The sequence below is a fragment of the Actinosynnema sp. NPDC020468 genome (assembly GCF_040642015.1).
Lineage (GTDB): Bacteria > Actinomycetota > Actinomycetes > Mycobacteriales > Pseudonocardiaceae > Actinosynnema.
Genome location: NZ_JBFAEO010000037.1, coordinates 1 through 57671 on the forward strand (window position 1 = coordinate 1; position 57671 = coordinate 57671).

Here is a 57671-nt window from a genome sequence, read left to right on the forward strand (position 1 = left end):
GATCTACTGATCTCGCAACCCCGTCGGGACGCCCCGCCCCGTCGGCCGCCCGGGCGGGGGGGCCGGGGGGGCGGCGGGTCAGGGGGTCACAGGCAGACGTGGCCGATGACCTGGGGTTGTTCGGCCGGGTTGGTCGGGTCGATGAACGTGACCACGTGGACGCAGAGGTGGTCGATGGGCGGGGTGGTCTGGGGGTAGACGCGCAGTGCCTGCCAGGTGCCGCCCGCGGCGACCCACTGGGACTCGGTCGGGTTGCCGCTGACCACGCCGCCGGAGAAGATCGTGATGTCGATGAACACGAAGCGGCGGTCGGTACAGTCGATCTTCCACTCGACCTCTCTGTTCGGCGGGTCGACACGGAGGACGGTGGCCACGCAACCGGTGGTCAGGGCGGTCGTCGGCCGAGGTGCCGCCGACGCGGGCGCCGCGACCAGGGTCAGGGCGGCGGCCGCGAGCAGGGCGGTGACGGCTCGGGCGAGGCGGTGCGGTTTTCGCACGGGGACTCCAGGTTCCTCGAGGGGTTCGGACCTCCTGAGGGTGCCGAGCGCGGCTCGGGGAGACCTACCGCCGTCCGGGCGCGTCGACCGTCACAGGCTTGTTCACTTGCCAGGTGAAGTCGTTGGCGGGTAGAGGAAATCCGTCCCTCCACTATGGATCGGACAGGGTTACCGAAGGGCTTGACGGGCCGTCGGGAGCAACGTGGTGGGACGAACGGGGTAAGGGGCGGATTCCGGCCGAACCGGCCGGAACCGGTCACCCGAGCGGGAACCGGGCCGGTGTGCGGTCGTCTCGGGACCGGAGCACGGCGGGCAGGCACATCACCGCCGCGGCCGCCCACGGGAGCGTGGCCGGGAGCACGTCCAGCAGCACGCCGCCCAGTGCAGCGCCGCCCGCCACCGCGCCGTTCCACGCCGCGATGGTCAGCGACTGCGCGCCGTCGGCGGTGGGACCGGCGACCAGCGCGGTGACGGCCTGGAACGCCGTGGGCGCGCCGCCGAACGCCAGACCCCACACCGCCGCGGCCGCCAGCAGCGTCGGCACGTCTCCCCCGGCCACGCCCAGCAGCAGCATCCCGGCGGCGGCGAACACCGCGCACAGCGCGGGCACCAGCCGGGGTCGCCGGTCCAGCAGCACGCCGACCAGCAGGATCCCGACCACCGCGGCGCAGCCGAACACCAGCAGGGTCGTGCCGAGCAGGGCCGCGCGGCCGACCCGGGCCAGCACCGGACCGAGGTAGGTGTAGAGGGTGTTGTGCGCCAACGAGAACAGGAGCACCACCGGCAGGACCCGGCGCAGGCCCGGTACGGCCAGTGCCGCCCGGACCCCCCCCCCCCCGGGCGCGCGGTCGGTGTCCGGGCGGAGCGGGGGCACCGCCGCGACGACGGCGGCGAACAGCGGCACGGCGACCGCGCCCATCACGACGAACGCCCAGCGCCACCCGACGAGCTCGCCCAGCGCGGTGCCGGCGGGCACGCCCACCGCGAAGCCGATCGGGGTGCCGGCCATCGTGATCGCGAGCGCCCGGCCGGCCGAACCCGGTGGCGCGACGCGCATCGCGTACACCGCGACCAGCGACCACATCACGCCGGTGATCGCGCCGGACAGGATTCGCGCACCCAGGACCAGCGCGTACCACGGTGAGGCGGCGATGACGAGGTTGGTCACGGCGAACCCGGCGACCAGGGCGAGCAGCACCGCCCGACGCGGCAGGCGGGCGGTCAGGGCGGTCAGCGGGACGGCGGTGACGGCCGTGCTGAGGGCGTAACCGGTGACCAGCTGGCCGGTGGTCGCGGGCGGCACGCCGAGGTCGGCCGACATGCCCAGCAGCAGCCCGGCGGGCAACACCTCGGTGAGGCACCCGAGAAGCACCACGACGGCCAGCACGAGCAGCGTGCGCAACGGCAGGGCGGACAAGGGTTTCTCCTCCGGACCAGGGACGGCCCCCGCGGTCGCCACCCGACCGCACGGGCGCGGGATCCCGTTGCGGGACGAGGAGGTGCGGCGGCGTCGGGAGACGGCGCGCCGCCGCACCCGCGGGTCAGCCCTTCGCGAGCTGGCGGTCGAGCCAGGTGCGCAGGGCGGCCTCGCCCGGGAAGCCGACGGTGCGCGAGCCGGTCAGCTCGGCGGCGTTGCGCACCGGCACCAGGGTCGGGATGTACTGGATGCGGTACTGGGTGGACAGGGCGCGGCTGGTGTCCACGTCGACCTCGCCCAGCACGAACCTGCCGCCGTACTCGCCCGCGAGCTTCTCGATGACCGGCTTCATCTGCCGGCACGGCCCGCACCAGGTGGCGCCGAAGTCCAGCACCACGAGCTTCGTCTTGGAGGTTTCCATGACCTCGGCGTAGTTCGCCGACGTCACCTGGACGACGTTCTCGGCCGCGGTGGTCGGGCTCTCGGCCAGCGCGACCGGCGCGCCACCCACGAGCGCGCCGGCGGCGACCACGACCGCGGCGATGACGACGCGCAGCCGGTTTCCGATGGTGGACATGCGTGTTCTCCTCGGGTGCAGGGTGCAGGGTGCAGGGTGTGGCGGCGGAAAGCGGTCAGCCCGCGCTGGAGGTCGGCAGCCCGGCGGCCACCCAGTCCTCGATGCCCTCGCGGTACTCGCGCACCTTGGCGTATCCCAGCTCCACGAGCCGGTTGCCCACGAACCCGCTGTTGCGGCACGGGGTGTTCGCGCAGTACACGACGATGTCGGCGGTGGTGTCCGGGAGCACCGAGGGCGCGTGCCGGTCGGTGGACGCCGCCGCGTCCTCGTAGGGGAACCCGGGGATGTTCACCGCGCCCGGCAGGTGTTCCTTCTCGTAATAGGCCACCGGCATGGTGTCCACGACGACCAGGGTTCCCGCGTCGATGCCCGTGCGCAGTTCGTCCCGCGTGATCAGCGGCAGCATGGCTGGTTTTCCTCTCCGACCCGTCCGGCGCGATTGTGCGGCGCTGCACCGAGTTTGTCCGCCGCGCACACCCGCGCCCACTGCCGACCGGCTATGCCACGCCCTTATCCCGATTTCCCGAGTCGAGCCACCGGCGGTAGACGGGGTTCGCCCGCGCCAGTTCCCGGTACGCGTCGACGGCCGCCGCGTGCAGGTCCGCGAACCGGCCGGCGTCGGGGTGGTCGTGCCGCCACAACAGGATGTGCTGCACGGTCATCGGGGTGCCGAGCAGCGGCCGCACCACCAGGCCGGGCGCCTCCGGTGTCGTCGGCTGCACCAGGCACACCCCGTGACCGGCCTCGACCAGCCGGAACCGCAGGGTGTCCACGTCGTGCGCGATGCGCGGGGTGAAACCGTGCGTCAGGCACATCTCGCGGAACACGACGCGGCACCCGTCGCCGCAACTGGCGACGATCCACCGGTCCTCGGCCAGGTCGGCGAGGTCGACGGCGTCGACGCCCGCCAACCGGTGGTCGGCGGGCAGCGCGACGAACGCGGGTTCGGTGACGATCGGCGAGGCGCGCACGTCGTCGGGCACGGCCAGCGTGCGCGGGCCGCAGATCAGCACCAACGCCAGGTCCACGCACCACCCGGTCACCTGCGCGACCAACCGGGTGTGCGACAGGTCCGCCCGGGTGGTCAGCTCGCGGCCGGGCAGGATCGCGGGCACGCGGTCGAACAGGTCCGGCGCGAGCGCGGAGTCGTTCCACCCCACCCGCACGTCGCCCTGCGCCCGGCGACCCCGCCGGAAGTCCCGGTCCAGCTCGTCGAACGCCGGGATGATCGCCTCGGCCCTGGTCAGCACGAGTTCGCCCACCGGCGTCGGCCGCACGCCCCTGGCGTCGCGGACGAACATCCGGTCGCCGACGAGCTGCTCGATGCGGCGCAACTGGTGGCTCAGCGCCGGTTGGCCCAGCCGCAGCTCACCCGCCGCCCGGTTGAGACTGCCCGCGCGGGCGATGGCCAGGAGCACGCGCAGGTGTCGTACCTGGAGTTCCATTCGGCTCATTAGGCGCGCCCGGTCGCGCGTTGTCACCGTCGTACCCCGTCCGCGCGCCGACCGTGCGCCGTCCGGCCGCACCACCGGACACCGGGCGGCGTCGCGGTCCCGCCGCCGGCATAAGGCGACGGCATGACTGTTCGACAGTAGTGGCACCCGGCGCCCCTCTCCATTCTGGTCCAACGATCACGCTCTTCCCCTGCGACAAATGAATCCTGGAGCCGACGGTGTTGCTGACGACCCCGCTCACCGAGCACTGCGTGGCACCCCTGCGAAGCGCCCGCCACGTGTGCGTCGGAGTGAGTCCGTTCAACGGTTATTTCACGGTGGACCGCATTACCGCGCTGGCGCGCTGGGCGTCGCGCGAATTCGACGGCTTCCACTTCTTCGTCCCGGACCGGGCGGCCGCGTTCACGTTGGAGGCATTGGGTTACGACCCCGACAAGGCCCGGCACAAAGCCCGCCGCCAGGGCCAGTACGTGGTGAACAAGGTGTGCCGGGCGCTGCTGGACCTGGACGTGCCGCAGCCGCGCCGGCACGTGCTCGACGGCGAGGCGCTGGACGCGAACGGCTGGTACCAACGGCTTCTGGCGCACGGACGTCGGTTGTTCGACGGCGACGCGCGGTTCGCCGCGCACTGCCTGGGCGCGACGCGGTGGGTGCTCGACCGCAGGCTGCCCGACGGGCAGGAGCCGACCGAGGCCCAGTTGCGCTGCGCGGTGCGCTACTTCCTGGCCGAGCTGCCGATGTTCGTCGACACCCCGAACGTGGTCGGCGTGGACAGCTCGGTGTTCGCCTACCACCAGCGGGTCCCGTTCCTGGAACGCCTCTACGCGCGGGAACTGCCGTGGTGGCCCCAGGCGCGCCAGGGATTCGTGCTGCTGGACGACGTCCGGGTGGACGGGGACCGGGTGGACGCGCCGTGAGCGCAGACGTGGTGGACCACGAGGACTTCGCGCTGCGCCGGCTGCCCGACTCGGCGCGCTGCTCGTGGATCTCGGTGGCGGTGCAGCGGTTCGGCCAGGTGTCGTCGTTCCACCAGTTCCTGCTCGGCGCGGTGCTGGGGTTCGGCATGGGGTTTCGCGACGCGGTCCTGGCGATCACCGTCGGGTCGGTGATGCTGGAGGTCGTCACGGTGCTGATGGGCGTGGCCGGGATGCGGGAAGGCCTGTCCACGTCGGTGCTCGCGCGCTGGGCCGGGTTCGGCGGACGCGGGTCGGCGGTGGTCGGGCTGCTGGTGACGGTGAGCCTCGCCGGGTGGTTCGGCGTGCAGAACGACGTGTTCGCGCACGGGTTGCACGCGCTGCTGGGCGGTCCGCCGGTGTGGGTGTGGGCGGTCGTCGGCGGCGTCGCCGTGACGGTGGTCGTGGTGGCGGGCTTCCACACCATGGCGTGGACGGCCTACCTGACGGTGCCCGCGTTCCTGCTGCTCGCCGGGTTCGCGATCAGCGCCGAACTGCGCCGGCACGACCTGGCCGAGCTGCTATCCTCGCCACCGCCGGGACCGCCGCTGTCCCTCGCGCAGGGCACGACCCTGGTGGCGGGCGCGTTCATCATGGGCGCGGTGATGACGCCGGACATGACGCGGTTCAACCGCCGGGTCGGCGACGTGGTGAAGCAAACCCTGATCAGCGTCACCCTCGGCGAGTACCTGATCGGGCTGACCGGCGTGCTGCTCGCGCACGCGGCGCGCAGCGCGGACGTCGTCGCGGTGATCACCTCCACCTCGGGCGTGCTCGGCACGCTGGTGCTGGTGACCGCGATCCTGAAGATCAACGACTGGAACCTGTACTCGGCCTCCCTCGGTCTGGTCAACGCGGTGCACGTGCTGACGGGCCGCCGGTTGCGGCGCAGGTCGGCGACGTTGGCGCTGGGCGCGGTCGGCACCGCCCTGTCCGCCTGGGGGATCCTGGACCACTTCACCGCGTTCCTGACGTGGATCGGGGTGGTGACACCGCCGGTCGCGGGCATCGTGATCGCCGAGTACTTCGTGGTGCGCACCTGGCGGGCCCGGCTGGACTCCTCGCGCGCGGTGGGCGAACTGCCCGAGGACCCGCCGGACTGGGTGCCGGCGTCGCTGCTGTGCTGGGCGGCGGGCACCGCGGTCGGGATCTGGCTGCCGGTGGGCATCCCGACGATCAACTCCGTGGTGGCCGCGTTCGGGTTGTACGCTCTGCTCGGCAGGACCGCCGGCATCGGGCGGCCCCGGGTCGACACCCACGGGTAGAGGCGGCCACGGCATGGAGCTCGACGTCCACCACCTGCGCCTGGTGCGCGCGATCGGCGACACCGGCAGCCTGTCCGAGGCGGCCGTCGTGCTCGGCATCACGCAGCCCGCGGTCAGCGGCAAGCTCCAGCGGCTCGAACACGCGCTGGGCCAACGACTGTTCGACCGCGGACCCGCCGCCGTCACGCCCACCCCGACCGGTGAGCTGCTGCTGGCCCGGATCAGCGCCGTGCTGCCGCTGATGGAGGGCCTGGTGCGGGAGATCGAACGGCGGTCGCCCGCCGGGCCGGAGCGGCTGCGGGTCGGCGGGATGTGCTCGCCGATCCTGAGCCGGTTGCCCGCGATCGTGGACGCGCTGCTGCCGTCCGGTCCCGGCTCGGCGCTGTTCGACAGCGGCGACCGGGACCTGGTGGTGGACCTGGTGGCGCAGCGGCGGTTGGACGTGGGCGTGGTGAAGGACTACCCGGGATTCGAGGCGGCACTGCCACCGTCGGTGGCCTCGGCGGTGATCGTCGCGCGCGACCCGACGATGGTGATGCTGCCCGAGGGTCACCGGTTGGCGCACCGCGACGTGATCGGGCTGGACGACCTGGCCGACGAGGAGTGGGTGCTGCCGGGCCCGGACTCGTCGCGGTTCTACGAGTACTTCCACGCCACGTGCCGGAAGGTCGACTTCACGCCGCGGGTGCGGCACCTGTCCGACTCGGCCGCGACGGCGGTGCTCGCGGTGCGCGGCGGCGCGGTCGGGTTGTCGCAGGCGGCGTGCGAGGGTCATCCCCGGGTCGCCGTGCGGCTGCTGGCCGACGACCTGCTGCCGCGCCGGTTCGTGCTGCTGTGGCGGCACGACGGCGTGGTGGCCGGGCACGCCCGCCGGCTGGTGGCCGACGCGACGTCGGCCTACTGGGCGGAGTGCCTGGCCTCGCCGGTGTACTCGCGCTACCTGTGACCCCGGGACGCCCGCGCGCCCCGGGGTCGGCCGGTCAGCGGTACTGGGCGGGCGGCAAGGTGCGGCCGTGCACCCAGGCGTCGTAGAAGCCGGTGAGGTCCCGGTCGGCGACGGCGGCGGTGTAGAGCTCCCAGTCGTGCCACCCCTGGTTCCAGTTGTCGTTGACCTCCGGGAAACCGCGCAGCACGGCGAAGAACCGGTCGTCGCCGAGCAGCTTGCGCAGCGCGTGCACCATCAGCACGCCCTTGTCGGTGACCGCGAACTCGTTGCCGCGCCCGGGATCGGCGAGCACCCGACCCCAGAACGCCGGATCGTCGCCCGCGCACCGCATGGCGTCCTGGTAGCGCCGGTCGACCGGCACGCCGCCGCGCTCCTCGTCCCACAGCCACACCAGGTAGCGGGCGAACGACTCGACCATCGGCTGGTCCCGCCACAGCTTGATCGACAACCGGTTCCCCCACCACTGCGCGGCGATCGCGTGCGCCAGCGCCTGCTGGTCGGCGTCCGCGCCCAGCACCGGACGACCCTGCGCCGGATGGTCCTGGCCGAGCCGGTCCGCCAGGTACACGCCACCGGTCGTCGGATACGGGAACGGACCGAGGCGGTCGGCCATCGCCGTGACCACGCCCGGCAGCGCGGCGGCGAGCGCCGTGGAGGCGCCCGGCGCGAACGCGTCGACCACCGGTGTCCCGGACGGGAGGGTGGACTCGCGCACGGTGAGCCGGTCGATCGCGATCATGGTGGCGCCCGGCGCGATCGGGGTGTTCTCGGCCCACTTCACCGTCGTGGACTGTCCGGTGTGGACGGACGTGCGGACGCCGTTGGCCACCGCGGTCCAGCCGGCGGGCACGGTGGCCGTGACGTGCAGGGTGGCCTTGTCCGCGGTGGTCTCGTCGACCGGGAACCAGGTGGACGCCGGGTGCGGCGCGCCGGCCGCGAACGCTCCCCCGGTGCGGGAGGTGCGCCAACCGGTGAGACCGCGCGGGGTCTGCTCCGGCGTCGGGCGGCCGCGGTAGGCGACCTCGACGGTGAACTCCTTGCCGGCGGGCAGGATCGTGGCCGGGGTGATCACCAGTTCGTGCTCGCCGGCGCGGCTGAACGCGGCCGGGACGCCGTCGACCGCGACCCGCCACACCGACAGCCCGCGCAGGTCGAGGTCGAAGCGGCTCAGGCGTTGCGTGGTCACTGCGGACACCGTGGTGCGGGCGTCGATCAGCCGGGTCAGCGGGTTGTAGGTGAGCGCGACGTCGTAGTCGGTGACGTCGTAGCCGCCGTTGCCGTCCTTCGGGTAGTAGGGGTCGACGCCGACCACCGTGCCGTCGGGCGCGACGTGCACGTAGCCGTCGGAGCCGATCGTGTCGTCCTGGGCGACGGCGGTGGACGGGCACAGGGTCAGGCCGCACAGCAGCAGGGTGGCCGACGAGCCGAGTCGTCGGAGGCGCACAGCCATGGGGTGGAACCTCTCGGTCGGGGATTTCGGCCAGTCTCGGCCGCGCGCCCGCCCCCGCCCACTGCCGTTCGGCTATGCCTCCGGGTAATGGCCGATTCCGTTGGGGCAGCGAGGATCTAGCATGGTGCGATGGGGGATTCGCGGTTACGGGTGGGGCGGCGCGGGTTCCGGGCCACGTGCCTGGTGGCCGGTCTGGTGTGCGCGGTGTTCGTGGCGGGCACGACCTGGTCGACCCTCTCCCCCGACTACCCCTGGGATCAGGGCGAACTGGTCGCCGACCTGGTGATCGTCGCGGTGAGCGGCGTGGTGTCGGTCGTCGCCGGGCGGTACGCGCGCCGGCTCGGCGGTGACGGTGACGTCGCGCGGTGGTTGCCGCCCGAAACCGGTGGACCCGTCGACCCCGGGCCGCCGCGCCGGGCGATGCGCGTCGGGTTGCGCTGGTCCGCGCTGTGGCTCGTGGTGTGGACCTGCGTGGCGGTGCTGGGCGGCGTGGCGGTGGCGGCGAAGAACCGGGAGGCCCGGTGGCTGCTCGACCACGGCGCGCGCGACCCCGGGGTGGTCGTGGCGGTGCACAAGCCCTCCAAGCGTCCGGTGACCGTCGACGTGCGGTACGGGTCGAGCGTGGTCACCGTGCGCCGGACCACGCGGCGCGAGTACGCGGTGGGCGATCGGGTGGAGGTCTACCACGACCCCGCCGACCCGTCCCGCTTCCGCACCGCCGACGAGCCCAACCCCGACCGGGTGCTGGAGGCCGTCGGCTTCGTCTCGGTGTTCCTCGGGTGGCTCGGCCTGACCGTCCAGGCGGTCGCGGTCGCGCGGTGGGGCCTGCGGTTCCGCGCGGTGTCCCGGACGGGCTGGCGGCACGCCCGGGCGCGCTACACCGTCGAGCCCGGGAAGGCCCGGTTCGTGGTGCGGTTCGCGGACGGCGGCGAACTGCGCGCGTCGGGGTGGGTGATGTCGCGGATGCACGACTCCGGCTGGACGCCGGTGCTGGTCGGCGGCACGGGCGGTCGCATGGTGATCCAGCTCGAGGACGGGCGCGCGGCACGGGTCGCGGCCCGCGCCCCGCGCAGCCTGCCCTGACCGGTTCCCACCCCGGCGTCAGGTGCCGTTCCACCCGCTCGGCGACACGGCGCTGCCGGGGGTGCAGGTCGCGGACGTGGTTCGGATCCGCGACGGCGGGCGCCCGGCCCGGTGTCCGGTCGCCGGGTCGCGCCGGGCCGTGGGATAGGTGATCGGCACCGACGCGAAGCGCGGTCCCGGGGAGGGAGGGTGGCGGCACGACATCCCCACGCCGACAGGAGGGCACCATGTCCACGTCCACCGATCCCGCCGTCCGACGGGCGCCGCTGCCCGTGCTGGTGTCCGCCTGGGCCGTACCCGTGTTCGTCGTCGGCCAGTTCGCGATGATCGCCGTCGTGCCGGTGGCGGTCGTGCTGATCGGGACCCTGCGCACCGGGCGGCTGCGCGCGTTGCGCGGCTGGGCCGTGCTCCTGACCACCGCCTACGCGCTCCCGCTCGCCCTGTGGGCCATCGGTCCCGACCGCGCGCCGAGCCTCTCCAAGGACATGCACCCGGCCCTCGCCGCGCTCGTCGCCGCCGCCGGTCTCGCCTACGTGGCCGCAGACTTCGTCCGCCTCCGCCGCTCGCGTCCGGCAGCCTGAGGTGGTCGTCCGAGCACTGACCGGAGGTACCGTGTCGCAACCCCTCACCCCGGCCGAGGTGGCCCGCTGGGCCGCCCACGCGGGTTTGCCGTTGTCCCCCGACCGGCACGACGCGGTGGCCGCCGTCGCCGCGCGCCTGCACTCCGTCGTCGCCGTGCTGCGCGAACTCGACTTCGGCGACACCACCCCGGAGGACGTCGATGCTTCCCTGTGAGCTGACCCTGGTGGCGGCGTCGGACGCGGTGCGGCGGCGGGAGTTGTCGCCGGTCGAGCTGGTGGAGTCGGTGCTGGCGCGGGTGGCCTCCGTCGCACCGCTCAACGCCTACGTCACCGTGACGGCGGAACGGGCGCTCGCGGCGGCGCGGCGGGCCGAGCAGGAGATCGTCGCCGGGCGGTGGCGCGGTCCGCTGCACGGGATTCCGATGGCGCTCAAGGACCTGATCGACGTCGCCGGGTTGCCGACGACGGCCAGTTCGCGGGTGCGGGCCGACCACGTGGCCGAGGTCGACAGCACGGTGGCGGCGCGGTTGGCGGCGGCGGGCGCGGTGCTGGTCGGGAAAACCCACACGCACGAGTTCGCCTGCGGCCTGATCACCCCGCAAACCGCCAACGCCCGTCGGGCCGACCGGATCGCGGGCGGGTCGAGCGGCGGATCGGCGGTCGCGGTGGCGGCCGGCGCCGCGACGTTCGCCCTGGGCACGGACACCGGCGGCTCGATCCGGGTGCCGGCCGCGCTCAACGGCGTCGTCGGCCTCAAACCGACCTACGACCTCGTGCCGCGCGACGGCGTCGTGCCGCTGTCCTGGTCGCTGGACCACGTCGGCCCGCTCACCCGCACCGTCGCCGACGCCGCGCTGGTGTTGCCGGTGCTGACCGGGCAGGAACTGTCCACTGTGGACCGGAAGATCACCGGGTTGCGGGTGGGGGTGCCGCGCGACCACTACTTCGACCAGGTCGACCCCGAGGTGGAGGGCGCCGTGCGGATGGCGATCGCGCTGCTGGAGTCGCTCGGCGCGCGGCTGGTCGACGTGGACATCCCGATGACCCGCTACTTCCGCCCGATCCACTGGGGGCTGATGGTCCCGGAGGCCACCGCGTACCACGAGCGGACGTTGCTCGGCGCGCCCGAGCTGTACTCGCCGGAGGTGCGGGTGCTGCTGGAGGTGGGCGCACTGGTGTCGGCCGCCGACTACCTGCGGGCACGCCGGGCCCGCACCCTCCTGCGCCGGGAGTGGTTGTGCCTGATGGAAACGGTGGACGTCCTCGTCGCGCCGACGACACCGATCACCGCGACACCGATCGGGCACACCGACGTGACCTGGCCGGACGATTTCGCCGAAACCGTGTCCGAGGCCCACGCCCGACTGTCGACCCCGGCCGACATCACGGGCGTACCGGCCCTGACCGTACCGATCGGCCGCGACCACGCAGGCCTCCCCATCGGCCTACAACTCATGGGCCGCCCGCTCGAGGAGGACCTGCTACTACGCCTGGGCCAAGCCTGCGAACTGGAACTCCCCCCACCCCACCCCTGACCCCACTCCCACTCCACCGCACCTCCACCTACCCCGCCCCGCAGCGCCGCCGCCCCGCCCAGCCCCGCAGCGCCGCTCCGCCTCACCCCGCCCAGCCCCGCCGCGGCCCGCAGCACCGCTGCCCGGCTTCGCCCAACCCCACCTTGTTCAGCCCCACCCTGCCCAGCCGCACCCTGCCGCGCTACCGCCTCACCCCGCCCCGCCCCGCCCCGCCTCACCCCGCCTCACCCCGCTCCGCTCCGCCTCACCCCGCCCCGCTCCGCTCTGCCAAGCCCCGCCACAACCCAGCCGCACCCTGCCCCGCAGCGCCCGATCTGCTTTGCCCAGCCCCAACCACACCCAGCCCCACCACACCCAGCCGAGCCGCACCCTGCCCGCCACCGCCCTGCCCCTGCCCTTCGCGGCGGTGCATGTTCCCTGCCTTAACTCACCCCTTGCCCTACCCCGCGCTGCCCAGCCCCGCCTTACCTCCTACCCCGCCGCGCCCCCACCTTGCCGCGCCATACCCAGTCCGCTTTGCTCCGCCGTGCCCCAAGCCGCCGCGCCCCGCCTTACCTCCAGCCCCACAGCACCCTCGCCCCAGCCCACCCCCCCGTCGTGCCCCGCCCCGCCCTGCCGTGCCCCGTCGTGCCCCGCCCTGCCCTGCCCGCCCCGCGCTGCCATGTCGTGCCTCGCCTGCCCCACCTCTGCCATGTCGCGCAACGTCCGCTGCCTCGCCCTGGCGCCCACCGGTCGGCCCGGCCATGGCTATCGTTCAACAATCCGACGATCCAACAATCTGCGTCCAGGCTTGCCCGAATCGCCCCAACTGCTGTCGGGCAACCGGCTTATTGTTCAACAATCGAGCGATCCGACAATTCAACGATCACCCCACGCGTGGCTGCGGACAGGCGATCGAGGGGATTGTTGAACGATGGGGCGACCGTATTGTTCAACAATACTCTGGTTGAACGATTCAACCTTTATGGCCACACCTGTGCCCGCGCCAACAAGGCCGCGATGGTGGGAAGGCAGGGCCGCAGGCCGCCATGGACGTCACGGAGTGGGCGGGCGCGATTTGGCGCTTCGGGTGAGCTAGGCCGTGTGGGGTGTCCAGGGGACTGTGGGGGCGCTTCGGCGGCGGTTTTGGGTGAGCCGGGCCGGTGTGGGTGTCCTGCTTGCGCGAAATCTGGCACTTGGACGCAGTGCGGTGGGTCGGGCCGGACAGGGCACCGCCGGAGTGAAAGCCCAGGCCTGGCCAGGTGCGAGCGCGTCTGGGGGCGGTCGCGGAGGTGGGGCTCAGCGGCCCGTGGAGCCGTCGATCAGTTCGCGGAGGATGTCGGCGTGGCCGGCGTGTCGGCCGGTCTCCTCGATCATGTGGACCAGTGCCCACCGCGTCGACGGCCGTCCGCGCCGGGCCACCGGCTCGGTGAGGTCGACGCACGCGTCGAGGACCGCGTTCGCCCGGTCGATCGCGTCGCGGTAGTCGGCGAGCAGCGAGCCGACCGTCTCGTCCGGCCGGGGCCGGAACGTGGCGGGCCAGTCGTCCACCTCCTCACCGAGGAACGTGAACCGCTCCACGTGCGCGAGGTGGCGGACGAGGCCGAGCAGCGAGGTACCCGACGGCACGACGGCCGTCCGGACCAGGGGCTCGGGCACCCCCTCCACCTTCGCGACGACCGCAGCGCGCAGGTGGTCGAGGAACCCGCGCAGCACGTCCACCTCCGCGGGTCCGGTGCGCGGTGGCGGGGTGTCCCGCCGACGGCGGGTGCGGGGCGACGGCATGACGGGTCCTCCTCGGCGCGGCAACGCGCACCAGAGTCGCGCCCGCGACCCGACCTCGCACCTCTTCTGGCGGTTTCGGCAAAACCGGGCAGAATCACCCCGTCAGTCCACAATGGACCCCAAGGGGCTCACTCCCGCCCGTCGGCCACGTCCGCCAACCCGGCCCGGTCGAGCAGGTCCAGGCGCTGACCGTCCGGCGAGCGCTTGACCAAACCCTTGCGCTCCAAGTGCCCCATGGTCTTGCGGAGCCGCTCGGTCGCGAGCGATCCCTTGCCCTTGGCCGCGAACTCGGTCTTCTGCTCGGGCGCCAACGTCGGCGCGACCGTCTTCTTCCACTCGGTCAGCAACGCCGACCGCGGCACGGAGGTGGCGGCGCCGGCCACGTCCAGGATGATCCCGGCCAACACCCGCCCGAGGTCGTCCTGCCGCTCCGCGTGCCGCCGCACCAGGTCCTCGACCGAGGTGCGCCCCTCGTCGGTGTCCGGCACGTCCAACTCGCCGAGCCGCGCCCACAACGCCTCGTCGGCGGGGGTCGGCTCGTAGCCCGCGGCCAGCACGGCGGACCGGTGGGCGTCGACGGCCGCACCCAGCGCGAGCACCAGGTCCGTCAACTCGTCCCGCACGTCGTCCCCGCGCAACCGCCGCGCCGCCTGCGCGATCTGCCGGTGGTGCTCCCGCAGCAACGTCTCGAAGTGCGCGGTCTTCGAAGCCTTGGTGGCGTCCTCCGCCGCGTCGCGCTGGTACTCCGCCTGCGTGATCTCCCCGGCCGCGGCCCGGGCCCGAGCGGTCGCCCGCTCCGCCGTCCGGTGCGTCCGCGCCACCGCGATCCGATCGAGCATGGCCCGCAACACCCGATCGGTCTGCTCGACGTGGCTGTCGGCCGCCAACAGCCGCCAGGCCTCGGCGTCCCGACCCCGCAACGCCGCGTTGATGTAGTGGTACGCGGCCGAGTCGTCGTCGCGCCCGTAGGGCAGTGTCATGTGTGTCGATCCTCGGTAGTGGGTGTGCGGACCCCCGTGGGGACGACAGGGCCGGGTGCACAGCGTGCCCGGCCAGACTCGCACACCCGCTCCCGGGGTGCCGCGACGACGCGACGCGCCCGGGTGCTAGGGCCGACCGCGGCCACACCGCTCACCCCTCCTCCAACTCCTCCTTGACCGCCTTGAGGAAGGCCACCGCCTCGCGGCCGTTCACCAGGCGGTGGTCGTAGACCAGGGACAGGTTCACCACCCGGCGCGCCACCACGTCGCCCGCGTCGTCCAGGACCAACTCGTGCGCCACGCCCGCCAGGCACACCACGCACGCGTGGCCCGGGAAGACGATCGGGGCGGCGAGGAGGACGTCCTGGTCGGTGTGCAGGGACACCATGATGTTGGCGCCCGTCAGGTCCGCCGGGTCGAACGCGTCGGACGCGGCGCGTTCGCGGAACGTCATCAGGGTGTCGGCGACGACGGGTGGGGCGAGGGTGTCGGCCGCGCGCACCACCGGGACGAACAGGCCGGTTCCCACGTCCACCGTCACACCCACGTCCGACGACGACGCCAGGCGGGCCGTGCGGTCGTCCAGGCGGGTGGCGAAGAACAGCGGGAAGTCGGCGCGCCTCGCCGCCACGGCGGTGATCAGCAGTTCCGGCAGGCCCACCAGGACCTTCGTCTCCCTGGTCAGGGTGCGGGCCCGGCGCAGGGCCGCGTCGACGTGCACCTTCACCACCGCCAGCGCGGCCGGGACCTCGTGGTGGGTGGCGGTCACCACGGCGGCCACGGCGCGTTGGGAGCGGGACAGGGTCACCACGTCCGTCGACGCCAGCGCCTCGACGTCCGCCGCCTTCACCACCTTGCGGCCCAGGGCGCGCAGGCTTTCCCACGGCACGCCCAGCCGCTCCGCCGCCTCCCGGGCCGAGTTGGTGATCACGACGTCCTCGGTCGGCTCCGCGACCGGCGTCCGGGTGGCCAGGAACGCCTGCCGCTCCTCCTCCGTGGCGAACAGGCGGGCGATCACGTCGCCGAACCGGCACTCGGCGAGCAGCGGGATCTCGCGGTGCAGCACGCCGGAGTGCTCGACCTCCAGGTCGGTCGCGGCCTTGGAGGTTTCGACCACGGCCACCGGGTCGCCCGCCCGCACCGCGCAGCCGTCCTCGACCAGCCACTCCACCAGGGTGTAGCAGTCGTCGTTGTTGTTCAGCTTGGGCACCACCAGCTCAGGCACCGGTCACCAACTCCTTCACGGCCCGCTGGACGTCGGCCGCCTGCACCAGCACCCGGCGCTCCAGGTGCGGCGCGGTCGGCACGATCGCGGCGGCCGAGTGCACCAGTCGGACGGGCGCGGCGAGCGAGCCCCACATGGTGGCGTGCAGGCGGTGCGCGACCTCGGCGCCCCAGGTGCCGCCCGCGGTGCCCTCCTCGACCACGCAGACGAACCGGGCCCGCGGCACGGGCGCGGTGAACGGGTACAGCCTCGACGGCACGAGCACCAGGCAGGTGATCTCGTCCTCCATCAGCAGCGACCGGGCGGCGGCCAGCGCGCGGGCCGCCACGCCGCCGGGCGCGACCAGGACGCAGTCGTACTCGTCCGGGTCGTCGACGAACACCCGCGCCGTGCCGTCGGGCAGCACGTCGTAGCGCAGCACGTCGTCCACCACGCCGTCGCGGAACATCCGCTGCGCGTAGAGCACCTTGTCCTCGAACAGCACCGACGGCTCGCCGGTCGCGAGCGCCTCCGCGAGCACCTCGGCGTTGTCCCGGAACGGCGAGGTCTCGAACAGCGACAGGTGCGCGATGCCCACGAAGTGCTTCTGGAGGCTCTGGCTGTGCGTCGGCCCGTAGCTGCGACCGCCGCCGGTGGGGCAGCGCACGACCAGCCGCATCGGCACCCGCGTGCCGTACATCGACACCGACTTGGTGGCGAAGTTGAGGATCTGGTCGAACGCCAGCGCCACGAAGTCGCTGAACATGATCTCCACGACGGCGGTGTCGCCGGCCAGCGCCAGCCCGCCCGCCACGCCGACGATGCCGCTCTCGCTCAGCGGGGTGGACAGCACCCGGTCCGGGAACCGGGTCGACAACCCCCTGGTCACCTTGAACGCGCCGCCGTAGGGATCGGCGAGGTCCTCGCCGAGCACGTACGCCGACGGGTCGGCCTCCAACAGGCCGTGCAGCGCGGAGTTCAGGTTCTCCGCCACCCGCTCCGTGCGGGTCAGCACTCCGGTCATGCCACCTCCCAGGTGGACAGGGGACGGGCCAGCACGTCCCGGGTGATCGCCTCGACGCGGGCGCGCTGCCGCTCGTCCTCGGCCAGGAAGCGGGCGCCCAGGGCGTCCGCGACGCGCGGGAGCCAGTCGTGGCTCCCGGCGAGCGCGACGTCCTCGGCCGGCCGGGTGTCGTCGCCCTTGCTGTGCGGGCCGAGCCGGTGCGTCGTGAACTCCACGACCAGCGGCGCGCCACCCGCGCGGACCGCGCAGAACAGCGGCTCCAACTCGGCCCGCAACTCCTCCACGTCCACCAGGTCGGTGCGGTGGTGCGACACGCCGAACGCGTGTGCCCGGTCCGCGATGGTGCCCGCGAGCTGGGCAGAGGTCGGCGTCGACTGCGCGATGCCGTTGTTCTCCACCAGCACCACGACCGGCGCGCGCCACAGCGACGCCATGTTCAGCGCCTCGTACACCGAGCCCTCGCCCCACGTGCCGTCGCCGACGTGCACGGCGGCCACCGCACCCGGTTCCCGGCGGCGCAACCGCAGTGCCACGCCCACCGCGACGGGCAGGCTCTGCCCCTGCACGCCGGTGGACAGGTACCGGCCGCGCAGGATGTGCTGGCTGCCGCCCACGCCGCGGCACACCGCGCCCTCGCGGCCCATGATCTCGGCCAGCAACCCCTCCGGGTCGTCGAACCGGGCCAGGTAGTGGCCGTGGCCGCGGTGGTTGCTGAACACGTGGTCGCGCTCGCCGAGCAGGGTGCGCAGGGCGACCGGCACGTGCTCCTGGCCGAGGCACGTGTGCGTGGTGCCGTTGAGCCTGCCCTGGTCGAACAGCTCGAGCAGGTTGCGCTCGAAGTGCCGGATCAGCAGCAGCAGGGCCAGGTCCTCGTCGGCGAGGATCACGTCGTCACCCCCGCCGCCCGGGACACCTCGGCGACCAGGCCGCCGACGTCGTGCACCGCGAAGTACCGCTCCAGGTCCAGCCGCACGCCGAACCGGTCCTCCAGCGCGGTGAGCAGCCGCAGCGCGGTGTAGCTCGTCCAGTCGCCCAGGTCGGCGAACCGGACGTCCGCGCCGAGCCGGTCCGCCGGCAGGTCGGTCACCCGCCCGATCAGCTCCACGACACCGTCGTGCACGTCAGACATCGACGGGTGCTCCTCCCACGTCGAGAACAGTCCACTGCGGACTGATCCGGGGCCGCGGCACGAGCGGGAGCTCGTGCCGGTCGCCGACGGCGGTGAAGCCGACGGCGGGGTAGAACGCGGCGGCCGGGCCGTTGCGGCCGGTCGCCCGGAAGTCCGCCGCCAGCACCACCGCGCCCGCGTCCGCCGCCAGGTCCGCGACGTGCTGGAGCACGGTGTGCTCGACGCCCCGGGAGAACACCCGGCAGCTCATGACGAAGTTCTCCACGACCCACGCGCGGTCGCCCTTCGCGACCCACACCCCGCCGACGATCCCCTCCCGGCCGAACCGGTCGGACACCTCGAACACCAGCGCCAGGTGGTCCGGCGAGTCGGCCATCGCCCGGGTGCGCGCCTCGGTGTGCGGCGTGCCGGTCATGGTGAACTGGTTGGTGCGACCGCCCAGCTGCACCAGCCGGGGCAGGGCGAACTCGTCCACCTCGCGCACCGCGACCCGGATGTCCAGGCTGCGCAGGTACTCCTCGGGCGTGGCGAACGCCGACACGGCCCGTTCCCGCTGCGCCCGCGCCCGGTAGAGCGCGGTGCGCTCCCGGTCCGTCGCGGTCGTGGTGAGCACGTCGAAGTGGCCGTCCGCCAACACTTTCCGCACGTGCTCGGCCGGGTCGCCGTCCAGGTGCACCGTGCTCACCCCGGGCAGCGAGCCGCGCACCAGGCCGACCTCGAACGCGCTGTCGTCGGCGAACACGAACGCGTCCAGGCCCAGGTTGAGCTGCTCGGCGAGCCGCCGGAGGTTGAGGTCCTTCGGCTCCCAGTTCACCGCCTTGGCGGCCAAGTCCTCGTCCCGCAGGTCGAGGTCGGGGTGGGTGGCGAGCACCCGGTCCACCAGGTCGGGGTCGTTCTTGCTGCACAGCGCCAGCAGCACGCCCTGCCGGCGCAGCGCGACGGCCCGGCGCTGGAGTTCGCTGAAGCAGTTGCCGGGGTAGCCGCCGCCCACCTTGACGCCCTCCGGGCCGTCGTCGCCGACGACACCGCCCCAGAGCGTGTTGTCCAGGTCCAGCACCAGGACCTTCTTCGCCTTGCCCAGCACGGCGCGGCCGAAGTTGGCCGCCTGCCGGGCGTAGAGCAGTTCCACGGCGGGCGTCCACGCGGACGTGGCGAACCGGTAGAGCCGCTCGTCGCGCACCGGCACGGGTTCGCCCACCAGCAACGCCTCCAGGTCGAGGGCGTGCACGTGCGGGTACCGCTCGGCCAGCGCGAGCAGCTCGGAGTTCACCTCCCGCCACAGCCTGCCCAGCGCGGCGCGGGCGTCGAACGCGACCACGCCCCGGTGCTCGGCGGGCGAGAGCGGCACCGTGTGCACCAGGACCGTGCCGCCGTACCCGGCGAGCGCGCCCTCCAGCAGCGCCACCCTGGCGTGCAGGTGCCCGCCGAGCGCGTCGAGGTCCGTCGGGTCCCAGCCCTCCGGCACCAGCCAGCCGTCGTGCAGCAGGCACAGCACGACGTCCGGCGCGAACGCGGCCAGCGCGTCCGGGTCGGCCAGGTCGGCCACCAGCCGATCGAACCCGGACACCCGGATCTCGGCCGCGATCCCGTGGCGCAGCAAGGCGATCCGCAGCAGCGGCGCGACGCCGGCCGCGGTGAACGTGCCGGTGATCGCGACCTTGAGCGCGCGCGTCGCGCCCACCGCCGGTCCCGGCACCCGCTCCAGCAGCCGGCCCGCCTCCAGCAGCACCGGGATCTCCCCCGCCGCCACCAGGTCCCCGGGCAGCGCGAGGTCCGGCTCCGCGTCGGGCAGCGCCGCCGCGCGGACGCGGGCGAGCAGTTCGTGCGCTTGCATCGTTCCCCCAGTTCCCTTCGCCGGTCAGACCGCGAGCAGGGTGCACAGCCAGTGCATCCCGCTGGCCGTGCTCGTCAGTGCCACGAGATCGCCCTCGGCGAGGTCGCCCGCGGCGAGGTGGTGCTCCAGGGACAGCAGCTGGTCGGCGCAGCCCACGTGGCCGTGCGCGACGGCCAGGTCGACGTTCGTGCGCGCCGGCCCGAAACCCAGGTCCTTGGCCAGTTCCGCGATGGCCGCGACGTTGTCGTTGAAGTGGATCAGCCGGGCGAGGTCGTCCGGCGTCACGCCGATCCGCGCGCACGCCCGGCGCACGATGTCGTGGTTGCGGGCCCGGATGGTGGCGACGAACTCGAACATCCGCCGCACGTCGCCCTCGAAGAACTCCGCCAGCCGCTGGGCGGGCGGTTTCACCGCGACCGGACCGTGCCCGGTGAACGGGTCCTTCGCGCCGCCGACCTCCATCCGCATGAAGTCCGCGTACCGGCCGTCGGTGACGATCTCGGTGGTGAGCCAGCGGCACGACCCGTGGTCCCGGCGCACCACGGCCGCCGCCGCGCCGTCGGAGAACACGCTGGTGTTGATCTCCATCCGGTTCCAGTAGGGCTCGGCGACCCGGTTCGCGCCCACGATCAGCGCGGTCCGGTAGCCGGGGTGGGTGGCGAACTTGCCCGCCACCACGTCGAACGCCGCCACGCCGCCGCCGCACGCCTGGGTCAGCAGCACGGCCTCCGCGCCCGTGGCGCCGACCCGCGCGGCGGTGGCGGCGGCCGGGTCCCAGTACAGGTGCTCGGCCAGGTCGGACATGGCCAGCACCACCAGGTCCACCTCCGCCGCGTCCACCCCGGCCTCGTCCAGCGCCTTCGCCGCCGCCGCCACGGCGAGGTCGGTCAGGCCGACACCGTCGGGCGCGCGGTGGAACGTGCGGTAACCCCAGCCGAGCACCCGGTCCACGTCGGCGGTGAAGTCCTCGACCACCTCCGCCACGTCCACCGGCTCGCCCAGCACGTGCGCCAGTGCCACCACGCCGAACGCCGTCACCGCTCCTCCACGCTCAGGTCGGTGCGGTCCAGGAACCGCGTCGCCACGTCGTTGTGCGGGGTGCGCTCGTGCCGGAACACCACCCGGCCGCCGGTGGTGGCCAGGATCTCGGCCACCACCCGGTCCTCGACCCCCTTGCCCAGCACCGGGCAGGACAGCGAGAACACGTCCACCGCCCAGTCCTCGCCCTCGCGCCGCAACCCGATCGCGCCGCTGACGCCGTAGTCGCCCAACCGGTCGGCCACCCGCACGGCCAGCACGATCCGGGTCGGGTCGGCGAGGTCGGGGGCACCACCGAGGGTGAAGTCCTTGGCCCGTCCCACCACCTCCGCGACCTTCTCCGCGGTGTCCGGGCCGACCGGCTCGCAGGTCACCCGGACGTCCAGGCCCGCCACGAAGTCCGCGAGCGACACCCCGTCGGACACCGGTCCGACCGGGTCGACGCGTTCCGGCGGCACGGCGGGCAGCCGGTCGAACACCCCGAGCCGGTCGAGGTCGGACGCGTCCCGCACGTCCGGCTCGGCCGAGCTCCACCCGTCGACCACGTCGAGCAGCGCGTCCACCCGGTCGGTGAGCGCGACGCGGACTCCCAGGCCCCGCAACAACCTCAGGTCGTCCACGAGGTCCTCGACACCCGGCGCGGCCGCGTCGACCACGACCGCGCGCGGCGTCGCGCCGAACACCGCCTTGACCGCCTTGGCCAGCCGCGAGGCCAACTCGGCGAACACCTGCTCCACGTAGGGCACCTTGGCGAACCGGAACAGCGCCTCGTGGTGCGCCTGCCGCGAGCCGACCGCGCGGACGGCCTGCTCGCCGTCGACCACGAGCACGTCCGGCCGGGCCGCGAGCCTGGCCCGCTCGGCCTCCCGCGCCGCCACGGCGGGTTGCGGCAACCCCTCGGCGAGCGCCGACCGCCGGGTGGGCAGCGGCGGCAGCACGACCACCAGCAGCGCGCCCCACCGGGACGCCGCGCCGTCGGCCGCGTCCACCGCCGCGCGCAACCCCGAGGCGTGCCCGGACTCCTCGCCCAACTCCTCGAACCTCGGCGCGACCACCAGCACGTCCGGCCGGTGCCGCGCGCTCGGCGACGCGTCGTCCAGGCACTGCTGGACGATCTGGTTGTAGGGGCCGACGTGCGCGTCCATCGGCAGGCCCGCGTCGTGCAGCGCCACCCCGAGGTAGGGCAGCACCGGGTCGATCGTGTAGCTGGCGAGCAACGAGATCCGCACCACGGCCGCGGGCTGTTCCCGGACGACCTCCTGCCAGCGGGCGCGCACGCCCGGCAGGTCACCGACGACGGCGGCCATCTAGACCAGCACCCCCTTCGCCCGCAGCAGGCCGCGCAGCGCGCCCACCGAGCGGGTGTCCCGGATCTCGCCGTAGTCGAACGCGAGGCCGAACGCCTCCTCCAGCGTCACCACCAGCTGGATGTGCCGCATGCTGGTCCAGCTGGGCAGCGTGTCCTGGGTCGCGTCGTCGGTGACCTCGGCGGGCGCGACCTCCAGCACGCCCGCCACGACGGCCTCGAAGTCCGCGCTCACGACGTGCCCCGCAACGACTTGGGCCGCATGTCGGTCCACACCTCGGACACGTGCGCGAGGCACGCCTCCCGGTCGCCCGCCACGCCGGTGTCCCGCCAGCCGGGCGCGGCGTCCTTGTGCTCGGGCCACAGCGCGTACTGCTCCTCGTCGTTGACCACGACGCGGTAGCGCGGTTGTCTCGACGTCTCCACGTGCTCCCCCTCAGTCGTTGACCGGCACCGCGGTCTTCGCGGCCGGCTGCGGGTGGTCGGCGGTCGCCTGCACCGCGTCGTCGGTCGGCACGGCGGCCGACGCGGCGATCGGGCCGTCGGTCGCGTCGTGGTCGGGCAGGTCGATCTCGACGTCGCGGATGGTGCGGCTGGCGAAGCCCCACGCGGCCAGGGCGATGCCGAGCACGCCCACCAGCACGCACAGCAGCCCCATGCCCGCGCCCGGACCGGTGCCGACCAGCCAGCCGAACTCGTCGGCGAGCGGACCGCCCTCGCGCATCGCGGGCTCGAACACGGTGTCCGCCACCGGTCCCGCGACCAGCAGGCCGATCGGGATGGCCAGGTTCTCCAGGAACTGCCGCGCCGCGAACACCCGGCCCTGCACGGCGGGCGCGACCTTCTCCTGCCAGATGGTCTGGCCGACGCCGTCGATGAACGGGATGAACAGGTGGGTGAAGAACAACCCGGCCGACCACGCCACCACGCTGTCGCCCACGCCGTAGACGACGCGGCCCAGGATGGAGAAGCCGAGGATCGCCGTCAGCACCCAGGTGATCTTCTTCTTGGGCGGCTTCAACGCGCCCAGCAGCACGCCGCCCAGCACACCGCCGAACGCGCCGACGGACTGCACGACGCCCATCGACGCCTCGCTGCCGCCGGTGCGCGCCAGTACCAGCGGCACCAGCATCGCGAACCCGATGGCGGCGAACAGGCCGATGGTGAACAGCACGATCTCGAGCCCCACCAACCCGGGTCTGGCCAGGATGTACTTGAACCCGTAGACGCTGTCCGACCACAGGCTCGCGCGCGGACCGTCCGCCTTCGGGATCGCCGGTATCGACACCAGGAACACCGCGCCGATCGCGATCACGAACGACAACCCGTCCAGCAGCAGGATCAGCTTCACGCCGGTGAAGCCGAGCAGCGTCGCGGCGAACGCGGGCGCGAAGATCACCGGCAGCGTGCGCACCGCCCACATCATGGCGTTGGCCCTGGTGTAGCGGCCCTTGTCCATCATCACGGTGATCGCCGACGAGTAGGCGGGCGCCTGGAACGCCAGGAACGCGCCGGTCGCCAGGTTCACCACGTAGAGCTGCCACAGCTGCACGTCGCCGGTGAGGAACATGGCCAGCAACGCGAAGGTGGCCACCGCCGAGCCGACGTCGCTCAGCACGATCGTCAGCCGTCTGCTCCAGCGGTCGACCAGGCTGCCCGCGATCGGGCTGAACAGCACGGTCGCGCCGAACGCGAAGAACATCATCAGCGAGAGGTCGGTGGCGGACCCGGTCTGCTGCCACACCCAGATGCTCAGGGCGAAGTTCGTCATGCGGGTGCCGAGGGCCGACAGCAACTGCCCGGCCCACATCACCGTGAAAGCGCCGAATCCCGAGGGGCGTTTCACCACGGTCATCTCATCCCTTCCGATTCGTCAGGGCGACGAGCAGCCCCTCGACGCGGCCGAGCAGTCGCTCGACCGCGGCCCTGCGGTACACCTGCGTGCCGTAGTTGACGTCCACCCGCAGCCGTTCGCCGACGAGCGTCCCCACCACGTCGAGCCGGTACGGCCACCGGCCCGACGGGTCCTGCACGGCGCCGAGGTCGTCCCGGCAGACCTCGAACAGCTCGTCCGCCGCCGACACGTCCTCGAAGCCGAAGGCGCCCATGTAGTTCACGGTCAGCTGCGGCGCGACGGACAGCCGGTCCCGCACCGCGGGGTCGGGGTGGCCCGCGCGCAGCAGGCTGTGCCCGACACCGCCGCGCGGCACCTCGCGCAACCGCGCCGCGACCTCCTCCGGCGTGCCGGCGGGCAGCCGCACCGGGTAGAGCACCTGGAACCAGCCGAGCGTGCGGGACAGGTCCACGTCGTCGGACAGCGCCTGCCGGCCGTGGCCGGTGGTGGCGATGGTCCACTCGGTGTGGTCCGTCCCGTCGGTGGCCAGTCGCACGGCCGCCCACACCAGCAGGTCGCTCAACCCGACGCCGCGCCGCCGCGCCTCCTCGCGCAGCGCCGCCGTCACCTCCGAGTCGAGCACCACGCCCGCGGTGTCCAGCGTGCCGAACGTGGCCTCGCCGTCCAGGTCGACGGGCAGCCGCTCGGCGCCGGGCGCCTGGGCCAACCAGAACGGCAGTTCGGCCGCCACCTCCTCGCCGGCGCCGTACTCGTGCAGCAGCCGCGCCCAGTCCCGGTAGGACGTGGTCTTGGCCGGCAGCACCGGTTCGCCGCCCGCCTCCAGCTGCCGGAGCACGAGCTGGAAGTCCTCCAGCAGCAGGTTGCGCGACACGCCGTCGGTGACGAGGTGGTGGCACACCACGAGGACCCGGTCCGGCTCGTCGTCCAGTCCGAAGTGGACGAACCGGGTCAGCGGTCCGGCCAGCCGCAGGCTCTCCTGCACCCGCGCCAGCACCGGCGGGACGGCGTGCGCCGTGCCGACCCGGTGCGACTCGAACGCGACCTCCCCCGCCGGGCCGTGCGCCGCGGTCCAGCCGTCCTCGGTGCGCTCGAACCGCAGCCGCAGCGCGTCGTGGTGGTCGGTCAGCGCCGCCGCGGCCCGCGCCAGGTGCTCGACCGGCACGTCGCGGCGCAGCACCAGGTAATAGGGGTGGTTGAAGTGCTCGGGCGCGGCCATCGTGGGCGCCAGGAGGTCGAGGAACCAGCGTTGCGCGCCGGTCGGCGGGAACTCGCCGGTCACCTCGCCCTGCTCGGCGGTCACCGCGACCGGTTCCGCCGCGCACAGCTCGGCGATGGTCGGCATGGCGGCCAGCTCGCGCGGCGTGATCGCCCAGTCGCCGCGGCTGACCAGGGCCGCCGCCTGGATCAGCGCCATCGAGTCGCCGCCCAGCTCGAAGAAGTCGTCGTGCACGCCGATCTCCGACACGTGCAGCACTTCCCGCCACACGTCGGCGAGCGCGCGTTCCCGCTCCGTGCGCGGCGCCAGCTTCGGCTTGGTCTCGGCCGGCGCGCCGGTCATCGCCCGGCGGACGCCCTCGGCGGTGCGCAGCGGACCCGCGATCTCCGCGATCACCTCGGCCGGCAGCACCAGGTCACCGCCGGGGCCGGGCTCGTCGAGCGGCCACAGGTGGTCGAGCGCCTGAACGTCCGGCACGTCGACCACGAACCCCTCGCCGCGCTCCACCACGGTCCGGCCGAGCGCGCGCTGGTCGCGGGTGAACAGCACCGGGTCGCCGGGGAACCGCGCCGGGTCCACCACCACGGTGTCCACCGGCCGGGCCACGTGCCGGTGCGCCACCCGGGCCAGCGCGGTGCCGGGGTCGTCGGTCTCCAGCACCCGCACCGGAAGCGCGCGCAACCGGTCGGTGGCGTGCCCGAACACACCCGGCCACGGCGCCGAGGTCGGCTCCGACGGCACGACCACCACGGTCAGGTCGCCCGCGAACCGGCGCAGCGCCCGGCACAACCGGGCGAACCGCACCTCGAACCCGGCGACCGCGCCCGGAGCCGGGTCGGGCGGCAGGTAGTCCTGCCACCGCAGCACGACCACCGGCACCCCGTCGGCCAAGCCGGCGTGGGGGTCCAGCAACGGCCGGACCACCTGGCCGGGCGGCAGCGCGGCGAGCCGGACCCGCAGGCCCAACCGGCCCTCCCACCACCGCAGCACCGGCGAGGCCTCGTCCACCGGGCACGTCGAGGCGACCCGCAGCACGACCGGCGCGTCCTCGGCCGGCTCCAGCACCACCGGCACGTCCGGCGCGGCCACCAGCTCGCCGAGCCGGGACGCGTAGTCCTCCAGCAGGTCGCGCCCGCCGTCGGCGGTGAACAGGTCGGAGCTGTGCTCCAACACCGCGTCCAGCTCGTCGCCCTCCCAGGACAGGTTCAGGAACAGGTCGAAGTCGATGCCCGCCGCCGGCACGTCCACCTGCCGCACGGCCAACCCCGGCCAGGTGAACGCCTCCGCCGGCAGGTCGGCCAGGTTGAACGCGCACTGGAACACCGGGTGGTGCGCGCCGCGGCGGTGCCCGAGTGCGTCCACAATGGACGCGAACGGGGCGTCCTGGTGCCGGTAGGACTCGACCACCGACCGGTGCACGCGCTGCGCCACCTGCCGGAACGACGCGCCGCGCAGGTCCACCCGCACCGGCAGCAGGTCGCTGAAGCACCCGATCAGCGGCTCGAGCTCCGGCCGGTTGCGCCCGGCCTGCGGCACGCCGACCACCACGTCCGGTCCCGCGCCGCGCTCGGCCAGCAGCACCGCGTACGCCGACAGCAGCACGGTGAACGGCGTGATCCCGGCCTGGCGCGCGAGTTCCCGCACCGCGGCGCCGTCGATCCGGGTCCGGCTGCGGCCCGCCTTGTCGGTGCGCTCCGCGGGCCGCGGCCGGTCGGTGGCGATGTCGGTGGTGGCGGGCGCGCCGCGCAACCGCTCGCGCCAGTAGTCCAGGTGCGGTCGCAGCTCGTCGCCCTCGAGCAGTGCGTGCTGCCACGCCGCGAAGTCCGCGAACTGGAGGTCGAGCGGCGGCAGGTCGCGGCCGGCGTAACGGGCGGCCAGCTCGGACAGCAGCACGCCCCACGAGCTGTTGTCGCACACCACGTGGTGCATGCCGACCAGCAGGTGGTGCTCGGTGTCGCCGGTGCGCAGCAACCGGACCCGCAGCAGCGGACCCTCGGCGAGGTCGTACCGGTGCTTCGCGTGCGCCCGGATCTCCTGCCGCACCTCGGCCGCCCGGTCGCGCGGCGTCTCGTCGCGCAGGTCGATCTCGTCCAGCCAGGGATCGACGCGGTCGCGCACGACCATCACCGGCACCCCGTCCCGCTCGGCGAACGTGGTGCGCAACACCTCGTGCCGCGCCACGACGTCGTCCAGCGCGGCCCGCAGCGCGGTCACGTCCAGCTCGCCGGTGAGCACCGCGGCGAACGTCGTGTTGTGCCGGGTCGGGTCACCGCCCAACTGCCCGATCGCCCACAACCGCCGCTGCGTGGACGACGGCCGCAGGTCGCCGTCCCGGGGCGCGGTCGCGATGGTCCGCCCGCCGCCGGCGCCGACCTCGTCCACCACCCGCGCCAACGCCTCGACGGTCGGGTGGGTGAACAGGGCGTGCAGCGACACGTCCGCCCCGAACTCGCCGTGCACCCGGGAGAGCAGCCGCGTGGCGAGCAGGGAGTGCCCGCCCAGCACGAAGAAGTCGTGCGTGACACCGACCTCGGGCACCCCGAGCTCCTCGGCCCACAACACCGCCAACCGCTGCTCGGTCCGCGTCCGCGCCGCGACGGCGGGTTCGTCGGTGGACAACGCCGTCCGCCGCGCCGAGAGCCGCGCGACCACCGCCTCCGGCGTCCCGAGCCCACGCGCCTCGAGCCCGGCCCGGGAACCACCCTCCCGCCCGACCGGACCCGAACCGGCCGACCCATCGGGGCTCGCCCCACCACGCGCCTGCTCGATCGCACTCGAACCGTCGCCGGCCGACCCGCCGGAACTCGACCCGCCGAGCTCCCACTCGACCGGACCCGAACCGTCGCCGGGCGATCCGTCGGGACTCGACCCGCCACGCGCAGGCTCGACCAGAACCGAACCGTCGCCCGCGCCTTCGGGCTTCGGCCCGTCGCCCGTGCGCTCACCCGGGTCCGAACCGGGCGTGCCGGCGGCGCCGAGGTGCCCGACGAGCAGCAACGCCAAGGAGGCGAAGAACTCCGGCGTGTAGGGGACGTGGCCCAGGCGGTCCGCCTGCGGGTCGAACAACTCCGCCACCGGCAGGTCCTCGGCGCGGTCGGTCCACCACAGCGCGGTGAAGTCCGAGGCGTCCGCCAGCACCGCCAGCCGCTCGTCGTACTCCGCCACGTCCCGGGCCGCCGCGGGCGAGGGCGGGCAGACGACCACCAGCAGCGGCGTCGTCGCCGTCCGGCGGTGCGCGGTGAGCGCGGCCTCCAGGTCGGGCCAGGGGTCGGCGGTCCCGTGCCGAAGCCAGTCCTCCCAGCGCAGCAGCACCACGTCCGCCGCTCCGCCACCGCCGCCGGTCAACAGGTGCTGCACGACCTGGTGGTACGGCGCGAGTTCCACGTCCAGCGGCAGCCGCAGCACGCCCGTCAGCAGCTCCAGCGGCGCGCGCAGCGGACCCGCCGTGAACGACGAGGCGACCGTGACCCGGTCCCGCGCCGGCAGTTCCGCGCCACGCGCCGACAACTCCAGGATCCGGCCGAACTCCTCGGCCACCGCCGCGATCGTGGCCGGCAGGTACAGGTCGGCGTTGTAGCCGATCTCCCCGCGCAACCCACCATCCACAGTGGACAATCCGACGAACAGGTCGAAGTCGGTGAGCCCGTTGTCCACCTCCACCGGCGTGAACACCACGCCGCGCGCCTCCTCGGTGCGGATCGGCGCGTCGGTCAGGCTCAACATGGCCTGGAACAACGGGTTGTGCCCGGGGTCGCGCGGCGGGTCCACGGCCTCCACCACCCGCGCGTACGGCGCGTCCTGGTGCACGTGCGCCTCGGCGACGGCCCGGTGCGTCCGCCGCAGCAGGTCGCGGATCGGCTCGTCGGGCAGGTCCACCCGCAGCACCAGCATGTTCGCGAACGACCCGATCACGGACTCCAGGTCGCTGCGCTGCCGCCCCGCGACGGGCATGCCCACGAGCACCCGGTCCTGCCCGGTGAACCGGCGCAGCAGCGCGCCGAACCCGGTCGCCACCACGGCGTTCAGCGTCACGCCCGCCGACCGCGCGCGCTCCGCGAGCGCCGCCGTCACCTCCCGTGACACGGTGAACGCGTGCCGACCGCCGCGGTGGGTCTGCACCGGCGGCCGGGCGTGGTCCGGCGGCAGGGTCGACGTGGTGGGCGAGCCGGCCAGCTTCTCCCGCCAGTACGCCAGGTGCCCGGCCAATACTTCGTCGGTCAGCCGGCGGCGCTCCGCGGCGACGTGCCGGGGGAACGAGGCGGCGGGCGGGAGGTCCCGGCCCGAATAGCAGGCCACCAGGTCGCGGCAGAACACGGCGGCCGACGTCGCGTCGAACACGATGTGGTGCGCGGTCACCAGGAGCAGGTGCTCCAGCGGCGCGATCCGCACCAGCCGCACCGCGATCAGCGGACCGGCGGCCAGGTCGAACACCGCCCGGGCGTGCTCGGCGGCGACCTCCCGCGCGGCGGCGCGCGGATCGTCCACATCGGACACGTCGGTCCACGCCACCGGCACCTCGACCCGCTCGTGCACCCGTTGCCGCAACTCGCCGTCGCGCTCCAGGAACGTGGTGCGCAACGCCGGGTGCCTGGCCACCACGGCGGCCACCGCGGCACGCAGCGCGGGCACGTCCAGCGGACCGGTCAGCTCCAGGCCGAACGGCACGTCGTAGGCCGGGTCGCCCGGGTCGAGCCGGTCGAGGAACCACAGCTGCTCCTGGGTGGCCGACAACGGCTCGTCGGGGCGCTCGGCGCGGTTGAGCCGCAACGCCAGCAGCCGGCGCTGGTCCTCGGTGAGGTCGGTCAGGTCGGTCATGACTGCGCAATCCCCTCGACGTGACGTTCGCGGTCCAACTCGGCGCGCAGCTGCTCGGGCGAGAGCCCGCGTACCTCGGCCAGCAACCGGGCGAACTCCGCGTCCGGCGCGTCCTCGACCGGCTCCGCGCGCACCCGCCCGATCACGGCGGCCAACCCGGCGGGCGTGGGCGCCTCGAAGATCGCGCCGGCGGACAGCGGCACGGCGAGGTCGTCGCGCAACCGGGACAGCACCTGCGTGGCGAGCAGCGAATGGCCGCCCAGTTCGAAGAAGTCGTCGTGCGCGCCGATGTCCGGCACGCCCAGCAGTTCCCGCCACACCGCGAGCACGACGCCGAGATCACCCTCCGGCGTCGGCACCCCGATGGTCACCGTGGTCGTCGCGTCGACCGCGATGGACTCGGTGCCCGTCGCGGTCGTGCCCTCGGGCAGGTCGATCCAGTGCCGGGTGCGGGCGAACGGGTAGCCGGGCAGCGGAACCCGCCGGCGGCGCTCGTCCCGGTGCGGCGCCGCCAGGTCGACCTCCGCGCCCGCCAACCACAACGCGCCCAGCGCGGTCGCCATCGTCTCGGCGTCGTCGCGGTTCTCCCGCGCGTGCCGCAACGACGTGGCCGCCGCCAGGCCGTGCTGCCGGGCCAGGCTCGCCAGCACGTTGCCGGGACCCACCTCCAGCAACGCCGCGCCGTCGGCGGTCGCGGTGCGCAGGCCCGCGCCGAACAGCACCGACCCGCGGGCGTGGCGCACCCAGTAGTCCGGGTCGGTCGCCTGCGCGTCGGTGATCCACCCGCCGGTCAGGTTGGAGGCGAACGGCACCCGCGGCGCGCGCAGCGGCACCGCCGCGACCCGCTCCCGGAAGGCGGGCAGCACCCCGTCCAGCATCGAGGAGTGGAACGCGTGCGAGGTGTGCAGCCGACGTGGCGCGACACCGCGGGATTCCAGGCGCGCCACCAGGTCCGCGACCTCGTCGTCCGGGCCGGCCACCACGCACGACCCCGGCGCGTTCACCGCGGCCAGCGCCAACCCGCCGGACAGCTCCACCTCGTCGGCCGGCAGCGGCACGGACAGCATCGACCCGCGCGGCGCGCCCGCCATCAGCTCGCCCCTGGCCGCGACCAGTCCCGCCGCGTCGGCCACGTCCATCACGCCCGCCAGGCACGCGGCCACGTACTCGCCCACGCTGTGCCCGACCATCGCCGCCGGTCGCACGCCCCAGCTCGCCCACAGCGCCGCCAGCGCGTACTCCACGGCGAACAGCGCGGGTTGGGTGAACCGGGTGTCGCCCAGCCCGTCGCCGGACTCGACGACCGACCGCAGGTTCAGCCCCGCGCCCGCCGCGCACTCCTCGAACGCGGCCGCGAACACCGGTTCCGCCCACAACCCGGCCGCCATGCCCGCGTACTGCGAACCCTGACCGGGCAGCAGGAACACCACCGGCACCCGCCCGGCCCGCTGCTCGGCGGTCCGCGCCGGCCCCTCGTCGCGCAGCCGCGCCACCGCCTCGGCGTGGTCGGCGGCCACCACCGTCAGCCGGTGCGGGAACACCCGTCGGCCCACCCGCAGCGTGTGCGCGACGTCGGCCAGCGGCACCTCCGGCGTCAGCGCGTCGGCCAGCCGCGTCCGGGCCTGCGCCAGGGCTTCGGGGGTGGTCGCCGACAGCACGAGCAGCTGGTGCGACCGCGACGGACCCGACTCCGGCGCGGCGGGTGGCTGCTCCAGCACGGCGTGCGCGTTGGTGCCGCCCATGCCGAACGCGCTCACGCCCGCCCGCCGCACCTCGTCGGTCCACGGCCGCGGCTCCGCGTGCACGGTGAACGGCGTGCCGGCCAGGTCCGGGTTGGGGGTGCGGAGGTACGGGCTGGGCGGCAGCACGCCGTGCTCCACCGCCAGCGCGGCCTTGACGAACCCGGTCACGCCGGCCGCCGCGTCCAGGTGCCCCACCAACGCCTTCACCGAGCCCAGGGCGACCGACGGCCGCACCGAGGCGAACCCGCGCACCAACCCCGCGACCTCGATCGGGTCGCCCAGCTCGGTGCCGGTGCCGTGCGCCTCGACGTAGCCGATGCTCGCCGGGTCCACTTCGGACACCTCGTGCGCACCGCGGACGACCGCCGCCTGTCCGGTCACCCCCGGCGCGGTGAAGCCGACCTTGTCCGCGCCGTCGTTGTTCACGAACGTGCCCTTGACCACCGCGTGCACGAAATCGCCGTCCCGCAGCGCGTCGGCCAGCGGGCGCAGCACCACGGCCGCGACCCCGTTGCCGCCGACCACACCCCGGGCGTCGGCGTCGAAGGGCAGGCACCGGCCGTCCGGCGACAGGATGCTGCCCTCGTGGTGCCGGTAGCCCTCGGTCTGCGGCAGCCGCACCGACACGCCGCCCGCGATGGCCAGGTCGCAGTCGCGGGCCAGCAGGGCCTGCACCGCCAGGTGGATCGCGACCAGCGACGACGAGCACGCCGTCTGCACGCTGATCGCCGGGCCGGTGAGGCCCAGGTGGTAGGCGACGCGGGTGGCGAGGGTGTCCTTGTCGTTGCCCAGCACCAGTTCCAGCGGACTCAACCCACCGGGCACGGCCGGGTTGCCCAGCAGGTGCCGCAGCAGGTAGCTGCTCATCGACGCGGAGCCGAACACGCCGACGTGACCGCCCCGGTGCCCGGCGTCCTCCAGCGCGTGCCAGCAGCACTCCAGGAACAGCCGCTGCTGCGGGTCGAGCAGCGCGGCCTCGCGCGGGCTGTAGCCGAAGAACCGGGCGTCGAAGTGCTCCACCCCGTCCAGCACACCGCCCGCCGCGACCCTCCCGTCCCGCCCGACGCCCGCCGCCGCCAGTTCCGCGTCGGTGAACTCCCGCACGGCGGGCGTACCGGCCAGCACCAGCCGGTGGAACGCGGCCACGTCCGCCGCGCCCGGGAACCGCCCGGCCATCCCGATCACCGCGATCTCCAAGCCGGTGTCCGTCATCGCGATACCCCCTTGCGCGTCAGCAACGCCCGTCGGCCACCGGCCACGTCCCGCGTCGGTGAGTCCTCTGTGGACACCCCGTCGAAGTGCGCGGCCAGCGACTGCACGGTCGGGTAGGTGAACAGGGTCACCGCCGCCACGTCCCGGTCCAGCTCGTCGGCCAACCGGCTGCGCGTCTTGGCCAGCAGCAACGAGTTGCCGCCCAGGTCGAAGAAGTTGTCGTCCGCGCCGATCGCGTCCACCCGCAGCACCTCCCGCCACACCGCGACGATCCGCCGCTCCAGGTCGGTGCCCGCGGCCACCACGGCGCGCGGGGCGTCGGTCGGCGCGGGCAGCGCCCGGTGGTCGAGCTTGCCGTTGGGGGTGCGCGGAATCGTGTCCACCGCGACGAACGCCGACGGCACCATGTGCTCTGGCAGGTCCCGCCGCGCCGCCGCCCGCAGCACCGCCGAGTCCACTGTGGACCCCTCGGCAGCCACCACGTACGCGACCAGCCGCACGTCGCCCGGCACGTCCTCGCGGGTCGTCACGACCGCCGCCCGCACCGACGGGTGCGCGCTCAGCACCGCCTGCACCTCGCCCAGCTCGATCCGGAACCCCCGCACCTTCACCTGGTCGTCCCTGCGGCGCAGGAACTCGAACGTGCCGTCCCGGCGCTGCTTCACCAGGTCGCCGCTGCGGTAGAGCCGGCGGCCGGGCTCGGTGCTCCACGGGTCGGGCACGAACCGCTCCGCGGTGAGCTCCGGGCGGCCGAGGTAACCCCGGCTCACGCCGACACCGCCGATGCACATCTCCCCCGGCACGCCCGGCGGCACGGGTTCGAGGTTGTCGTCCAGCACGTAGGTCCGGACGCTGCCCAGCCGCGCGCCGATGGCCACCGGACCGCCGTCGCCGACCGCGGAGGTGACCCACACCGTGGTTTCGGTCGGCCCGTAGATGTTGCGCAACTGCCGCCCGTGCGCCCACACCGCGGCGAACTCGTCCGGGCACGTCTCGCCGCCGACGATCAACGTCGTGAGCCCCGGCACGTCCGACGGCGCCATCAGCCGCAACACGGTGGGCGGCAGGAACATCGTGGTGATGCCGAGGTCCCGGACGGTCCGCGCCAGGTCCGCGCCCGGCTGGAGGTCGGGCCGGTCCACCGACACGATGGCCGCGCCCGAGTGCTGCCCGAGCAGGACCTCCAGCACCGAGGCGTCGAAGCTGGCCGAGGCGAACTGGAGCACCCGGTCCGCGGGCGTGGTGCCGAACGCGCGCCGCTGCTCGTCGGCCAGGTTCACCGCGCCGCGGTGCGTCATCATCGCGCCCTTGGGCCGACCGGTCGACCCGGACGTGTAGATCACGTAGGCCAGGTCGTCCGGCGAGTTGACCCGCGCCGGCCGGTCCGACGGGAGCGACGCGAGGTGGTCCGCGTGCTCGTCCAGCAGCACGGTGGCGGTGTCCGCGGGCAATCGCCCGGCCAGCGCCGCCGTGGTCACGACGAGCCGCGCCGCGCAGTCGTGGACCATGTAGGACAACCGGTCCGCCGGGTAGTCCGGGTCCAGCGGCACGTACGCGGCGCCGGACTTCAGCACGCCCTGCACCGCCACCACGAGGTCCAGCCCGCGCGGCAGGCACAGGCCCACCAGCAGGTCGCGGTCCGCGCCCACCGCGCGCAGGTGGTGCGCCAGCCGGTTGGCGGCGGCGTCCAGCTCGGCGAAGGTCATCGTGCGGCCGCGGTACTCCAGCGCGGTCGTCTCGGGCGCGCGGTCGGCGGTCGCCTCGCCCAGCTCGTGCATCAGCACGCCGGGCAGGTGCGGCGCGGTCGCCCGGTTCCACTCGTCCACCACGAGCGCGAGCTCCGCGGGCGTCGCGAACGGCAGCAGGCCGACGGGTCGTTCCGGGTCGGCCAGCGCGCCCTCCAGCAGCGTGCGCAGGTGACCCAGCAACGCCCGCACCGTCTCGCGGTCGTACAGGTCGGTGTCGTACTCCACCGAACCCGCCAGGCCGCCGGACGCCGAGGTGACCGCGAGGTGCAGGTCCCACTTGGCGGTGTGCATGTGGCTCGGCACCCGGGTCACCGCGACGCCGGGCAACTCGAGGATGTCCTGCTCGCCGTCCTGCATCACCACGAGCGTCTGGAACAGCGGGTGGTGCGCGGCGCTGCGCGGGGTGCGCAGGGCGTCGACCACCGCGTCGAACGGCACGTCCTGGTTGGCCTGCCCGGCGAGCACGGTGTCCCGGACCTGGCCCAGCAGCGCCCGGAACCCGGCACCCGGGTCCACCTTCGTGCGCAGCGCCACGGTGTTCACGTAGAACCCGACCGCGCCCTCCAACTCGGGCCGGGTGCGACCCGCCACGCCGGTGCCGACCACCAGGTCGTCCTGCCCGCTGTAGCGGTGCAGCAGGACGTTCCACGCGGCCAGCAGGACGGTGAACGGGGTGACCCGCTCGGCGCGGCAGAACGCGTCGAGGTCCACCGGCCAGGAGAAGGGTTCCACCTCGCCGCGCATCGCGAGCACCGCCGGGCGCGGCCGGTCCGTCGGCAGCTCCAGCACGGGTGGCGCGTCGGCCAGGTGCGCGGTCCAGTGCGCCAGCTGCTCGGCGGGCGAGGACTCGGCCTGCCAGCGGGTGAAGTCCACGTACTGCACCGGGTTCGGCGGCAGCGGCTCGTCCCGCAGCAGCAGGCCCAGCTCGGCGAACAGCACCTGCGTGCTCCAGCCGTCGCACACCGCGTGGTGCAGCGTCACGAGCAGCAGCGCGTCGTCGGCGGCGAAGCGCACCAGCCGGGCCCGCAGCAGCGGTCCCTCGGCCAGGTCGAAGGGCGCGCGGGCCTCGTCGTCGGCCAACACCGCCGCGTCCCCGTCCCGGTCCGCCGCGGGCGTCGGCCGGTCCACGACCTCCAGGTCGTAACCGGGTTCGGGCAGCACGATCTGCCGCGGCTCGCCGCCGACGTCCAGGAACACCGTCCGCAACGCCTCGTGCCGCGCGCCCAGGGCCAGCAGACCGGCCCGCAGCGCGTCCGCGTCGACCACGCCCGCCAACCGGAAGGCGTAGGGGACGCTGTAGACGGGCAGTCCCCGGTGCACCTGGTCCAGCAACCACAGCCGCCGCTGCCCCGCGGACACCGGGTGCACGTCGAACCGCTCGCCGTCGGTGGCGAGCCGGGCCAGCACCGCGGCCCGGCGATCGGGGTCCAGCGCCCGCAGGCGCCGCAACACGTCCAGCACGTCCCCTCCAGGTCAAGCGTCGGGATCCGGCACCCCCGGGCGCCGCGTCCGAGTCGGTCGTCCAGGTGCGGCACCCCGGGCGCCGCACCACGTTCCCCCGCGTCAGGCGTCCAGGTCGAGCAGGTCGGCGGCGGCGGGCCGCGTCCGGGCCGGGATCGCGTCCGGTCCCGCGCCGCTCGCGGCGCGCAGGCGTTCCACCTCGGTGGCGAAGTCCGCGAGCGTCGGGTGGTCGAACAGCGAGCGCAGCGGCACCGCCACGCCCATCTCGTGCGCCACCCGCGACACCAGCCGGGTCGCCTTGAGCGAGTGGCCGCCCAGGTCGAAGAAATCGGCGTCGCGGCCGACCCGCTCCGCGCCCAGCACCGCCCGCCACACCCCGGCCAGCGCCCGTTCCACGGCGGTCCGCGGCTCGGCGTCGGCGCCGCTCTCGGCCACCGGCTCGGGCAGCGCCCGCAGGTCCAGCTTCCCGTTGCGGGTCAACGGGAACGACTCAAGCGGCACCAAAGCCGACGGCACCAGGTAGTCCGGCAACGCCTCGCGCAGCGCGGCGTCGACCGCGTCCACCAGCGCGCCGTCGGCCGGCACCACGTACCCGACGAGCCGGGTGTCACCCGCCGCGTCCTGCTTCGGCACCACCACCGCCTCGCGCACCAACCGCGTCGCGAGCAGCGCCGCCTCCACCTCGCCGGGCTCGATCCGGAAACCGCGGATCTTGACCTGCCGGTCGAGCCGACCCAGGAACTCGAACGTCCCGTCCGACCGCAGCCGGGCCAGGTCGCCGGTGCGGTAGAGCCGCGCGCCGGGCGGACCGCCGAGGTGGTCGGGCACGAACTTCTCGGCCGTCGCGGCGGGCGCGCCGACGTAACCCCGGGCCACGCCGTCGCCGCCGATCACCAACTCCCCCGCCACGCCCTGCGGCACCGGCTCGAGGTAGGCGTCCACCACGTACATGGCGCTGTTGTCCACCGGCCGGCCCAGCGGGACCTTCACGTCGGCGCCGGCGCAGCGGTGGCTGGAGGCGAACGTGGTGGTTTCGGTCGGGCCGTAGCCGTTCACGATGTGCGCGGGTCCGTCGGGACGCGCGGCCAGCGCCGCGATCGCCGTCGCGTCGGGCTGCTCGCCGCCGAACACGAAGTACCGCAGGCCGTCCAGGGCTCGCGGCGCCTCCCGGGCCACGTGCATGGCCAGCGACGTGGTGAGCAGCAGCACGTCGATCCCGTTGCCGCGCAACCACTTCTCGAGAGCGGGACCGTCGAGCACCACCTCCTTGGGCAGGCCGACGAGCGTGCCGCCGTTCAGCAGCGCGCCCCACACCTCGAACGTGGCCGCGTCGAACGTGGTCGTGGACGCCTGCGCCACCCGGTCGCCCGCGGTGAACACGACGTACCCGGTGTCGAGGACCAGCCTGGACACGTTGCGGTGCGTCACGCACACGCCCTTGGGCCGCCCGGTCGAGCCGGAGGTGTACATGACGTAGGCCAGGTCGTTCGGGTCGACCGCGCGGCCGGGACGGTCCGCGACGGCGGGCACGCCCACCCGCACCACGTCGACCCCGGGCAGGCCCGGCTCGCGGTCGCTCACCACCACCCGCGCGCCCGCGTCCGCGCACAGCGCCGTCAGCCGGTCGACCGGGTAGTCGAGGTCCAGCGGCAGGTACGCGCCGCCCGCCTTGAGCACCGCGAGCACCGCCACCACCCAGTCCGGCCCGCGACCCAGGAACACGCCGACGGGTTCGGCCGGCAGCAGGCGCGCCAACCCGTTGGCCCGCTCGTCCAGCTCGCGGTAGGTCAGCACGACGTCGCCGTACTCCAGCGCGGGCTCGTCCGGGCGCTCGTCCACGACCTGTTCGAACAACGTCACGAGCGAGGCGTGCGCCGGGTAGTCGGTCGCGTTGTCGTTGAGGACGCGGGTGAGCCGCTCGCGCTCGGCGTCGGGCAGCAGCGACCGGTTCGACTGCCGGGCGTCCGGCTCGGTCGTGATCTGCCGCAGCACCACCAGGAACCGGTCGAGCAGGTCCAGCACGTCGGCCCGGTCGCGCAGCGCCGTGCGGTAGCGGACCCAGCCGGTGAGCGGACCCTCGCCGCCGTCGGGCAGCTGCACCTCGAGGTCGTACAAGCCCTCACCGCTCGTGCCCTGCGCGAAGCCGAACTCGCACCCGCCCGCGCTCCCGGCGGGCGCCAACGGCGGCGGGCAGGCGAACACCAGCTGGAAGATCGGGTGACTGGCCAGGTCCCGGCCGGTGGTGAACTCGCGGACCAGCGCGTGGAACGGCACGTGCCGGCGGTCGAGCGCGGTGAGGACGGCGTCGCGCACGTCGCCCATCGCCTCGCGCGCCGTGGGGTCGAAGCCGAGCGTGACGCGCAGCGGCAGCATGTTCACGAAGTAGCCGACGACACCCTGGGCCTCCGCCGCCTCGCGCCCGGCCCACGGCGTGCCGACGACGAGGTCGCGGTTGCCGGTGAGCCGGTGCACCAGCAGCGAGAAAGCCGTCAACAGCACCATGAACGCCGACGACCGCTGCTCCCGCGCCCACCCGCGCACCGCGTCCGCGAGGTCGGCGGGCACCACCAGCGGCACCGTCTCGGACCGGTGGTCGCCCGTGCGGGCGCGCGCACCGGGCAACTCCGCCGGGTCCGGCAGGTCGACCAGGTCGGCCGCCAGTGCGCGCACCTCGCCGCCGGCGCTCGGGTGCGGCAACGCGCGGTACGGCGTGGGCGCCGCGGCGAACTCCGGCTCCCGCCCCTCGACGGCCGCCGCGTACCCGGCCAGGATCTCCTCCTGGAGCACCGGAACCGACTCGCCGTCCACCGCGATGTGGTGGATCAGCAGCACGAGTCGGTGTTCCAGCTCGGACAACCGCAGCAGGATCACGCGCAAGGGAGACACCGCGAGGTCCAACGGCCGCGCGACCTCGTCGGCGAGCACCTCGGCCGCGCGGTCCGGAAGAGCGGAGAAGTCCGCCGGGCGCACCACTTCCCCCGCGCCGGCCAGGTCGTGCACGGTGATCGACAACGTCGCCGGCAGCACCCGCGCCACCAGACCGTCCTCGCGCGACTCGTACACCGTGCGCAGCGGCTCGTGGCGGCGCACCACCGCGGTCAGCGCGGCGACCAGGGCGTCCCGGTCCAGCGGACCGCGCACGGTCACGTGCACCGGCACGGAGTGGAACGTGCTGCCCGGCACCAGCTGGTCGAAGAACCACAGCTGTTCCTGGCCGGGGGACACGGGGTGTTCGGTCACCGCGCACCTTCCTTCACGCAGTCCCGCACGGCGGCGAAGACCTGCGACGGGTCGTCCTGGACGGAGAAGTGGCCGCCGGGGTGGACGCGGCACGCGAACGCGGCGGTCGTGCGGTCGCGCCACGCCCGCGCGTGCGCCACCGGCACCAACGGGTCCCGGTCGCCGACGACGACGGTGAGCGGCACGTCCAGCGGCGGCCCGACGTCCCGGTAACCGGCGCACAGCGCGAGGTCCGCGCGCAACGTCGGCAGCACGAGCGACAGCAGCTCGGGATCGGCGAGCAGGGCAGGCGGCGCGCCGCCCAGCTCGGTCATCCACGCGATCAACCCGTTGTCGTCCAACAGGTGCGCGTCCCCGCGCGGCATCAGCCGGGGCGCGGCGGCGGCGGACAGCACGACGTGCGCCACCTCGTCTAGCCTGCGGGCCAGCTCGAACGCGATCACCGCGCCCATGCTGTGCCCGAACAGCACCACCGGACCCAGGTCGCGCACCGCCTCCGCGAGCGGGCCGACGACGTCCGCCACGTCGGTCAGCGCCGGTTCGCCGAACCGCCGTCCCCGACCGGGCAGTCGCACGCACCACAGCTCCACGTCCTCGCCCAGCCCGTCCGCCCACGGCCACCACACCACCGTGTCGCCGCCCGCGTACGGCAGGCACACCAGCCGCAGCCGCGCGCCCGGCCTGTGCTTCGGGCGGTGCAGCCACACCGAGCCAGTCGTCCCCACGTCCACGCTCCCCTCGTCGTGTCGGTTCCGACGCTAGGTAGCGGCCCTTCGCGCAGCCTCCGGGAACCTTTCAGGCGGCCTTCGGCTTTCCTTCCCCCGACACGGCGGACGCCCAGGCGCCCCAACGGATCTCGGGGTCGTCCGGGCGTCCGGTCGCCGCGGCGTCAGCCGGCCTGGAGGTCGCCCTCCGGGTCCGCCGACGCGGGGCGGACGCCGATCTCGGCCATCCGCTCGGCGTAGAGGTCGTAGCGGCGGCGCGCCTCGCCGTAGCGCCGGGCCTCCCTCAGCGAGCGCACCAGTTCCAGGTGCGCGCCCTCGTCGTACGGGTCGAGGTCGAGCAGCCGCAACAGGTACCCGACGCGTTGGTCCACATCGGACACCAGGCCGACGAGGCTGCGCAGCACCGAGGCGTGCACACCGCGCACCTCCTCGCGCGGCTGCACCGCCCAGTCCTCGTACAGGTCCTCCACGAGGAACTCGCCGTGGTGCAATTCCTCCGCCTCGGCCAGCAGCGCCGGCCCCGCCGGGTCGCCGTGCCGCTGCGCCGCCCTGGCCGCCTCGGCCGCGGCGAGGAACCGCTCCACGTCCACGTCCACCACGGCCAGGTCCAGCGCCACCGCGTTGCGGTCGGCGACCACCGGACCGGCGTCCGCGCGCCCGCCGGACAGCACCGCCCGCAACGTGGACAGCAGCACGGACAACCGGTTGCTGCTGCGGTCGGACGTGGCGTCCGGCCACAGCAGCTCCACCAGCCTCGACCGCGCCACCGGCCGACCCCGGTTCGCGACGAGGATCTTCAACAGGTCTCGGGCCTTCTTCGACTGCCACTCCGTGGTGGCCACCGGCACGCCGTCGCGCAGGACCTGGAACGTGCCCATCGTGCGCACGGCCAGCCACGACGGCCTGGGTCTGCTCGCGCCCAGCACGTCCGCGGTGCGCGCGTCGTGCCGCACACCCAGCCGGGCCAGCACCACCTCCGCGCCACCGGCCGCGCCGCAGCCGATCCGGCTCGCCGCGAGCAGCGCGGAGGCCTCGCCCACCGGGTCGCCCGCCATCCGCCACACCGCGACCGCCTCGGTGAGCAGTCCGGACGCGGTGGCCGGGTCGCCCGCGCTCAACGCGGCCAGCTGCAACGAGTCCGCGAGGCTCGCCTGGTCCCTCCGTCGCCCGGCCAGCGCCCGGGCCGCGGCGGCGTCCGCGCGCGCCGCCTCCCGGTCACCGCGCACCAGCGCCACCCAACCGCGGGCCAGCAGCGCGCCCGCCTCGCCCCAGCGCAACCGCGTGCCGCACTCGACCGCCTCGTCCGCCAACTCCCGCGCCGCCTCCGCGTCGTCCGCCGCGCGGATCCGCGCCAACCCGGCCAGCACCGCCACCCGCACCGGCGGGCACCCGCCGTCGGCGCCGGACAGCGTGCGCGCCTCGTCCAGGTAGGCCTGCGCCTGGTAGGGCTCGCCACGACGGCGGTGCACCTCGCCCAGCACGAGGAGCCCGTCCAGCACGTCGCGCGACACGCCCTGGTCCTTCCACATCGCCTGGCTCCGCCGCGCGTCCTCCAGCGCCTGGTCGAACCGGCCGAGCTTGGCCGCCGCCCGCGCCCGGATGCCCAGGCAGAACGGCTCGTGCCCGGTGATGCCCGCCTGCCGGCCCAGGCTCAGCACCTCGTCCACCTCCCGCGCCGCCTCGGCGGGATCGCCCTCCTCGGCGGTGAACCAGGCCCGCTCGGCGCGGACGGCCAGCGCGAGGGACGCGTTGTCCGCCCGCCGCGCCTCCAGCAGGGCCTGCCCGTGGTGCAACTCGGCCAGCACCCGGTCGCCGTCGTAGGCGGCCAGCAGGGCCTGCGCGCGGTGGCTCCACGCCAGCGCGGTGCGCTCGCCGCAGCACGCCGCCGCCGCGATCACCCGCGCGGTCACCTCCCGCGCCTGCGCCACCTCGCCGCTCTCCCGCAGCCACCGCACGGCCAGCGCCAGCAGCCGCACCTCGTCCAGCGACCCGCCGTCGGTGAACACCGCGCGCCGGAACAACCCCAGCGCCTGGTCGGTGCGCCCGGTCAGGTGGTGCAGCTGACCCATCCGCCACGCCATGCACGGCAGCACCGGGCCCTCGCCTACGGCCTGCTCGTAGCAGCGCAGCGCGCCGACCCAGTCGCCGCGCTGCTGCTTGGCGTAACCCCACACCAGGTGCAGCCGCGGGTCGCTGTCGGCGGTCAGCGGCATCTGCTCCATGGCCGAGAGCACCGCGCCCACGTCGCCCGCCGCGATGATCTGCTCGTCGCGGCGCAGCAGCAGGAGCGCCACCTCGTCCCACAACCCGGCGGTCACCAGGTGCCGCAACGCCTCCGAGTGCTCGCCGATCCGCTCGCCGAACCGGGCCGCGCGCAGCCGCAGCTCGCGGGCCGACCCGTCGTCGTCGGCCAGCAGGTCCCGGATCGGCTCCGGCACCACCCACGCCGTCACGTCGCCGGGATCGGCCGCGAGCAGCCCGCGGCGGGCCAGCTCCGGCAGCAGGGTCGGCGCGCCGGCGTGCCCCAGCGCGACGCACAACCCGGCTTTCGCCTTGCCCAGCAAGGCGATCTCGCGCAGCAGCCGGCGGGTCGACTCGGGCTCGTCGGCCAGCACCCGCCTGGCCATCCCGACCAGCGACCGGTGCGCCGACCCGTCGTCCTCCGGCGGCACGTGCCCGGCCCGCACCGCGTCGGCGTGCACCACCACGGCCGCGGGCCACCCCGCCGTCCGGGTCCAGATCGCGTCGACCACCTCGGGCCGGGCGTGCGACCCGACCAGGGCCGCCACCTCGTCGCGGGTGAACGCCAACTCCGCGGTGTTGACCTCCCACACCGGCTCGGGCAGCTCCCAGGTCAGCGCCGTCCTGGTCAGCAGCACCAGCCGCAGCAGCGGGCTGCTCATCCGGCACAGGCCCTCCAGCAGGCGCGCGCCGTCGCTGCCCGGCGCGAGCACGCCCGCCTCGTCCACGACGAGCACGAGCGGCTCGTCCAGGCACACCTCCAGCAGTCCGCACACCAGCGTCGTGACCGCCTCCACACGCGCCGCGCCGTCGTGCCCCTCACCGTGCCCGGTGGTGGTGAGCAGTTCGGCGGGCAGTCCCGGCAGCCGCACGCGCAGGGCGTGGAACAGCGACCGGGTGAGTCGTTCGAGCCTCACTTCCTCCTCGGCGATGCCGAGCCAGCAGGCCCGTCGTCGGGCAGCCCACGCCGCGGCGGCGGTCGTCTTGCCCCATCCCGGGCCACCGACCACGGTGACCACCTTGTGCTCCACCGCGGCGTCCAGGGTGGCTGTCAACGCCGGCCGGTCTATCAGTCGCGGAGGAAAGGCCGGTAGGCCCGTCCGCTGTGCCACATGCTCACGCATGTCTCTCCCCCAGGTACGCATCCAGACCGGATACGGTTCCATCCCAGTCGGCCAATGAACAGGCACCGTCACGGCCTATCAGCAGAAGGCACCCGAGGGACCATTTTCATCGGAAATCCGAATAGCCGGCGCGGCACCTGCCCGTCCGTGCCACCCTTGCCGGTAAAGAGGGTCGTCCGGCGGGTCGGATACACCGCGATTCGGCCCTGCCGACTAGTCCGACCGGCGGTCCACCACCGATCACCGAAGCCCTTTCCGGCAATATTCGGCATCGGGTTTCCCACCAGCTGAGCCTACGTTGTCCGCACCGACGTCGAACGCCTCGGACAACCCGTTCGGACGCACCGGGCTGCACCAGGCCACCGGTACCGGTCCGCCACCACCGGCGTCACCTCCCGAGTCGCTTACGACCGATTCCTGACGAATTCGACGCGGCTACCGGGCGCAGTGGAAGATATGCAGCGAGTGACCGTCGCGAAATCATAGCCGGCCGATACTTCCCCTTCACCCGAACCGTTGTAGCCGCTATACACGGCCACCCACCGGCCGCGCGCCGGCCGGATCCGAGGTTCACTCGAACAGCTCAGGTCGGCCGGCCGGTATATTCACCCGAATCGAGTAGAAACATCGGCGCGGCGATACCGGAGGGCACCCGGTCGGCGCCGACCCGCCGGTCCATTCGGCCCGCCGGGCCCCGTCGGCCCCTCATTCGGGCGACCTTCGGGTGGCCTGAGGCCGATCTTCGCCCGGTTCCGACCGGCCGGGACCGGGCGCACCCGCAACGAGTGCCCCGACGCGCGACTGCCGGCTGCTCGCGGCGTCCCCGCAGGTCAGCGGGTGCCCGCCGGAGCCGGAAGGCCACGGACAGCATTCCGTGAACCCACCCTAAGACCCGCTTCCTAGCGTTCCGCACCGGATCGGACCCCGGACCGCAGGGTTCGAACCTGCGGAGAAGGGAGCGAAATCTCATGGAACGCCCCGGCGACGAGCCGACCACACCGGTTCCGACCGCCACCACGACGAAGACCGGCGAACGCCCCGCCGCGACCGCACCGAGGGATAACCGGTGGAGTCCGGCGATAATCATTCTGGGCATCGCCGCCGTCGCCTACGTGATCTACAAGCTCCCGCCCTACCTGAGCCTGGACCCGGCCAACTCCCGGATCCCACCGGAACACCCGCTGCACTTCGCCCTCCTCTCCGGGCACGTGCTCGCGGGCTCGATCGCGCTGCTGACCCCGGTCATCCAGTTCTGGCCGTGGCTGCGCCGCAAATACCCGACCCTGCACCGGATCAGCGGGCGAATCTACGTCTTCGCGGGCGCCCTGCCCTCGGCCGTGCTCGCGATTTCGATGTACCCGGTAACCCACGGACCGGGTCGGGTGGCCGTCCTGGCCGCCTCGATCCTGTGGACCTACACGGCCCTCCTCGGCCTGCTGACCGCGCGGCGCAAACAATACGCCGCGCACCGCCGCTGGATGGTCTACAGCTACGCGATCATGTGGGGCTACGGGGTCTGGGTCTTCGTCTACGCCAACCTCTTCGTGACCCTGGGCATCAGCATCCCGACCGCCGTCGAGGCCGCCCGCTGGGGAGGGTGGACGAGCAACCTCCTCATCGCACACTGGTGGTTGGAACGGACCGCCGGCCGCACCATCGCGGGCGGCGTGAAACGCCGGACCCCGAAGAAATCCCCGTCGACCACCCCGCAACCGACCGCACACTCCACTCCGGCGCCGGCCGCACCCTGACCCCCGTCGACCCCGGAGGAGTCCCCGGGCGACACCCGGAACACCGCCGCGCCGCGCGACCGTCCACTGTGGAGGGTCGCGCGGCGCGGTCCGCTACCGGGACTCGCGCACCCACTCGTCCCACCGCGCCACGAGCACCCGGTCACCCGCCCGCACGGCCAGCTCGCGCAACCCGGCGGGGTCGAGGTCGCCCACGTCGAGCTGCCGGGCGACCCGCTCGACCCGCGCCCACGTCCGCGCGCCGTCCACCCGCGACCGGGTGCCCAGCAGCGCGCGCACCCGGTGCAGCAACGCCTTCCGGCGCGCCCGCACGTCCTCGCACCACGGCTGGAAGAACCCGCTGCCCCGCACCACGAACGACCCGAGCCGGTGCCACGGCAGCGCGCCCTCCGGGCCGAAGTGCCCGGCCGGCAGCACCACGCGCAGCAGGCCGCCGGGCAGCCGGACCAGCCGGTGCCCGGAGAGGTCGTACCGGTCGACCCACTCCCGCGCCCGCTTCTCCGCCACGTCCGGGCTCGCCGAGGCCTGCTCCTGCTCCAGGACGCCGACGACGTCGGGCGTCGACTCGACCAGCGCGCCCAGGTCCGGGTCGGCCTCGCCGACCGCCTGGCTGTAGGCCAGGTACCGGGTCGCGCCCGACCGGGACACCCCGCGCACCACGATCAGCGGCAGGTAGGCGAGCTCGGGCGGCCCGAGCAGGTGCGGGTCGTCAATCCGGTCGGGCAGGTTGAACCGGGCCCGGTCCGGGTGGCCGGACAGCGCGGGCAGCGCCGCCGGGTCGAAGCTCCAGCGGGTGAACAGGGTGTGGAACCGGCCGCCGCCCGGCAGCTCGTCGGGCGGGAGCAGGGTCACCTTGCGCGAGTCGTAGCAGACCTTCGTCAGCGGACGGCTGGCGTAGCCGTCGAAGTACAGCTCGCGCCGGTCCTCGTGCGCGACCTCGTACCGCAGGCCGTCCCGCACGGACCGCAGCCCGATCTCGGTCAACCACCAGCGGCCGTCGGTGTGGCCGAGGTGGCCGACCGCGGCCAGCGCGCGCAGCGCCCGGTCCACCAGCGGGGGTTCCAGCGCGAAGAACGCGGCCAGCTCGTCCGTGGTGGACAGCGCGGCCTCGGCGATGCCGCGCGAGAGGTAGCGGTCGATGAGGTCGTAGTCCGCGGCGTCGACCACCGTGGCCCGCACCGTCACCTTCCACACCGGCATCAGCAGCGAGTGGAGCTGCGTCGGCACGACCTCGCGCTCGAACGCGGCGTCCTCCAGCGTGCGCTGCTCGGGGTAGTCGAACACCCTCGTCCCGGCGCTCATCGCCGCTCCACCCGGCGCAGGACCTCGTCGTACCGCCGGATCCCGCCGGAGGCCGCCACGTGGTCGCGCAACGCCACCGCCAGCGCGCGGAACCCGACGTCGCGCGCGGACGTCAGCGTGTCCAGGTCGCCCACCAGCACCAGCTGCTCCTTGGCCCGGGTGAACGCGACGTTGGCGCGGCGCAGCTCGCGCAGGAAGCCCACGCCGCCCTCGGGGTTGCTGCGGGTGAAACCGTAGAGCACCACCTGCCGCTCGCCGCCCTGGAACGAGTCGACCGAGCCGACGTTCAGCCGCACGTGGTCCTCCTTGCCGATCAACCGCACGATCGCCGCCGTGACCGCCTTGACCTGCGCGGTGTAGGGCACGATCACCGCCCACTCGCGACCCGCCCGGTCGTAGTGCGCCGCGAGCAGCGCCAGCAGCTTCGCCTCGGCCGGGTTGTGGTAGCCCTTGCGGCGGTGGTCCCGTTGCGCGGCGGCGTGTTCCCGCCGTCGGTGCGCGGGCAACCCGGCGGTGTCCACGAACACCAGCGGGCCGCCGAACAGGGTGTCGTCGTGCACGTGCTCGCCCGCGGTCCGCACCGCGCCGCCGTAGAACGCCCGCGAGCTGAACTCGGCGATCACCGCGGGCATCCGGCGCTGCCACGTCAGCGGCACGACGTTCGTCGCGGGCAGCCGATCCACGAGGTGCTCCAACGCGCTGCGCGCGAGCAGGTCGCGGATCCGCGGGTCGGCCGTCTCCCGACCCCAGGACTCGACGTCGGAGTCGAGGAACGGCGGCAGCTGCTGCTGGTCGCCGACGAGCACCGCGCGCCGCGCGCGCACCAGTGGCACCAGCAGGTCCGCGGTGCCGATCTGACCGGCCTCGTCCACGATCGCGAGGTCGAACTCGACGTCCGCCAACTCCGCGCGGGACGCGGTGCCGATCGTGGTGCTCGCGATGACGTGGGCGTACCGGATCAGCTCGGGGTGCAGCTGCGTCGTGGCGCCGTCCACCTCCCGCCGCCACTCGCCGAGCAGCCGCGCGCGGGCCCGCAGCACCGGCAGCCACGCCTGGAACCACGCCACGAGGGCGGTCAGGTCCCGCGCGGTGCCGGCCGGGTCGTCGGGGGTGTCGCGGACCGCGGGTGGCGGCGCGGAACCACCGGCCGCCGCGCGGGAGGCGCGGGCGGCGTCGAGCGCGGCCTCCCGGGCCTTCCCGGCCGACGCGCGCCGCCGCCCCAGCGCCCAGACCGCGCTGCGCACCTCCGGCGCGTGGTCGGTGACCTCCGCCAGGTGCCGTCTGGCCTGCCCCAACGCCTCGGCGCGGTGGTGCCGCTCCGCGTCGAGCCCCTGCGCCCCCGCCTCGAGCGCGGTCGTCCGCCGCCGGGCCCACCGCCCGACCAGCGGAACCGGGACGAGCCGCGCGACGCGCCCGATCGACCGCCGCACGCGCGTAGACCGCGCGTCGAGCTCGACCAGCTCCGCCTCGATCCCGTCCACCGCGGCCTGCGCGGCGCCGCCCGCACCGCGCCGGGCCACGTCCACGTCGACCTGCGCTCGGTCCACGTCGGCGAAGGCGGTCAGCAGCACGTCCACCCGGGCGGTCAGCTCCTCGGCCCACTTCCGCGCCACCTCGGGGTCGGAGATCTCGCGCAACCCCCGGTCGACGCCCGCGAGCACCCGGCCGCGCAACTGCCGGGCCTGCTCGTCCAGCAGGTAGGGCCGGCCCTCGTCGGTGACCACGCCCGGGTTGCCGACCCGCACCACCACGAGGTCCGGTGACAGCCGGGGCAGGATGTTGTCCACGGCCCGGTTCGAGTGGGAGGTCACGAGCACCCGCCGGCCCGGCCGGGTCCACCCGTCACCGGTCGCCGCCGCGTTCGCGACCTGGCTGATCACCCGGGTCTTGCCGGTGCCGGGCGGTCCGAGCACGAGCATCAGGTCCTCGACCGCGAGCGCGCGCCGGAACGCCCGGAGCTGGTCCTCGTCCAGGGTTTCGGACGGCGTGTCGGCCGCCTCCCCGAGCGGCAGGGTGCGGGCGTCGACCAGGACCGACAGCAGGTGCGGGTTGAGCGAGCGCCGGCCGCGCAGGGTGGTGATCGCCTCCCGCTGCTTCTTGAACACCACCGTGCTCGTGGTGGCCTCCAGCTCGCCGGTTTTGGGCAGCCGCCGCCAGTCGACGGCCTCCTCGAACCGGATCGTCGCGGATCGACCGTCGACCCGCTGCACCTGGCCGCGGTACTCGTCGTAACCCCGGATCCGGACGAACGCGCCCTCCTCCGGCAGTTCCGGCCCCGCGATCGTGAAGCCGTACACCGCGTGCGCGCCGTGGCGCTGCTCCCCGACCGGCGACACGTCGTGGTACCGGTGCGGCCGCTCGTCCTTCTCGGCCGTCGCGATCCGCTCCGCCGCGTCCACGACCTGCTCCACGGTGTCCAGGAACGCGCCGTGGTGGGGCGCGAGCGCCGGCGCGACCTGCGCCTGCACGAGCCGGTCCCACCGCTGCTCGATCTGCGGCCAGAACGCGTCCGCGTCCTCGCGCAGTTCGCGCACCGCGTCCACCCGCCGCCAGCCCCGCGGCCGCAGCGACAGGTGGTGCCGGGCGAGCCGGTGGTGGTCCCGGACCCGCAGCGGGTCGACCCGCTTGACCAGGTACCCGCGCCCCAGGTGGGTCGGCTCCAACCGGGCCACCCAGGTGGCGCCGTGCACCAGCAGGGTTCGCCTGCCGGTACGCCGGTCGGGTTCGTCCACCGCGGCGGGCACGCCGACCGGCGACGCGGACAGCTCGGCGACCAACCGGTGCACGCTCGGCGGCAGCCCGGGGTGGCGGACCACCTTCTCCCGCAACCGCAGGTCGTCCTCGGCGGACGCGACGAGGTGGATCACCCCGCCCAGGGGTAACGCGTCGGAAGGCACCGTGCTCCTTCTAGCGGGTGGGACGTGCGAGGTCGTGCAGCCGCGCACCGAGCGCCGCCACGTCCGGACGCCGCGCGGGCTCCGGGTTCAGCGCCGCGTCGACGGCGTCGGCCAGGGCCGCGGGCACGTCGGGCGCCCAGGACCGGACCGGCAGCGGGGCGCGCGGGTCCGGCTGCCTGCCGGTGAGCAGGTGGTAGGCGACCGCGCCGACCTGGTGGACGTCGGTCCGCGGTCCGGGCGCGTGGCCCGCGAGCTGTTCGGGCGCCGGGTACTCGGGCGGCCCGGTGTCGGTGCGGCCGAGGTCGCGCAGCAGCAGCGTGCCGTCGGGGCGGAGCACCAGCCTGGCCGGGGTGAGCGCGCCGTGCGCGACGCGGTGGGCGTGCAGGGCGGCGAGCGTCGCGCACAGTCCCGCCAGCGCGGCGCACACCCGTGCGGTGACACCGGGGTCCCGCACCGGTCCGCCGGGCAGCAGCGCGTCGAGCGGCTCGCACGGCCGGTGCGCGCGGGTGTGCGGCCACGCGGTCACCAGCGTGACGTCGTCGGCGCCCTCGGCGAACTGGAGCACCGCGGGCAACCCGGGCGCCGACAGCCGGCGCAGCAGATCGTGCTCGGCCACCAGTCCCCGCCACGCCCTGCGGGCGAGCGGCGTGGCCTCGCGCAGTTCCACCCGGCGCAACCAGCCGAGTCCTCCCGACCCCGACCGCAGGCAGCGCGCCTGCCGCACGACCGCGCCGCCGTCACCGGTCGACCGGGCGTCCGCCGGGTGCTCGTGCACGAGGTACCGGACGGCGCCGACCTCGACCTCCGGGCCCAACCCGGACGAGGGCCGCGACACCGGTTCGGCGCGCGGCGCGGCGTGGTGGTGGAGGTGGACGTCGCCGTGGATGTCCCGCGCCTGCACCACGGAACCGTCGACGTGGCCGTGCACCGCGTTGGACGTGCCTCGTTGTTCCACTCCACCGCTCACGGCCGTCGGACTTGTCGCTCGGGAGTGCACAGGTTAGCGGCGCGTGATCGACCGCGGACCGCAGAGTTGCGGGCCACCCGGTCCTAAACTGGCCGGATGGGCGAGGGCTACCTGCTGGAGAACGGACGACCGCAGGCCGGCGAGCGGTTCACCGCGCTGGCGGAGCTGCTGGACCCGGTCACCGACCGCCACTTCGACCGCCTGGGCGTCACGACGGGGTGGCGCTGCTGGGAGATCGGCGCGGGCGGCCCGTCGATCCCGGACCGGCTCGCCCTCCGGGTGGGTCCGGAGGGCCGGGTGGTCGCGACCGACCTCGACACCACCTGGTTGACCGCGGCGGGCCCCGGCGTCGAGGTGCTCCGGCACGACATCGCCGTCGACCCGCCGCCTTCCACCGACTTCGACCTCGTCCACGCCCGCCTGGTGTTCACCCACGTGCCCGCCCGGGACGCCGCCCTGCGCACCGCGGTCGGCGCGCTGCGGCCGGGCGGGTGGCTGCTGCTGGAGGACGCCGACCCGGGCCTGCAACCCCTGCTCTGCCCGGACGAGCACGGTCCGGAGCAACGCCTGGCCAACCGGCTCCGCCAGGCCTTCCGCACCCTGCTGACCACCCGCGAGGCGACCCTGACCTACGGCCGCACCCTGCCCCGGCGGCTGCGCGAGGAAGGTCTGACCGACGTGGGCGCCGAGGGCTTCTTCCCCCTCACCCACCCGGCGTCGGCCACCCTGGAGCGGGCCACCGTGGAGCACGTCGCCGACCGGTTGGTCGACGCCGGCCTGGCCACCCGCCAGGACCTCGACCGCCACCTGGCGAACCTGGCCGCGGGCCTGCTCCCCGACCTGACCACCGCGCCGCTGATCTCGGCGTGGGGCCGCCGGCCCGACCAGGCCCGCTGACCGGGGTCAGAAGCGGAACACCGCGTGGGTGGCGGTGTAGAGGGTGCACTCGTCCCGGAACGCCCGGTTCCACCCGACGGACCGGCCCGCGTACGAACCGCTCAGCGTCGCGACCAACCGGCCGTACTCCGGTGCGCACCGGGTCGGGCTCGGCCGCATCCGGTCCAGGTTGCCGCGCACACCCGCGAGGTCGGCGCACGCCTGCTCGCCGCGCGGGTGGTAGTGGCCCTCCGGACCCGCCGGGCACCTCAGTCTGATCGCCCGCGACCAGGTGTGGTCGAAACCGGACAGCGTCAAGGTGTACTCGTTCACCGTCACCGACCCCACCGCCGCCGGTGGCGTGAGCACCGCCGCGCACACCGCGGCGCACAGCGCCGTCAACACCGACCTGACCCGCATCGGACACTCCGTTCACTGATCCACAACCGTCGCCACGAGCTTGCCTCCCCGCCCCGCGCGCAAACCGCCCGAAGCCGCGCACCACCCGGACGAAGCGGATGATCCACCCGACACAGCGAGCGGCCGCTCCGCTCGGTGACGATCGTCCTCAAGCGAGGGTGATCACGGTCGGCCGGTCGCGACGTCCCCGACGGTCGGCACTCCCCCGACCGTTCTCACTCCACAGTGGACGGTCACCGACCGGGGTAGACCGCGCCTCGCGCCCGTGCGTAGTCGGATGTCGCCGGTCGGGGTGGTCCGCGGGCGCCACGACCTGACGTACGTCGACGGCGTCATCCGACGCACGCGGGGCCGCAGGCGTGCTCCCTAGCGTGGCGGGTGCTCGAAAGTGCAACCCACCGAAGAGGACAACATGAGACGTCTGGCGAAACCGGTCGTGGCGGCACTCGCGCTCGCCGCGGTGCTCACGCCGAACCCGGCCGCGCAGGCCGAGCCCGCCGCGACGACCGGTGCCACCTGCAAGGCCGTCGCGGTCTCCGCGCCCGCCGGCGCGAAGGTCGAGTCGGTGGTCGCGGTGCGGCAGGCGGGCGGCACGGTGACGTTCCCGGACACCCCGTTGGGCCCCGGCTCGGTCATCACCGACGTGCCCGCCCACTGCGACCTGACCGTCACCCTGACCCACCCCGGCGCGAACGACCACGTCAAGATCGCCGTCGCGCTGCCGGAAACCGGCTGGACCGGCCGGCTCCAGGCGGTCGGCGGCAGCGCCTACACCGCGGGCGACTTCGGCGCGCCGCTCGTCCAGGCGGTCAAGGACGGCTACGTCGGCGTCACCACCGACGCGGGCGTGCCGCTGACCTTCCTCGACACCTCCTGGGCGCTGAACCCGAACGGTCGGATCAACAAGCCCCTGGTGGCGAACTTCGCCGACCGCTCGGTCCACGAGGCCGCGGTGATCGGCAAGGACGTGGTCCGCGGGCACTACCGGCGCGCGGTGTCCTACTCCTATTGGAACGGCTGCTCGACCGGCGGCCGGCAGGGCTACTCCGAGGCGCAGAACCACCCGGGCGACTTCGATGGCGTGCTGGCCAACGCGCCCGCCGTCGACTGGACCCGGTTCGCGGTCGCCACGCTGTGGCCCCAGGTCGTGATGAACCAGGAGCACGACTTCCCCGCGCCGTGCGTCTACGCCGCGTTCCGGCAGGCCGCGATCGCGGCGTGCGACGCGCAGGACGGCGTGACCGACGGCGTGGTCGACCGGCCCGACGAGTGCGGCTACGACCCCCGCGCGCTCGTGGGCACCACGGTGCCGTGCGAGGGCCGCGAGGTCGTCGTGACCGCCGAGAACGCCGACGTGGTGCGCAAGATCTGGGCCGGGCCCACCGACGAACGCGGTCGGAAGCTGTGGGCCGGGCTGCCCAAGGGCGCGGACTTCACCTGGCTCGCGGGCACCGTGACCGGTCCCGACGGCACCCCGTCCGCGCCGGGCTTCCCGGTCGCGACCGGCTGGGTGAAGACGTTCCTGGTCAAGCAGCCCGACTTCGACACCTCCACCCTCACCTACGCCCGGTTCGCCGAGCTGTTCCGCCAGTCCGTGAGGGAGTTCGACGACGTCATCGGCACGTCCGACCCCGACCTCTCGGCGTTCCGCCGGGCGGGCGGGAAGCTGCTCACCTTCGTGGGCGCGGACGACCAGCTGATCCCGCCCGGCGGCACGCTGGACTACCGGCGCGCCGTGGAACGCGCGATGGGCGGCGGTCGGCGGGTGGACGAGTTCTACCGCCTGTTCCTCGCGCCCGGCGTCGAGCACTGCCGCGGCGGACGCGGCGCGGCGCCGGTGAACCCGTTGGGCGCGCTGGTCTCCTGGGTCGAGCAGGGCCGGGCGCCGGCGACGTTGGCGGCGGCGACCACCGACGGCGCCCGAACCCGTGACCTGTGCGCGTACCCGCGGATCTCGCGGTACACCGGCCACGGCGACCCGGCCGTCGCGTCGAGCTACCGCTGCGCGACCGCCTGACGCCCGCCGGGTGCGCCGGTCGTCCCGGCGCACCCGGCGTGGTACCGACCGAAGTCGCACCACCGCGAGCCGACGGTGCACTGACCGGCCGGATTCGCCGGACTACGGTCGGGACTGCCCCGGTGGAACGCCAGAGGTGGTCGGTGGTGACAGGCACGCGGGGTGACGTGACGCCGGCCCGAGAAGTGGTGGAACTCCTGGGTTCCCGGCACCCGGTGGTCGCCGCCGCCGCGGTCTCCCCGCGCGGCACGACGATCGCGAGCGTCGGCGCGCCCCTCGACGCGGACTACGAGATCGGCTCGACCTCGAAGGGCCTGACGGGCCTGCTCTACGCCGACGCGCCGCGCCGCGGCGAGATCACCCCCACCACCACCCTCGGCGAACGGTTGCCGCTCCAGGGCGTTCCGGCCGCGGAGGTGACCCTGGCGTCGATCAGCACCCACCGCTCGGGCCTGCCGAGCCTGCCCGCCGCGGCCGCACCCGTGCGCCGGAGCCTCGCCCTGTGGCTCACCGGCGCCAACCCGTACGGCGACACGCTCGACCAACTCCTGGCCCAGACCCGCGGCGTCCGCCTCAAGCGCGCCCGTCCCCGCTACTCCAACCTCGGTTTCGAACTCCTCGGCCACGCCCTGGCCGCCGGCACGACGTTCCGCGCCCTGCTCCGCGACCGGATCGCCGATCCCCTCGGCCCGGACGTCTGCTACGCACCGTCCACTCCGGACGAACTGCGCCCCGGCGCGCTGACCGGCACCACCCGGTCGGGCCGCGCCCGCGCGCCGTGGACCGGCGAGGCACTGGCACCGGCGGGCGGCGTCCGCGCGACCATCGGCACCCCGGCCCGCCTGACCGAAGCCCTCCTGGACGGCACGGCACCCGGCGTCGCCGCCCTGGACCCGGTCGCCGACTTCACCGGACGCCTCCTGCGCGTCGGCGCCGCCTGGATGACCCTGGACCACCGCGGCCGTCCCGTCACCTGGCACAACGGCGGCACCGGCGGCTTCCGCACGTGGCTCGGCCTGGACCGGGCCGCGGGCACCGCCGTCGTCCTCCTCTCCGCCACCGCGATCCCGGTGGACCGCCACGGCTTCGCCCTGCTCACCCGCCTGACCGAGGCCCAGCGCCGGTCGTGATACCCGGGTAGCACCCCGCGCCGCGCGCTACGGCCGTAGCACGCCGGGATGGCGCCGCGGCACGACGACCCGAGCACCCGCCTCCGCCTACTTTCCAGCCAGGGCAACGACCACCAGGCTGGAGGCGGACGTGACAGGGGTGTCCACTGTGGGCGCGAGGGTCGGCGGGATGGCGTTCACCGCGTGGCCGGTCGCCCTCATCGCGGTCTTCGGCGTGGTGGCGTCGGTGCTCGACCTGCCGATCGGGATCGACAGCGGTGTCTACCGGTCCGGCGCGCTGGCCGTGCTGCACGGCGAACCGCTGTACGGGGTGCTGACCGCGACGCCGTCCTGGTCGCCGCGGCTGCCGTTCACCTACCCCCCGATCGCGGCCGGGTTCTTCCTGCCCCTGGCCGCGGTGCCGGCGCAGGCGGCGTGGGCCGTGCTCGCCGCGGCGTCGGTGGTGGCCGTGCGCGTCGTGGTGAAGGCGACCTGGAGTGCTTCCGCGGTCCCGTTCCTGGCGGTCTCCACCCTGGAACCGGTGTGGCGGACCATCGGGTTCGGCCAGGTGAACCTCGTGCTGATGGCCGCGGTCGTGCTGGACGTGCTGGTGTCGCGCGGTTCCCGGTACGGCGGCGTGGCCATCGGCGTCGCGGCCGCGATCAAGCTCACGCCGCTGGTCTTCGTCCTGCACCTGCTGATCACCGGACGGCGCCGGGACGCCGGACGCGCCCTGGCCACGTTCGTCGGCCTCCAGGCGCTGGGGCTGGTCCTGCTGCCGGCGGACTCCCTGCGGTACTGGGGATCGGCGCTGCTGGAGGGCAACCACGCGATCGGCAACGGCTGGCTCACCAACCAGTCCGTCTTCGGCGCGGTCCAGCGGCTCAGCGCCGGCGCGGACCGGGCTCCGGTGCTCTCCGCCGTGCTCGCCCTGTGCTGCCTGGTCGTCGGCGCGGTGGCGGCCCGGCTCGCCCACCGGCGCGGCGCGGACCTCGCCGCGCTGCTGATCACCGCGTTCACCGGGTTGCTGGTCAGCCCGATCTCGTGGTCGCACCACTGGGTGTGGGTCGTGCCGCTGGCCGGTCTGCTGGTCCGCGCCCGCCACCGGGTGGCCGCGGTGGCGCTGTGGGTGGTGTTCGCGGGCTGGGTCGCGACCGTGCCGCTCGACGCCGCCTCGTCCGGTTCGGCGGTGCTGGACAACGGGTACGTGCTGGCGGCCGGGCTCGGCGGCGCGATCGCGGCGCTGGGGTACGGTCGTGCCCGGACCAGGTCCGGTGGGCCGCACCCGCTGCCGGATCGGAGCTGACCGTGTTCTTCGGGACAGGCGTCGCGCGGGCGTTCCTCGCGGCGGCGGGCGAGGTGCTGGTGTCCTCGGGCAAGGCCGAGTGGCCCGCCGGGCGCCGCCGGCTGCTCGTGGGCGTGCCGGCCCTCGTGGTCGTGCTCCTGGACATCGCGCTGCCGATCGCGGTCTACGGGTCCACCTCCTGGATCTCCTTGTCCACCTTGGTGTTCACCGCCGCGACCGTGCTGCCGGTGCTCACGGCGGCCGTCCGACCGCTGTGGGCGTGGCGACTGGCCGCGGTACTGCTCGCGGCGCTGCCGTTCGCGCACGGCGAGTACGCCCGGCCGGCGGGCTGGCCCTGGACACCGGGACTGCTCCTGGCCACCGCGGTCGCGCTGCACGCGGTGGCGCGCAACCACGACCGACCGGCCCTCGTCGGCGTCTTCCTGATCACCGCGGGCGTCGTCGCGGCGCACGTCCGGGACGGCGGGAAACCCGCCCTGGCCACCGTCGTCGTGGCCGGGGTGCTCGCCCTCGGCAACGCCGGGCGGTTGCGCCGGCGTGCCGAGGCCGAGCGCGCCGAGCAGCAGCGGTTGCGGGTGGCGGAGCAGGTGCGCGCGGCCACGTTGGAGGAGCGCGCGCTGATCGCCCGCGAGCTGCACGACGTCGTGGCACACCACATGTCCGTGCTGGTGCTGCGCTCGGGTTCGGCGCACTACCGGTTCCCCGACCTGCCCGCCGGGCTGCGGGAGGAGTTCGCCGCGATCCAGGACACCGCGCGGGAGGGGATGACGGAGATGCGCCGGCTGCTGGGCGTGCTGCGCGGCGCCGACGGTCGCGCCGGCACCGCGCCCCAGCCCGGTGTCACCGAGGTGTCCGGGCTGGTGGACCGGTTGCGCGCCGCGGGTGTCGCGGTGTCGTTGCGGCTCGAGGGGAACCTGGACGCCGTGCCGGTCGGGATCGCGCTGTCGGCCTACCGGATCGCGCAGGAGGCGCTGAGCAACGCCGTCCGCCACGCGCCCGGCTCGGCGGTGGACGTGCGGATCGCGGTGGCGGACGACCTGAGCCTGCTGGTGGCCAACGGCGCGGGCGCACCCGGTCCGCCCGGCGATCCCGAGCGGACCGGCCACGGTCTCCTCGGGATGCGCGAACGGGTTTCGGCCCTGGGCGGTGCCATCCGCGTCGGACCCGACGAGCGGGGTGGTTTCATCGTGGCCGTGACGTTGCCGCTGGACGGGGTGTAGCGAGTGGACACGAGCGTGCTGATCGTCGACGACCAGACCATGGTGCGCCAGAGCTTCCACGCCGTGCTCGCCGCGCAACCCGACCTGGTCGTGGTCGGCGAGGCCGGAACCGGCGCGGACGCCGTGACCGCGTGCGCCCGGCTCCGCCCCGACGTGGTGCTCATGGACGTCCGGATGCCCGTGATGGACGGGGTGGAGGCCACCGCCCGGATCCTGGCCGCCGCGGACGCGGGCGACGTGCGGGTGCTGATGCTCACGACGTTCGACGCGGACGAGTACGTCTACGGCGCGCTGCGGGCGGGCGCGAGCGGGTTCCTGCTGAAGGACGCCCCGCTCGAGGACCTGGTCACCGCGGTGCGCGTGGTCGCGGCGGGCAACTCGCTGTTCGCG

Annotated in this window: 42 protein-coding genes (1 of these 42 running past the window's edge); 14 read left to right on the forward strand and 28 right to left on the reverse strand. The window is 74.3% G+C overall.

The window, feature by feature from the left end; translation table 11 throughout:
* Positions 1-86: 86 nt before the first annotated feature.
* The 5 genes from AB0G50_RS24615 to AB0G50_RS24635 form a co-directional block, all read right to left on the reverse strand.
* On the reverse strand, positions 87-497 hold the full coding sequence (locus AB0G50_RS24615; protein ID WP_360112603.1) for a hypothetical protein: 411 nt from the start codon (positions 495-497) through the stop codon (positions 87-89).
* 256 nt (positions 498-753) lie between these two features.
* Positions 754-1914: an MFS transporter gene (locus AB0G50_RS24620; protein ID WP_360112605.1), complete on the reverse strand. Its 1161-nt coding sequence runs from the start codon at positions 1912-1914 to the stop codon at positions 754-756.
* A 124-nt stretch (positions 1915-2038) separates the two neighbouring features.
* A complete protein-coding gene (locus AB0G50_RS24625) occupies positions 2039-2491 on the reverse strand; it encodes a thioredoxin domain-containing protein (RefSeq protein ID WP_360112607.1) in 453 nt (150 codons plus the stop codon).
* Between the two features lie 55 nt (positions 2492-2546).
* On the reverse strand, positions 2547-2897 hold the full coding sequence (locus AB0G50_RS24630; protein WP_360112609.1) for a rhodanese-like domain-containing protein: 351 nt from the start codon (positions 2895-2897) through the stop codon (positions 2547-2549).
* A gap of 91 nt (positions 2898-2988) precedes the next feature.
* A complete protein-coding gene (locus AB0G50_RS24635; RefSeq protein WP_360112611.1) occupies positions 2989-3936 on the reverse strand; it encodes a LysR family transcriptional regulator in 948 nt (315 codons plus the stop codon).
* A 227-nt stretch (positions 3937-4163) separates the two neighbouring features.
* Between AB0G50_RS24635 and AB0G50_RS24640 the strand changes: the two genes are divergently transcribed.
* From AB0G50_RS24640 to AB0G50_RS24650, 3 genes are read left to right on the forward strand one after another with little or no spacing between them, the layout of a single operon-like run.
* Complete coding sequence (locus tag AB0G50_RS24640) at positions 4164-4862, forward strand: tRNA-dependent cyclodipeptide synthase (RefSeq protein ID WP_360112613.1); 699 nt, start codon at positions 4164-4166, stop codon at positions 4860-4862.
* A gap of 11 nt (positions 4863-4873) precedes the next feature.
* On the forward strand, positions 4874-6163 hold the full coding sequence (locus AB0G50_RS24645; RefSeq protein ID WP_360112741.1) for a cytosine permease: 1290 nt from the start codon (positions 4874-4876) through the stop codon (positions 6161-6163).
* Between the two features lie 13 nt (positions 6164-6176).
* Positions 6177-7109 carry a LysR family transcriptional regulator gene (locus tag AB0G50_RS24650; protein ID WP_360112615.1) on the forward strand — a complete coding sequence of 311 codons (933 nt, stop codon included), beginning with the start codon at positions 6177-6179 and terminating at the stop codon, positions 7107-7109.
* A gap of 34 nt (positions 7110-7143) precedes the next feature.
* On the opposite strand, the gene AB0G50_RS24655 is transcribed toward AB0G50_RS24650, so the two are convergent.
* Positions 7144-8559 carry a M1 family metallopeptidase gene (locus AB0G50_RS24655; protein WP_360112617.1) on the reverse strand — a complete coding sequence of 472 codons (1416 nt, stop codon included), beginning with the start codon at positions 8557-8559 and terminating at the stop codon, positions 7144-7146.
* Positions 8560-8688: 129 nt separating this feature from the next.
* Between AB0G50_RS24655 and AB0G50_RS24660 the strand changes: the two genes are divergently transcribed.
* The 4 genes from AB0G50_RS24660 to AB0G50_RS24675 all read left to right on the forward strand — a co-directional run bounded on the left by AB0G50_RS24660 (position 8689) and on the right by AB0G50_RS24675 (position 11758).
* Entirely contained in the window at positions 8689-9642 is a 954-nt protein-coding gene (locus tag AB0G50_RS24660; RefSeq protein ID WP_360112619.1) for a DUF3592 domain-containing protein, read from the forward strand.
* A gap of 227 nt (positions 9643-9869) precedes the next feature.
* Positions 9870-10223, forward strand: a complete 354-nt coding sequence (locus tag AB0G50_RS24665; RefSeq protein ID WP_360112621.1) for a hypothetical protein — start codon at positions 9870-9872, stop codon at positions 10221-10223.
* Positions 10224-10254: 31 nt separating this feature from the next.
* Positions 10255-10437 carry a hypothetical protein gene (locus AB0G50_RS24670; protein ID WP_360112623.1) on the forward strand — a complete coding sequence of 61 codons (183 nt, stop codon included), beginning with the start codon at positions 10255-10257 and terminating at the stop codon, positions 10435-10437.
* Positions 10424-11758 carry an amidase gene (locus AB0G50_RS24675; RefSeq protein WP_360112624.1) on the forward strand — a complete coding sequence of 445 codons (1335 nt, stop codon included), beginning with the start codon at positions 10424-10426 and terminating at the stop codon, positions 11756-11758. The genes AB0G50_RS24670 and AB0G50_RS24675 overlap by 14 nt, the downstream gene beginning before the upstream one ends.
* Before the next feature lie 1278 nt (positions 11759-13036).
* On the opposite strand, the gene AB0G50_RS24680 is transcribed toward AB0G50_RS24675, so the two are convergent.
* The 18 genes from AB0G50_RS24680 to AB0G50_RS24765 all read right to left on the reverse strand — a co-directional run bounded on the left by AB0G50_RS24680 (position 13037) and on the right by AB0G50_RS24765 (position 43347).
* The gene (locus tag AB0G50_RS24680) at positions 13037-13522 is read right to left on the reverse strand and encodes a DinB family protein (protein WP_360112626.1); all 486 of its coding nucleotides are present in this window, start codon (positions 13520-13522) and stop codon (positions 13037-13039) included.
* 128 nt (positions 13523-13650) lie between these two features.
* A complete protein-coding gene (locus tag AB0G50_RS24685; RefSeq protein ID WP_360112628.1) occupies positions 13651-14502 on the reverse strand; it encodes a hypothetical protein in 852 nt (283 codons plus the stop codon).
* A gap of 151 nt (positions 14503-14653) precedes the next feature.
* Positions 14654-15727 carry a 2-oxo acid dehydrogenase subunit E2 gene (locus tag AB0G50_RS24690; RefSeq protein WP_360112630.1) on the reverse strand — a complete coding sequence of 358 codons (1074 nt, stop codon included), beginning with the start codon at positions 15725-15727 and terminating at the stop codon, positions 14654-14656.
* Complete coding sequence (locus AB0G50_RS24695) at positions 15720-16730, reverse strand: transketolase C-terminal domain-containing protein (RefSeq protein WP_360112632.1); 1011 nt, start codon at positions 16728-16730, stop codon at positions 15720-15722. Before AB0G50_RS24695 ends, AB0G50_RS24690 begins: the two co-directional genes overlap by 8 nt.
* Positions 16727-17617 (reverse strand): thiamine pyrophosphate-dependent dehydrogenase E1 component subunit alpha, encoded by an 891-nt coding sequence (locus AB0G50_RS24700; RefSeq protein ID WP_360112634.1) that lies wholly within the window; start codon positions 17615-17617, stop codon positions 16727-16729. Before AB0G50_RS24700 ends, AB0G50_RS24695 begins: the two co-directional genes overlap by 4 nt.
* The gene (locus tag AB0G50_RS24705; RefSeq protein ID WP_360112636.1) at positions 17614-17859 is read right to left on the reverse strand and encodes an acyl carrier protein; all 246 of its coding nucleotides are present in this window, start codon (positions 17857-17859) and stop codon (positions 17614-17616) included. The genes AB0G50_RS24700 and AB0G50_RS24705 overlap by 4 nt, the downstream gene beginning before the upstream one ends.
* Positions 17852-19693, reverse strand: coding sequence for an HAD-IIIC family phosphatase (locus AB0G50_RS24710; RefSeq protein WP_360112638.1), 1842 nt, complete (start codon positions 19691-19693; stop codon positions 17852-17854). The genes AB0G50_RS24705 and AB0G50_RS24710 overlap by 8 nt, the downstream gene beginning before the upstream one ends.
* A gap of 24 nt (positions 19694-19717) precedes the next feature.
* On the reverse strand, positions 19718-20731 hold the full coding sequence (locus tag AB0G50_RS24715; protein WP_360112640.1) for a 3-oxoacyl-[acyl-carrier-protein] synthase III C-terminal domain-containing protein: 1014 nt from the start codon (positions 20729-20731) through the stop codon (positions 19718-19720).
* Complete coding sequence (locus AB0G50_RS24720) at positions 20728-22038, reverse strand: hypothetical protein (RefSeq protein WP_360112642.1); 1311 nt, start codon at positions 22036-22038, stop codon at positions 20728-20730. The genes AB0G50_RS24715 and AB0G50_RS24720 overlap by 4 nt, the downstream gene beginning before the upstream one ends.
* Complete coding sequence (locus tag AB0G50_RS24725) at positions 22039-22272, reverse strand: acyl carrier protein (RefSeq protein ID WP_360112644.1); 234 nt, start codon at positions 22270-22272, stop codon at positions 22039-22041.
* On the reverse strand, positions 22269-22463 hold the full coding sequence (locus tag AB0G50_RS24730; RefSeq protein ID WP_360112646.1) for an MbtH family NRPS accessory protein: 195 nt from the start codon (positions 22461-22463) through the stop codon (positions 22269-22271). The genes AB0G50_RS24725 and AB0G50_RS24730 overlap by 4 nt, the downstream gene beginning before the upstream one ends.
* Before the next feature lie 10 nt (positions 22464-22473).
* Positions 22474-23892: an MFS transporter gene (locus AB0G50_RS24735; RefSeq protein ID WP_360112647.1), complete on the reverse strand. Its 1419-nt coding sequence runs from the start codon at positions 23890-23892 to the stop codon at positions 22474-22476.
* 1 nt (position 23893) lies between these two features.
* Entirely contained in the window at positions 23894-29923 is a 6030-nt protein-coding gene (locus AB0G50_RS24740) for a condensation domain-containing protein (RefSeq protein WP_360112649.1), read from the reverse strand.
* Positions 29920-32877, reverse strand: a complete 2958-nt coding sequence (locus AB0G50_RS24745; protein WP_360112651.1) for a beta-ketoacyl synthase N-terminal-like domain-containing protein — start codon at positions 32875-32877, stop codon at positions 29920-29922. Before AB0G50_RS24745 ends, AB0G50_RS24740 begins: the two co-directional genes overlap by 4 nt.
* Positions 32874-36086 carry an amino acid adenylation domain-containing protein gene (locus tag AB0G50_RS24750; protein ID WP_360112653.1) on the reverse strand — a complete coding sequence of 1071 codons (3213 nt, stop codon included), beginning with the start codon at positions 36084-36086 and terminating at the stop codon, positions 32874-32876. Before AB0G50_RS24750 ends, AB0G50_RS24745 begins: the two co-directional genes overlap by 4 nt.
* Positions 36087-36188: 102 nt before the next feature.
* A complete protein-coding gene (locus tag AB0G50_RS24755; RefSeq protein ID WP_360112655.1) occupies positions 36189-39326 on the reverse strand; it encodes an amino acid adenylation domain-containing protein in 3138 nt (1045 codons plus the stop codon).
* Complete coding sequence (locus AB0G50_RS24760) at positions 39323-40051, reverse strand: alpha/beta fold hydrolase (RefSeq protein ID WP_360112657.1); 729 nt, start codon at positions 40049-40051, stop codon at positions 39323-39325. The genes AB0G50_RS24755 and AB0G50_RS24760 overlap by 4 nt, the downstream gene beginning before the upstream one ends.
* Before the next feature lie 164 nt (positions 40052-40215).
* A complete protein-coding gene (locus AB0G50_RS24765; RefSeq protein ID WP_360112659.1) occupies positions 40216-43347 on the reverse strand; it encodes a BTAD domain-containing putative transcriptional regulator in 3132 nt (1043 codons plus the stop codon).
* Positions 43348-44384: 1037 nt separating this feature from the next.
* On the opposite strand from AB0G50_RS24765, the gene AB0G50_RS24770 reads away from it, so the two are divergent.
* A complete protein-coding gene (locus AB0G50_RS24770; RefSeq protein ID WP_360112661.1) occupies positions 44385-45167 on the forward strand; it encodes a DUF2306 domain-containing protein in 783 nt (260 codons plus the stop codon).
* 93 nt (positions 45168-45260) lie between these two features.
* Here AB0G50_RS24770 and AB0G50_RS24775 read toward each other — a convergent pair whose 3' ends face one another.
* Genes AB0G50_RS24775 through AB0G50_RS24785 form a run of 3 tightly spaced genes read right to left on the reverse strand, consistent with a single transcriptional unit; the run spans position 45261 to position 50321 of the window.
* Positions 45261-46469 carry a hypothetical protein gene (locus AB0G50_RS24775; protein WP_360112663.1) on the reverse strand — a complete coding sequence of 403 codons (1209 nt, stop codon included), beginning with the start codon at positions 46467-46469 and terminating at the stop codon, positions 45261-45263.
* The gene (locus tag AB0G50_RS24780) at positions 46466-49366 is read right to left on the reverse strand and encodes an AAA domain-containing protein (protein WP_360112665.1); all 2901 of its coding nucleotides are present in this window, start codon (positions 49364-49366) and stop codon (positions 46466-46468) included. Before AB0G50_RS24780 ends, AB0G50_RS24775 begins: the two co-directional genes overlap by 4 nt.
* Positions 49367-49376: 10 nt before the next feature.
* A complete protein-coding gene (locus AB0G50_RS24785) occupies positions 49377-50321 on the reverse strand; it encodes a hypothetical protein (protein ID WP_360112667.1) in 945 nt (314 codons plus the stop codon).
* 108 nt (positions 50322-50429) lie between these two features.
* Here AB0G50_RS24785 and AB0G50_RS24790 point away from each other — a divergent pair, with 108 nt between their 5' ends.
* On the forward strand, positions 50430-51230 hold the full coding sequence (locus tag AB0G50_RS24790) for a methyltransferase domain-containing protein (protein ID WP_360112669.1): 801 nt from the start codon (positions 50430-50432) through the stop codon (positions 51228-51230).
* A gap of 6 nt (positions 51231-51236) precedes the next feature.
* On the opposite strand, the gene AB0G50_RS24795 is transcribed toward AB0G50_RS24790, so the two are convergent.
* Positions 51237-51629, reverse strand: a complete 393-nt coding sequence (locus AB0G50_RS24795; protein WP_360112671.1) for an SSI family serine proteinase inhibitor — start codon at positions 51627-51629, stop codon at positions 51237-51239.
* A gap of 412 nt (positions 51630-52041) precedes the next feature.
* Here AB0G50_RS24795 and AB0G50_RS24800 point away from each other — a divergent pair, with 412 nt between their 5' ends.
* The 5 genes from AB0G50_RS24800 to AB0G50_RS24820 form a co-directional block, all read left to right on the forward strand.
* A complete protein-coding gene (locus AB0G50_RS24800) occupies positions 52042-53646 on the forward strand; it encodes a tannase/feruloyl esterase family alpha/beta hydrolase (RefSeq protein WP_360112673.1) in 1605 nt (534 codons plus the stop codon).
* A 146-nt stretch (positions 53647-53792) separates the two neighbouring features.
* Positions 53793-54776 carry a serine hydrolase domain-containing protein gene (locus AB0G50_RS24805; protein WP_360112675.1) on the forward strand — a complete coding sequence of 328 codons (984 nt, stop codon included), beginning with the start codon at positions 53793-53795 and terminating at the stop codon, positions 54774-54776.
* A gap of 148 nt (positions 54777-54924) precedes the next feature.
* On the forward strand, positions 54925-56061 hold the full coding sequence (locus tag AB0G50_RS24810) for a glycosyltransferase 87 family protein (protein WP_360112677.1): 1137 nt from the start codon (positions 54925-54927) through the stop codon (positions 56059-56061).
* Between the two features lie 2 nt (positions 56062-56063).
* Complete coding sequence (locus AB0G50_RS24815) at positions 56064-57281, forward strand: histidine kinase (protein WP_360112679.1); 1218 nt, start codon at positions 56064-56066, stop codon at positions 57279-57281.
* 3 nt (positions 57282-57284) lie between these two features.
* Positions 57285-57671, forward strand: partial view of a response regulator transcription factor gene (locus AB0G50_RS24820; RefSeq protein ID WP_360112681.1) — the 5' portion only. The gene runs 276 nt beyond the window's last position; only the first 387 of its 663 coding nucleotides appear in the window; it begins with the start codon at positions 57285-57287; its stop codon lies beyond the right edge, outside the window.

What these genes read in the sequence shown, in the direction of transcription:
- AB0G50_RS24735 (WP_360112647.1), bottom strand. Translation starts at nt 23,892, where the DNA reads ATGACCGTGGTGAAACGCCCCTCGGGATTCGGCGCTTTCACGGTGATG.
- AB0G50_RS24685 (WP_360112628.1), bottom strand. Translation starts at nt 14,502, where the DNA reads ATGACACTGCCCTACGGGCGCGACGACGACTCGGCCGCGTACCACTAC.
- AB0G50_RS24665 (WP_360112621.1), top strand. Translation starts at nt 9,870, where the DNA reads ATGTCCACGTCCACCGATCCCGCCGTCCGACGGGCGCCGCTGCCCGTG.
- AB0G50_RS24710 (WP_360112638.1), bottom strand. Translation starts at nt 19,693, where the DNA reads ATGCAAGCGCACGAACTGCTCGCCCGCGTCCGCGCGGCGGCGCTGCCC.
- AB0G50_RS24630 (WP_360112609.1), bottom strand. Translation starts at nt 2,897, where the DNA reads ATGCTGCCGCTGATCACGCGGGACGAACTGCGCACGGGCATCGACGCG.
- AB0G50_RS24720 (WP_360112642.1), bottom strand. Translation starts at nt 22,038, where the DNA reads ATGGCCGCCGTCGTCGGTGACCTGCCGGGCGTGCGCGCCCGCTGGCAG.
- AB0G50_RS24800 (WP_360112673.1), top strand. Translation starts at nt 52,042, where the DNA reads ATGAGACGTCTGGCGAAACCGGTCGTGGCGGCACTCGCGCTCGCCGCG.
- AB0G50_RS24660 (WP_360112619.1), top strand. Translation starts at nt 8,689, where the DNA reads ATGGGGGATTCGCGGTTACGGGTGGGGCGGCGCGGGTTCCGGGCCACG.
- AB0G50_RS24705 (WP_360112636.1), bottom strand. Translation starts at nt 17,859, where the DNA reads ATGTCTGACGTGCACGACGGTGTCGTGGAGCTGATCGGGCGGGTGACC.
- AB0G50_RS24675 (WP_360112624.1), top strand. Translation starts at nt 10,424, where the DNA reads ATGCTTCCCTGTGAGCTGACCCTGGTGGCGGCGTCGGACGCGGTGCGG.
- AB0G50_RS24680 (WP_360112626.1), bottom strand. Translation starts at nt 13,522, where the DNA reads ATGCCGTCGCCCCGCACCCGCCGTCGGCGGGACACCCCGCCACCGCGC.
- AB0G50_RS24790 (WP_360112669.1), top strand. Translation starts at nt 50,430, where the DNA reads ATGGGCGAGGGCTACCTGCTGGAGAACGGACGACCGCAGGCCGGCGAG.
- AB0G50_RS24770 (WP_360112661.1), top strand. Translation starts at nt 44,385, where the DNA reads ATGGAACGCCCCGGCGACGAGCCGACCACACCGGTTCCGACCGCCACC.
- AB0G50_RS24775 (WP_360112663.1), bottom strand. Translation starts at nt 46,469, where the DNA reads ATGAGCGCCGGGACGAGGGTGTTCGACTACCCCGAGCAGCGCACGCTG.
- AB0G50_RS24650 (WP_360112615.1), top strand. Translation starts at nt 6,177, where the DNA reads ATGGAGCTCGACGTCCACCACCTGCGCCTGGTGCGCGCGATCGGCGAC.
- AB0G50_RS24795 (WP_360112671.1), bottom strand. Translation starts at nt 51,629, where the DNA reads ATGCGGGTCAGGTCGGTGTTGACGGCGCTGTGCGCCGCGGTGTGCGCG.
- AB0G50_RS24655 (WP_360112617.1), bottom strand. Translation starts at nt 8,559, where the DNA reads ATGGCTGTGCGCCTCCGACGACTCGGCTCGTCGGCCACCCTGCTGCTG.
- AB0G50_RS24635 (WP_360112611.1), bottom strand. Translation starts at nt 3,936, where the DNA reads ATGGAACTCCAGGTACGACACCTGCGCGTGCTCCTGGCCATCGCCCGC.
- AB0G50_RS24745 (WP_360112651.1), bottom strand. Translation starts at nt 32,877, where the DNA reads ATGACGGACACCGGCTTGGAGATCGCGGTGATCGGGATGGCCGGGCGG.
- AB0G50_RS24695 (WP_360112632.1), bottom strand. Translation starts at nt 16,730, where the DNA reads ATGACCGGAGTGCTGACCCGCACGGAGCGGGTGGCGGAGAACCTGAAC.
- AB0G50_RS24740 (WP_360112649.1), bottom strand. Translation starts at nt 29,923, where the DNA reads ATGACCGACCTGACCGACCTCACCGAGGACCAGCGCCGGCTGCTGGCG.
- AB0G50_RS24625 (WP_360112607.1), bottom strand. Translation starts at nt 2,491, where the DNA reads ATGTCCACCATCGGAAACCGGCTGCGCGTCGTCATCGCCGCGGTCGTG.